Consider the following 57,671-nt stretch of genomic DNA (forward strand, 5'->3'; position numbering starts at 1 on the left):
GCGTCGTATTCGGCTCATAAACCTCTAATTCAACACCCGCACTGATGGCCGCCAACAATAATGCACCTTTAATCTGAGCACTGGCATGACTTGGCGCATAAGTAATCGATTTAAAGCGCTGACCACCCTTAATAGTGATTGGCAGCGAGCCTGTATTACTGTCGATGGAGGCACCCATCTGTGTCAGTGGATCGATAATCTCTTGCAGCGAGATCTTGGATAACTGCTCACTGCCCGTTAACCTCACATCGAAGTCTTGAGCAGAGAGTAGACCTAACAACATTCTTAACGAGGTCATTGAGCTACCAAAATAGAGAGGCGCTGACGGCGCTTGCAGTCCATTTAGACCCACACCAAACACTCTTACTCTACCTTGGTGTGGACCTTCGATAACCACGCCCAAATCACGGAAGATCTGAATCGTTGCTAGAGTATCTTCACTCTCAATTAACCCCTCGATCTCGGAGACACCCTCGGCAATCGCTGCCAACATAATGGCGCGTTGCGAGATTGAACGATCGCCGGGCACTCGTAACTCACCGCTCAACTTAGCCGTGGGAGATGAGACCAGCGTATCAATGGCATCACCTCTGAGCTCAGCATAGCCAGCACGCTCTAATACCAAAGAGAAATGTTCACGGGAGGCTTTAGCACGGGTAAAAATGCCCAATAAGCGTAGACTGTCACCCTGATCAACAGCAGCTCTTAGATCTTGCACACCCGTCATAAAGCGATCTATCTGCTCTAGCAACTGCTCACGGTTGGCGAAACAGACGTCATGCCACATGGTCGGATCACTGGCTGCAATTCGGGTAAAGTCTCTAAAGCCACCGGCCGCATAACGAAAGATATCGGTACTCTCAGCTTCTGCTGCTAAGGTATCTGCGAGTGAAAAAGCTAAGAGATGAGGTAAATGGCTGGTCGCCGCTAAGACCTGATCATGACGCTTAGGCTCCATTTGAACCACTTCAGCACCAATTGCCTGCCAGACTCGAGCTAGAGTTAGCGTCGCTTCGCTAGAGGCCCCCTCAGGAGGCGTCAGAATCACTTTTTTATGATTGAAGAGATCCGTTTGCGATGCCGATACACCACTTTTCTCTGCGCCCGCTATCGGGTGGCCAGGTATAAATCCTGTTGGCAGACCCTCAGGCCAAATAGCTTTAGCCGCTTCAAGAATGTTCAGCTTTGTACTGCCAACGTCGGTTAAGATCGCCTCAGGCTTCAGCCAAGGAGCGATCTGCAGCATCACCTTCTCTATCGCTTTGACCGGAACAGCCAATAGAATGAGATCAGACTGTTTTACCGCTGTTTCAAGATCCGTTGCGATGCTATCAACCACATTGAGAGCCAACGCTAGGTCGCACTCCTCTTGATTGAGATCGAAACCGATCACATGCTGAACGCTAACCAACTCTTTTGCAGCACGCGCAAAAGAGCCGCCGATCAGACCCAGTCCAATGACTAATAGGCGTTCAGCTTTAAACGACATTAAGCAAGCGCCTCAGCTAGGGCTTTCAAGAAGCGAGCGTTTTCATGCTCAAGACCGATACTAACCCGAAGATGATTAGGCAGTCCGTAATTGCCAACTGGGCGCGTAATGACACCCTTCAATAACATGGATTGGTAGATCGGCATGGCAGGCTGCTGCAAATCGATCAAGACAAAGTTGCCCTGACTAGGAACATAGCTGACACCCAATTCATTGAGCCCTTCGGATATCTGTTTAAGGCCCTGCTGATTTACCTCTTGGCTTCTCTTCAGGTATTCAGAATCCGAAAGAACCGCTTGAGCTGCTGCCAATGCCGCAATACTGACATTAAATGGCTGACGAACACGGTTTAACAGATCGGTAACGGCGACTGAAGCATAAGCAAAACCACAACGAAGCCCTGCTAAGCCCCAGGCTTTGGAAAAAGTTCGAGTTACGATTAAATTATCGAACTCATCAGCTAGCAACAGTCCGTTCGGCATACGTTCGGCCGTTAAATATTCGGTGTAAGCCTCATCCAAAACCACTATAACCTGCTCAGGCACACGAGCCATGAACGCGCGAAACTCGTCTTCAGAGAAGACCGTGCCGGTTGGGTTATTGGGATTGGCTAAGAAGATAAGACGCGTCTTGTCAGTAATGGCATTAGCCATAGCGTCTAGATCGTGCCCATACTTTTTGGCTGGGGTAACCACGGAAACGGCACAACAGGCCTGTGTCACCAGCGGATAGACAATAAAAGCGTACTCCGAGTAGATCACTTCATCGTCAGGGCGAACAAATACTCTTGCGATCAACTCGAGTAGATCATTGGATCCATTACCCAGGGTTAAACGATCCTCTGCTAGCCCATAATGAGCCTTCAAGGTGCGTTTTAGCTCTGTTCCCGACGCATCAGGGTAGAGCGTTGCATCTTGTAGACTATCAATAGCTGCTTTAAGTGCGATAGAGCTTGGGCCCAAAGGGTTTTCATTACTGGCCAGTTTGATCGACTCAGTAATCCCCAGCTCACGCTCAAGCTCTTCGATGGGCTTCCCTGGTTGGTAAGGTGTTAACTGTTGAACACCCGATACTGCTAAAGTTTTTTGATCTACAGACACGATTTTAGTTCCTAAAAAACCGCTTTGGGAAAAAGACCCAGGTAGTGAAAGTTAAGTTCTGGCCCCAACAAAGACTGAAGCTGTTCAATCGACCTAGCGCCATCAAGCTCCATGTAGGTTAGGGATCCATCGGTGATATTTCGCTTCGAATCAGTAACCACTGATTCGGCACTCTCAACAATCAATGCTGTTTTATCATCGCCCGATGCCGAAACCTCTTGATGCCCTAACACTAAAAAGGCCTCATCACCATGGAGAGTTACCTCACCAACAACGTTTAACTGATGAGTCACCAATAACGACAAGACCTCAGGCAATCTATTTACTGAAAGAACCGCGTAGTGCAACGCTCCCTGCGCTAAGCTCAGCAAGGTTTCCGATGCACTAGCGAATGCAATAGGCTCAACCGAGTGACCAAATTGTTTCAGAGCAGCTTGCTCAGTATCTAATTCAGAGGTTGAAACAAACCCAACATTCATACGGTGCTCATGCGCCAGACAGACCGACATCACCTCCCTGAACAGACGTGCAATCTCCTGATCAGGAAGTGGTCCCTGATTGCGCTGCATCGCTTTACGAAGCACCTGCGCTTCTCGCTCAGGTCGATAAAAAACCGGCGAATTCGCACCAAAGTTATGCTTAATATCAGCCACTCTTTGGGCACACTCAGCACGCTTGTTCAACAGAGCATGAATCTCTTGATCAATCTGATCGATCTCATCACGCACCTGTGTCAGCGCCTCATCTTGAGTCAGCCCCTGGTAGAGATTCTGCTGATCCATTGTTAGCCTCGGCGCTTTTCGAAATCAGCCATAAAATCGATCAGTGCATCAACCGCTGCTTCGGGCACAGCATTGTAGATGCTTGCACGCATACCACCGACAGAACGATGCCCCTTAAGATTCAACAACCCTGCCTCTTCAGATTCGGCCAGGAAGGCTTTATCCAGAGCAGAATCCGCCAGTGTGAACGGAACGTTCATGATCGAACGGTTTCGCACAGCAACTGGGTTGGCAAAAAAGTCACTTGCATCAATCGCAGCATAGAGTTTAGACGCTTTGCGATGATTCAATTCCGCCATTGCAGACAAACCACCCTGGCGCTTAATCCACTGGAATACTAAACCTGACAGATACCAGGCCAGTGTCGGCGGCGTATTGTGCATCGACCCTTCAGCAGCGTGAACCGCATAGTCGTACATAGTCGGCGCTGTACTTAAGGGATTGCCTAATAGATCTTTACGCGCGATCACAACCGTTAAGCCGGCAGGTCCGATATTCTTCTGAGCACCCGCATAGATCAAACCAAAGCGTGAGACATCAACAGGCGCAGAGAGTATGTCCGAAGACATATCAGCCACAAGCGGCACGTCACCCGCGTCTGGAATGTAATCAAACTGAACGCCGCCAATGGTTTCATTGGTGGTGTAGTGAAGGTAGTTAGCCGTCGAATCAATAGAGAGATCAGACTGCAGCGGCGCTTCACAAAAGTTTGATGACTCAGTTGAGGCAGCGATAGAGACATCTGCAAAACGCTTTGCCTCTTTGATCGCTTTTTTCGACCAAACACCCGTGTTGATGTACGAGACCTTGCCACCTTGTGACAGATTCATCGGCACCATACCAAACTGACTGGTCGCGCCCCCTTGAAGGAACATGACAGCGTAGTCGTCACTGATGTTCATCAGATCACGCAAATCCTGTTCAGCCCCTTCAGCAACGCTAACAAACTCAGCGCTACGGTGGCTCATCTCCATAATAGAGAGGCCTTTGCCATGCCAATCCAACATTTCAGATTGGGCGATTTCTAGTACTTCCGTTGGCAGCGCTGCAGGGCCAGCGCTGAAATTAAATAGACGATTCATTTAATAGGGGTTCCGAGCCTCAATTACTCTTCTTCGCTGCCGTCGGAATCATCAGACTCCTCTTGTGCAACTTGACTCTCTTCTGATGCATTAGTTTCTGTTGAGTTACCCTCTCCAGCTGCATCAGTCGCATCTTCATCCTCTTCCGGCTCTTCGATTCGAGCGATACCGATCAGAGTCTCATCATCCGCTACGCGAATGAGTCGGACACCCTGGGTATTTCGACCGAGTGAGGAGATCTCAGAAGTACGGGTACGAACCATGGTGCCAAGATCACTGATCAGCATGATGTCATCGCCATCAAATACCTGGACAGCACCGGCCAACGCACCGTTACGATCGGTGCACTGCATAGCAATGACACCCATACCGCCACGACCACGAATTGGGAACTCTGTGATCGCTGTCTTCTTACCATAGCCTTTCTCAGAAGCAGTCAGCACCTGACCACCCTCCTTAGGCACCATCAATGAGATCACTTTAGCGACATCATCCAACTTAACGCCACGCACACCGCGAGCGGTACGACCCATCTCACGAACATCTGTTTCATTGAAGCGAATCGCTTTACCCGCAGAGGTCACCAGCATCACATCGTCGCTACCGTTTGTCAGTGATGCACCGATTAGGCGGTCACCTTCAACGATATCCAATGCAATCAGACCTGTACTGCGTGGGCGAGAGAAGGCCGATAGACGGGTCTTCTTCACGGTACCATTGGCTGTCGCCATGAATACGCAACGCTCATCATCAAACTCTTTAACAGGAAGAATCGTGCTGATGCGCTCACCCTCTGCCAACGGCAGAATATTGACCATAGGTCGACCACGAGCGGTACGGCTTGCCTGAGGGATCTCAAACACGCGCAGCCAGTAGACCTTACCGAAGTTGGTGAAACACAGGATCGTATCGTGACTGTTAGTCACCAGCAGATGCTCGACAAAATCTTCATCTTTCATTGCTGTCGCAGACTTACCTTTACCGCCGCGACGTTGTGCTTGGTAGGCCTCAAGCGGCTGTGTCTTCGCATAACCACCGTGCGAGATAGTCACAACCATCTCCTCTTCGGTGATCAGATCAGCAATGGTTAGATCCTGCATAGACGCAGTGATCTCAGTGCGACGCTCATCTGCGTACTCTGCAACCAGCTCGTTCAACTCTTCAGTAATCACTTCCATCAAACGAACGTGTGAGCCAAGAATCTCTAAAAGCTCTGCAATACGCTCGATAAGATCGCGGTACTCTTCAATCAGCTTTTCGTGCTCTAGACCGGTTAGACGGTGTAGTCGCAATTCGAGAATCGCTTGCGCTTGAGCTGGCGATAGGTAGTAGCTGTTGTCACGCAGGCCGAACTGAGCTTCCAAACCTTCTGGACGACAGGCATCTTCACCTGCACGCTCTAGCATATCCAACACCTGACCAGGCGCCCAAGCGGTCGCAATCAGCGCCTCTTTTGCCTCCGCAGGGGTTGGGGATTTCTTAATCAGTTCAATGACAGGATCAATGTTTGCCAGTGCGATCGCCAAACCTTCCAAGATGTGGCCACGCTCTCGCGCTTTACGCAGTAGGTAAACCGTACGACGTGTGACAACTTCGCGACGGTGACGAACGAAACACTCAAGCGCCGTTTTCAGATCCAATAGACGCGGTTGACCATCAACCAACGCCACCATGTTAATACCAAACACGCTCTGCAGCTGTGTCTGCGCAAATAGGTTATTGATGATGACATCAGGCACTTCACCACGACGCAACTCAATAACGATACGCATACCATCTTTGTCTGACTCATCGCGAAGTTCGCTGATACCTTCGATCTTTTTCTCTTTGACCAGCTCAGCGATCTTTTCGATCAAGCGCGCTTTGTTGAGCTGGTAAGGAATCTCGGTGATAACCAGCATAGGACGACCGTTTTTCGGGTGCTCCTCAACGTGGTGTTTTGCACGAACATAGATACGGCCACGACCTGTTCGGTAGGCCTGCAAAATACCTGCACGGCCATTGATAATACCGCCCGTCGGGAAGTCTGGACCTGGGATAAACTCAAGCAGTTCATCGATAGTAATATCCGGGTTCTCGATCAGTGCCAAACAGCCTCGAACCACCTCACCTAAGTTGTGGGGCGGAATGTTCGTCGCCATACCTACCGCAATACCCGCTGAACCATTGACCAACAGGTTAGGCACACGAGTCGGAAGGACCGCTGGAATCTTTTCGGTACCGTCGTAGTTATCGACGTAATCGACCGTCTCTTTATCCAGATCCGAAAGAAGCTCGTGAGAGATCTTCTTCATTCGAATTTCGGTGTAACGCATTGCCGCAGCAGAGTCACCGTCCACCGAACCAAAGTTACCCTGACCGTCTACCAGCATGTAGCGCATAGAGAAGTCTTGCGCCATACGAACGATCGTATCGTAAACCGCACTGTCGCCGTGAGGGTGGTATTTACCGATTACATCACCAACCACACGAGCGGATTTTTTGTAGGGTTTATTCCAATCATTACCCAGCTCATTCATCGCAAACAGCACACGACGGTGAACCGGTTTTAGGCCGTCACGCGCATCAGGTAGTGCACGGCCGACGATCACGCTCATTGCGTAATCTAGGTAGGACTGCTTCAGTTCGTCTTCGATATTTACCGGAAGAACTTCTTTGGTTAGGTCACCCATTATCTGGCGTTCCTTTTAGTCTTCTGTTCGCACCGCCACCCGGTGCAAAAATAAAGTCCACATCATAACACAAACAATTGAATCAAATCAGCTTTTGGGCCTTATTCAAAGGGGTGATAAACTAGCGCCATTAACCGTTAATGAATTGCCACTTTGGTAGCCTAAATGACCGATCAAACAAACCTGAATATCGACCCACAAGAGATCTCTAAATTCGAAGAGCTTGCATCACGCTGGTGGGATAAAGAGAGTGAATTCAAACCCCTTCACGATATCAACCCACTGCGAGTTGGCTTCATTGATCGTCATGCTGATCTGGCCGGCAAAGAGGTATTAGATGTCGGCTGTGGCGGTGGCATTTTATCGGAAGCGATGGCGCACCGCGGCGCCTCAGTTAGCGGCATTGATATGGGTGAAGCGCCACTAAAAATCGCCAAACTGCACGGCCTAGAGTCTGGCGTTAAAGTCGATTACACCCGCACAACAGCGGAAGAGTTCGCTGAACAGAACCCAGAGCGCTTTGATGTCGTCACCTGCATGGAGATGCTAGAACACGTTCCAGACCCAGCTTCGGTCGTAAAAGCCTGTGCAGCCCTAACCAAACCAGGTGGACGCGTTTTTTTCTCGACTTTAAATCGCAACCCGAAAGCCTACCTGTTTGCCATTTTGGGTGCAGAGCGTCTGCTTAAACTGGTTCCCAACGGCACACACGACTTCAACAAGTTCATCCGCCCGGCTGAACTGGCCAACCACATGCGTGCTGCTGGACTGGAGGTGGATGACCTATGCGGTATGACCTACAACCCACTGACCAAAGTCTATGCACTGGATGCTAATGATGTCAGCGTGAACTATCTGGTTGCCGCGACCAAACCACTATGAGATCCGCACTCTTTGATCTAGACGGCACAATGCTGGATACAGCCCCGGACTTTTATCGCGTCATTTGCCAGCAGGCACAGAACCACGGCTACGCGGAGCCCGATTTTCAGCTAATTAGGGATAATGCATCGAACGGCGGAAAGCCAATGCTTAAGGCCGCTTTCCCAGAGCAGTTCATTGCCAATGAGACAGCACTTCACAATGAGTTTCTCTCTCTGTATAGAAGTAACCCCGTCGAGAGTGGCGGTCTGTTTCCCGGCTTTAACGAAGCGTTGAGCTGGCTTGAAGAGCAGCAGATTCCCTGGGGCATTGTGACGAACAAACCTCGCGAATTGACGGATATCGTGCTTGAACAGCTGCAACTCACTGATCGCTGCAGTGTCTGCATCTGCCCAGAGGACGTTAGTCAATCAAAACCCGATCCAGAAGGGATTATCAAAGCGCTTAAAACGGTTGATGCAACAGCAGAGCACTCACTCTACTTTGGCGACCATATTCGCGACATTGTCGCTGGAAAAGCGGCAGGCACACCAACGGTAGCCTGCACCTTCGGTTACTTAGCGCAAGGCGAGGATTATAGGGAGTGGCAAGCAACTCATGCACTTCATCAGTCCGAGAACCTTCTCTCATTTCTTAGTGAACAATTTATTTAAAAGGTCTAAGCATGTTTACCTACGACGCTCCCGAGCAACTTCTTGAAGGACGCACTATTCTGGTCACTGGTGCCGGTGATGGAATTGGTAAAGCTTCAGCTATCGCCTACGCCAAAGCGGGCGCGACTGTCATACTAGCGGGCCGCACCGAGGAGAAGCTTGAAGCTGTCTACGATGAAATTGAAGCGCTAGGCTGTAAACAGCCTGCCATCGTGCCGATCGACTTCGACAAGGCAAGGGAACCCGACTACATTGAGCTGGCCAACTTGCTGGATGAGACCTTTGGCAAGCTAGATGGCATCCTGCACAATGCCGGGATTCTTGGTCTAAGAACTTCGATTGAGAACTACGACCCGATCATCTGGGAACAGGTGATGCGCGTCAACGTCAATGCACCGTTCATCCTGACACAGACCCTAATGCCACTGCTTAGGCAATCTGAAGACGCCTCAGTCATTTTTGTCACTTCAGGTGTTGCGACCAAGGGCCGTGCCTACTGGGGTGCCTACTGCGTCTCTAAATTCGCCACACTGGGACTAATGGAGACCTTGGCTGACGAGCTAGAGAATGACCCAAGCATCCGCATCAACGCCATCAATCCAGGCGGTACCGCCACTGCAATGCGTGCCTACGCATACCCTGCAGAGGACCCAAGCACCATTGCAACACCCGACGATATCCAACCTGCGTATCTATTCCTAATGGGACCTGATAGCAAAGGAGTCAACGGACAGAATATAGATGCACAAGGTGCAATGACCGCTGCGGATTTGAGCTAGAGAGCGAATACCCAGCCTAAAGGCTGGCCATTACCAACGTTGGAGCGGTCTTAAAAAGGCCGCGATCTTAGTAGAGATGACTGGCCTTCAGCCTGTCATCCGCAGTTAGAATTTAATGCCTATCTGGAAAACACCGATAAAGCAGATGACAGGCTGAAGGCCCGTCACTATCAGCTAGAGAGAGGGATCAGACCGAAGGACAGCCCCCTCAATTGTCACCCTCGCTTGCCCACCACACGAACCTTACGCTTGCGGCGGTCCTGTCGGGCTGAATCACGGTTGTGATCGGTGGTTTGACGTATTTTCTGGCGTTTGTATTCGCGCTCTTTACGATCAAGATCTTCGGGATTGATCGAAGGCACTTTGCGACGCTCTAGCAGCAGCTCATCCGTTAGAATGTCGACCTCTTTCTGACCAAGCTCTCGCCAAGTGCCTACCTTAACGTCACTGGGCAGGAATACCGGCCCGAAACGGACACGCTTTAGGCGGTTAACTTGCAGCTCTTGAGACTCCCAAAGACGACGAACTTCACGGTTACGACCCTCCATCACACAACAGTGGAACCATTTATTGGCACCTTCACCGTTGAAGTAACGAACGTCGGTAAACTTAGCCATGCCATCTTCAAGCAGAACACCGTCGGTTAAACGCTTGAGTACAGCATCACTGACATCACCTAGAACTCGAACCGCGTATTCGCGGTCAATGTTGCTCGATGGGTGCATCATCTTGTTAGCAATTTCACCATCGGTAGTAAAAACCAAAAGACCCGATGTATTGATATCGAGACGACCGATCGCAACCCAACGCTCAGATTTAAGCTTCGGCAGATTATCAAAGACAGTTGGCCTGCCTTCAGGATCATGGCGAGTGCAGACTTCACCAATGGGTTTATTGTAGATAAGAACTCGAGCCGTTTGGCTACCCGCACTGTTCAGTTCAATAGATTTGCCATCGACCTTAATCTGGTCTTCAGCAGAAACACGATCACCAAGAGTCGCCAATTTGCCGTTTACTTCGACTCGACCCTCTTCGATCCAACGCTCCATCTCACGACGTGAGCCTACACCGGAGCGCGCCAACACTTTTTGCAGTTTTTCATCAGACATGCGGACGCAACCTCAAAACATAGAAACAAAAAGACCCTTCCGAGGAAGGGCCTTCACTCATAGGGCGATTATATATCAATCTATGGTTGGCAGTTGATCTTTTGTGATACCACGAGAAGCCATGTACTCTGCGAATACAGTTGGAGTGCGACCGCGACCTGTCCAGGCATGGGTTTGACCACTTGCATCGGTAATCTGGTACTTAGCTTTCACCTCTTTACGAGATTTAGGCGCCGATTCAGTGATACCAGTTAGCTCATCGAGCGCAATACCCGCTTCACGCATCTTCTGGCGAATCGCTTCAATCGCCTCCAGCTTTGCACGGTTCTGCTCTAGTAAAGCAGCTTCCTCAGCGCGACGCTCTTCAAGAATATCCGTTAGATCGGCAATCACTTTTTCGATCTCATCTGCACCAACCGATTGGCACTGTTTACGAAGAGAGTTTTTGCGCAAAAGAGTTTTAATAAAATCGCTCATCAAAAATTCCTAATACTATTAATAGTTGGCAAAGGGGATGCACAGTTTTAATTTAACGCCAACATAATATATAAAAATAAATAGTTTTCTCAATATAAAAATTTAAATAAATAAAAATATTTAAAAAACCTAAACCAAACAATTAAATTAAACCACGAATAAATCCATTTAAATAAATTTACAAAGTTCTAATTTTTAATAGCGACAGCGAATAAAAAGATGATTAGAATCACCTAGAAAATAACCATTCAAAGAAGCCATGTTTAAGTTTAGAGAATCGCCAAAACCGCTCATCTGGAGCTACACACTTATACTCGCGTTAGGCCTCGAGGCTGGGGCTTTAGTTTTTCAATACCTACTCGACTACGGTCCCTGTGCTCTCTGCGTACAGATTCGTGCCACACTCTTTGGCGCCCTTCTCTTGGCAGTATCCGGGAAGATCTTCTCAGCGCGTTCTATACAGACGCTGCTCGCCTTTTTACTTGTTCCACTGATGGCTTTTCTGCTTTACCAGAGCTACCAAGTTTTAGGGATCGAGCGCTACTGGTTTGAGAGCAGCTGCACATTGAGCGACCCTTTCCCAAACTGGTTTCCCCTTCACCTTTGGCTTCCGGCAATATTTGAACCTTGGGAGCTATGTGGCTACACGCCAGAGATCATTAAAGGGATCACTATGGCAGAGGTGCTTATTGTCACGGCAGCGGTCTCTTTAGCCTTATCAATTTGGCATTTAATCAATCAGCTAAAGAGTCAATAAGTTTGGAAGAGATTCTATTTCTTGCCGCTGCAGGTATTTTAGGTGGCATCGTAAACTCTCTTGCTGGCGGTGGAAGTTTTATCACATTCCCCGCTCTGATTGCTGTTGGGGTTCCCCCTGTCATCGCCAATGCCAGCAACACCTTTGCTGCAACAGCTGGCTATCTTTCGGGCACCTATGCGCTTCGACAAGAGATAAAAGATTCACCTAAAAAACTTCTGATCTTCTCTTTTATCTCTGCGATCGGCGGAATAATAGGTGCCTACCTGTTAACACAAACCTCTAACAGCGAATTTGAAAAAGCCGTGCCTTGGCTACTACTCTTCGCGACTCTGCTGTTTATTTTTGGCGGACAGTTTAATAAGACATTACAAAAGTGGAGCCAAAAACATCGCCATATCGATAAAGCACAAAACGGGTTATTTACCCTGCTTTTTATTGGCGTATCAATCTACGGTGGATTCTTTAATGCAGGACTGGGGATATTACTGCTGAGTTACTGCAGCTTAGCAGGCTATCGCTCTGTTAATGAGATGAATGCACTTAAACTGCTCTACTCATCGACCATTTCAGGTTGTGCCATTGTGCTATTCCTAATCAATGATCTGATTAGCTGGAACGAAACATTGATACTGCTGGTTGGCACACTGATTGGGGGCTATGCAGCAGGCATCATCTCCAAGAGGATTCCAAACAGCTGGGTTAGACTGGCCATCATTTTTGCCAGCACAGCCATCACCCTCTGGTTCTTTACCAGCATTTACCTACTGGACTAATTGACGGGAGTAACCAGGCTTCCTGATTCGATATAGGCTTTTACATTATCGACAACCAACTGGGCCATTGCCGTTCGGGTTTCAAACGTGGCACTACCAACGTGTGGCAATAGCAACACATTAGGCAGATCCATTAGCGCCTCTGGCACCTCTGGCTCTCTCTCAAAGACATCCAACGCCGCACCACCCAACTCACCGGACAGCAGAAGATCAACCAGTGCCTTTTGATCCACCACCGCACCGCGGGCGATATTGATCAGCGAACTTTGTGGTCCCAAGGCCTGTAACACCTCTCGATCGATCATCTGATAGGTCTCTGGCGTACTTGGACAGAGCAGAAGCAAGTAGTCGGACCATTTTGCCAGCTCAACAATCGACGCTTCATAAGCGTAGTCGACATCCTCCCGTGGATGACGATTGTGATAGCGAATCTGCATTGAAAACGCCTCGGCTCTCTTAGCAGTCTCCAATCCAATGCGTCCTAATCCGACAATACCCAGGCGCTTACCGCTGACTTTTTGCCCCATCGGTGGTGTTGGGTTGCTAAGCCATTCACCGCGACGAACAAAGCGTTCAGCCTCGCCCATACAGCGCGCTTGTGAGATCAGCATCCCAATCGCCATATCCGCCACACACTCGTTAAGCACGTCGGGTGTGTTGGTCACATACACATTGCGCGAAGTCGCAAACTCGACATCCACTTTGTCATAGCCAACGCCCCAGTTAAAGATCACTTTAAGATTGGGCAGCTGCTCCATCAATGCGTTTGCACAGCCTTTGCCGGCACTGGTGACCACCAATTCAAAATCGGCACCCTGATCCGCTAAAAACTGATTCGCATCACCCTGCTTATTTAGCGGAACCAGTTCAACCACCTCCGCCAACATACCTTTTAGCTCAGCACTAATGCCGGCAACAAGAAGCGCCTTGGGTTTATCCATTAGATGACCTTTTGTAGTCAGACAACCAACCCAAACCCTCTAAAGTCGTTGTTTTAGGTCGATATTCGCAACCAATGAATCCTTGATACCCTTTTTGATCGAGCCAGTTAAAGAGGTAGGAGTAGTTGATTTCGCCGCTGGATGGTTCATTGCGATCGGGCACGGATGCGATCTGCATATGATCAATCAGAGGCCAGTATCGCTCTAAACGGGTAATAAGATCCCCGCACATAATCTGAGCATGGTAGAGGTCAAACTGCATTTTTAAATTTGTGCGATTGGCCAACTCAATCACCTCTGCAGCTTGCTCAGGTGTCGTTAAAAAGTAGCCTGGCATATCACGACTGTTAATCGGCTCAATTAACACATTGATACCTGATAAGTTCAGTTGATCGGCCGCCCAGGTTAAATTATTCAGATAGGTTTCAAATGCCTTTGGATCGGAAAAATCGGCTAGCCCGGACATGATGTGCAGACGTCGATTGCCCAACACCTCGGCATAAGAGGCCGCCTGTTCAATCGAGGCTTTAAACTCAGATTCGCGACCGACCAGCGCCGCTAGCCCACGTTCACCCGCACCCCAATCACCGGCAGAGGCATTGAACAGCGCTTGCTCCAAACCAGACTCATTTAAAAGGTCTTTAATCTGTTCCGCAGGATAGTCGTACGGGAAAAGATACTCGACCGAATCAAAACCGGCTTTTTTTGCCGCAACGAAACGCTCTAAAAAGGGAAGGTCTGAAAATAGAAACGATAGGTTAGCAGCAAAATTTAACATCTATACTTCACTCTTAAACAGTTGCTCGACCTTGTTAAGTACCCGACGACAGAGTTCTGTCGCATCCTGTTCACTGTTCATCTCGACATAACAGCGCAGCTCTGGAGCATTACCAGAGGGACGAAGATGGACAATCGTATCAGTATCAAAGTCGACACGATAACCATCGGTCTGATCGACTGATCGAATACCACCCAAAGACCAAGGCATTAGCGATTCAAACTGCAGCTGCCCTTCATTCAGACGCTGTAACATCGATTGGCTCCACTCGGTCGCTATCCCTGGAATGCGATCCGATGCGGTGTATCGCTCTGGCAGCTCGGCCGACAGTTGACTGGCCTTAAGCTGATTCTGTTTGGCGAGGTAGATGACCGCCAGCATTGGCAGAACAGCATCACGCGTCGCCAACGTTGAAAGCGTTGACCCATTCAGTCCAACATCGCTACCTAACAAAAATCCACCGTTCGCTTCAAAACCGGCAACAACACCCTCTGCAACCGACTCCATTCCTGCAATCACATAGGGTGAGCCTATTCGTGTACGCAGCGTTTGATCAAACCAACCGCTTAATTCCAGTGCCGTATTACTGCTGACGGGAGTCACAACCGCTTCTGCACCGACCGCCTTTGCTGTGAGGACACCCAGAATATCACCGCGGAAAAAGGTCCCTGTCTCATCGGCGATGAGAGGACGGTCCGCATCACCATCGGTAGAGACCAAAAGATCAAATCCAACCTCAGACGCCCAACGCTTAGCCTGTTCAATATCCTCTGTACGCACCGCTTCAGTATCGATAGGCACAAACTGTTCTGTCCTGCCAAGGGCAATCACCTCTGCCCCCATCGCCTCGAACAGTTCACTTAACAGATCACGAGCAACACTTGAGTGCTGATAGATAGCGACCTTCAAGCCAGAACAAAGATCTTGACCGAAACAGTCAACATAGCGTGATAGGTAAGCCGACTTAGCACCAGCATCAATCGCAGGCAGTTCTGGACACTCAATAATTTGAGGCAGCACTACCTCGGCCGATGAGATCGACTCTTCATGTGCCTTATTGATCTCACCCTCGACGCTGTAAAACTTGATTCCGTTCCGATCGAACGGGATATGGCTGCCAGTCACCACAATCGCAGGCGCATGCATCTTAGACGCGTAGTAGGCGACGGCTGGTGTTGCCAATGCACCGACATAAATCACCTCGACACCTAAGTCTCTCATGGCCGCCATGCAGGCTCGGGTAATTTGCGGGCTGGAGGGTCGTAAGTCATGACCTATAACAACACGGGTCCCTTGACCTGCCGCTTGCCAAAACGCAGCAGCAAAGGCGTACGCGACCTCATTGGTTAGCTCACTGACCAAGCCTCGAACGCCACTGGTACCAAACTTAACGCCCGCTTCAGAAATTTTCATAATCAAATAGATCCTTTACTCATGGATGATTTGAGTGAAAGAATGCACAATTCATACCAACACTGACCCATATAAATATGAGTCCGATTGTCGCACAGATAAGCTTGCATCCATAGAGAGCAAAGGGAGGCTTTTGTTGTTTAGTCAGCCACTACTCGCTGCCGAGTTTCTAGGGACGGTTGTATTTGCTATCACCGGTGCCTTAGCCGCCACCGGTAAGCGCATCGACATCTTTGGCGTAATGGTATTAGCCGTCGTCACTGCGGTAGGTGGAGGGACTATTCGTGACCTAACCATCAACAACGGCCCCATCTTTTGGCTTGAAGAGACCTGGTATATATCAACGGCACTGATTGCGGGTCTCGTGACCTTTATCTTAGCGCGTTATCTTCGCTACCCGCGCCGACTGTTGCTGATATTCGATGCCGCCGGTATCTCACTTTTTGCAATCATCGGTGCGCAAAAGGCCCAGATGGCTGATCTATCGCCCCTACTGGTCGTCATGATGGCCTGTATCACAGCCGTTGCAGGCGGCCTTATCCGTGATGTGCTAACCAATGAAGACCCGATGATTCTTGGCGGTGGCGACGGCTAACTCTATGCCACCTGCACCATACTCGGTGCGATGGTATTTGTATTAGGTGAGGGTTACATCGATCCGATACTCCTCTCCTACTTGGCAATGTTAGTCATTTTTCTAACCCGACTGGCCGCCATATTTGGCAATTTGCGTCTGCCAAAATTTATTGATGCAGGCCATAGATTAGAGAGTCATGAAGAGGCCAGAAACCCCTCTAAGGATTCAGACCAGTGAGTGACACCCGGCTATTAAAACAGGGATTATTTGTTCGGTTCCTCACCAGCCAACTCACCTCCGGCATGGCGATTCAGATGATGCTGATCGGCTTGGGCTGGCAGGTCTACCTGATGACCGAAAGCGCTATGGCGCTTGGCTGGGTTGGTCTGGCGCGTTATGTACCTCAGATTCTGTTTACGCTGCACGCAGGCGACATGGCCGATCGATACGATCGTCATAAGGTGATGATTTGGAGTCGGGTGCTGCTGTTAATCACCATTGGTGCGCTCTCCTTAACCAGTTTCACTGAGACCATTACAGAAGGGATCATCTACATAGCCTGTTTCATGCTGGGCGTCTCTAGAACCTTCAGCATGCCTGCGGGGCAAGCGATGGTGCCGAATCTGGTGCCGCGCCAGCTTCTGACCCAAGCGATGACACTGACCGCTTCAGCTCGTGAGACCATTACAATTATTGGTCCGGCTTTAGGTGGCGTCATCTATATTTTTGGAGCCGGCACACTCTATGCCACTAGCATGCTGTTCGTCTTAATATCGATTGTGACGCTGTTTGGCATGAAAGATACAGCCATCAAACGGGACCGAAGCGAGCAGCGTCGCAAAGAGTTGTTTGAGGGCTTTGTCCACGTCTGGCGCAACAAACCGGTATGGGGATCGTTAATGCTCGATACGCTGGCGGTTCTAATCGGCAGCGTTACTGCTCTTCTACCGATGATTGCGCACGATATATTACAGACCGATTCAGTCGGTTTAGGCCTGTTAAGAAGCGCACCAGCGGCGGGGGCCGTTGCGATGTCGTTCTTGCTTGCAAAATACCCGATTCAACGACACTCCGGGCGTTGGCTCTATGCGGCCGTCTGGGTCTTTGGCTTGGGCACTCTGGTCTTCGGTTTCTCTGAAGTGATGTGGGTATCGCTGACCGCTCTGTTTGTTCTTGGCGCCGCCGATATGATCAGTGTTGTGATTCGCTCAACACTGGTTCAGGTTGAAACACCCGATGAGATGCGCGGACGGGTCAGCGCGGTTAACTCACTCTTTATTGCAACCTCCAATCAACTGGGTGAATTTGAATCAGGTGCACTTGCCGCCTGGATTGGTGCGGTCCCCTCCATTCTATTTGGTGGCTTTGGCACCCTCGCCCTGGTAGCACTTTGGATTCCGCTCTACCCCACTCTTTGGAACCGAGATCATCTCGTCACACCCGAATCCGAAACTGAAAAATAGAAGCAGTGACAAATAAATAGGGGCCTAACAAGGCCCCTTTAATAGTGACTGCGATCTTATCGATCCAACAGTTCAATCCAGTGATTAACCGGTACCGGCGAAGCTGTCTCAATGTGTAACTGACACCCAATGTTCGCGGTAGCGATCTGTGTCGGTTTATCCCCTGTCAGTGCCTCAACCTTATTGGCTAGCAGCTTTTGACTGATCTTCGGCTGAAGAATCGAGTAGGTGCCCGCGGAACCACAACAGAGATGCTTATCCTTGGTCTTGGCCAGATCAAAGCCCACTTTCTCGAGTACTTTTTCTACGGAGCCGCTCTGTTTCATAGCGTGCTGCAAGGTACAAGGACAGTGGAACGCGATCTTTTCACCATCAGTATTGGGAGCAAGTGGTGACAGATCTTCAGCCAGCAGCACCTCACTGATATCTTTTGTCAGCTCACTCACACGCTTGGCCTTCTCCGCGTAGTCTGGGTCATCTCTTAATAGATGCCCGTACTCCTGAACCATGGCACCGCAACCAGACGCGGTCATCACAATGGCTTCACAACCCCCTTCAATCGCTGGCCACCAGGCGTCAATGTTCTTGCGCATCTCATTAAGACCCGCTTCGTGTGCCGACAGGTGGTAATTCACCGCTCCACAGCATCCAGCTTGTGGTGCTTCAACCAGAGTGATTCCTAGCTTATCCAGTACCCGAGCCGTTGCCGCATTGGTATTGGGTGCAGCACTGGGTTGAGCACAACCGGCAAGAGCCATCATAACTCGAGCATGACGTTTGGCTGGCCAAGGAGAGGCTTTACGTTTAGGCGGGACCTTCTTACCCAGAGCGCCAGGTAGAATCGGTTTAAACACCTGACCTACTTTTAGTAGCGGACCAAAGCGGTTAGCGTGAGGCAGAACCTGTTTCAATCCCCAGCGAACCACTTTTTCCGTAACAGGGCGATCCAATTTCTTCTCAACAATGCCACGACCTATATCAACTAGACGTCCATATTGAACGCCCGATGGACAGGTCGTCTCACATGAACGACAGGTCAGACAGCGATCTAGGTGTGTCCGAGTTTTTTCGGTCACCTCATCGGTCTCCAACAGCTGTTTGATCAGATAGATTCGACCACGCGGGCCGTCTCGTTCATCATTCAACTCTTGGTAGGTTGGGCACGTTGCTGTACAGAAACCACAGTGAACGCAGCTACGCAGAATCTCTTCCGCCTCTTGTCCTTCGGGCGTCCCTAGGAAGGTTTGAACTATATTCGTTTTCATTGCACTGACTCCTACAACCAACCAAACGCACGGCCGGGATTGAATACCCCCTGCGGATCGACAGACGCTTTAATGCGTTGTTGCAGAGCCTGAATTGATGGATTAACCGGATGAAGTACCTCGTCAGTACGATCACCTCCGCGGTAGAGTGAAACCTGTCCACCAGCACTCTCTGCTAGCTCCACCATACGATCGAAACTGTGATCACCGGCATACCAGCGCTCAGCGCCACCCCAGTTGATTAATGAATCCCCTTCGATGGGTAGGACATCCGCACTGCCCTTAACGGAGAAGCGCCAGACTTTTTCCGCATTGAATAGGGCTGGTTTCTGATCTTGCAGATCCGCCCAAAGAGCCAAGGCAACCTCTGGAGCCAGTTCATCACCACCCCAAATTTTTGCAGTCGCATCAACTGCTGAGGCTGCACCTGCCAGACGAACAAACAATTCTCCGTTGTGCCAATAAGCCGCTGTAATCGGCTTTGGCTGACCTGACATGGAGTTCATGCGCTGTATCGCTTCGGCTTGATCCATTGCGAACTTCAAAGTGCGGGTAGTCGCTGGTTTAGGCAGTACTTTTAGAGAGATCTCGGTCATTAGGCCTAATCCACCCATCGCACCCGCTTGCAGACGCGAAAGATCGTAACCGGCGACATTCTTCATCACCTGACCACCAAACCGCAGCTGTTCCGCTTCGCCATTGATCAACCTGACGCCTAATACATGATCACGAATGGATCCGTACCAAGGGCGCCCCGGACCTGAGACGTTAGCGGCCAATGTACCACCTAAGGTTGCTTTGCCACCGAAACGTGGCGGCTCACAGGCCAGCATCTGATTGTGTTCAGATAGTGCAGACTCAATCTCTGCAAGTCTGGTACCGGCACGTGCGGTCATAACGAGCTCAACCGGTTGGTAGCTAACAATGCCTGTGTGACCACTGACATCGATGGTACGATCCGTCTCGATCTGACGTCCCATAAAGGCTTTACTGCCACCCGCTGAAATAGCCAGCGTCTCTTTAGCCTCAACCGCATCACGGACTTGGCTAATCAATTCATTGGTTAAATCAGACACGGAACTCTCCTGCATCAGTATTGCTATTGGCGCTAACCTGAGCATTGGGCGTTAGATCAAGATCCAACGAACGGTACTCCTGACAACTTCTCAAGGTCGGTATACCTTTACCGGGATTAAGAAGCTCTTTGGCATCAAAGGCACGCTTCACTTTGTGGAACTGCTCGATCTCTGAATCACTGAACTGAGCCGGCATTTGACGGAGTTTTTCATAGCCTACGCCGTGCTCGCCCGTGATACAGCCGCCCACCTCAACACAGAGTTCAAGAATTTTGCCACCGAACTCTTCGGTGCGCTCCAGCTCACCCGGTACGTTCGCATCAAAGAGAATCAGTGGGTGCAAGTTGCCATCGCCGGCATGGAAAACGTTGGCCACACGCAGACCGTAGTGCTCTGACATTTTCTGCATCTCGAGCAGCACATGCGTTAGCTGACCACGCGGAATCGTCCCGTCCATGCAGTAGTAGTCTGGTGAAATACGTCCAACGGCTGGGAAGGCTGATTTACGCCCAGCCCATAGACGTGCACGCTCCTCTTCACTTTGAGATGTGCGAACCGAGGTGGCTCCCAGTTCACGAAACAGCGTTTCAACCGCTTCAATATGCTCCGCCACCTCTTCATCGGTGCCATCGACCTCACATAGCAATAGAGCCTGAGCATCGACGGGGTAGCCCGCTTTGGCAAAATCTTCAGCCGCTTTAATGGCAAAGCCATCCATCATCTCAAGACCGCCAGGAATGATACCCTTAGCAATGATCTCACCGACGGCATCACCCGCTTTGGGTACCGAGTCGAATCCTGCAACCACTACCTGAGCACGCTCAGGTTTTGGCAGCAGCTTCACTCGCACTTCGGTGACCACACCCAATAGCCCTTCGGATCCTGTGAACAGCGCCATCAGATCCATACCACAGCTATCAAGACCTTCTGAGCCGATGGTTAGCAGCTCACCTTCCATCGTCAGGAACTGAACACTTAACAGGTTATGCACGGTCAAACCGTATTTAAGGCAGTGGACACCCCCTGAGTTTTCAGCCACGTTACCGCCAATGGTGCAGGCTATTTGCGACGAAGGGTCTGGACCGTAATAGAGATTGTAATCACCTGCCGCTTCACTAATCGCTAGGTTGCGAACACCCGGTTGAACGCGAGCCGCTCTAGCGTCAGTATCGATCTCGAGGATCTTATTGAACTTCGCCATCGATAAGACCACGCCATCACCATGAGGCATAGCACCGGCACACAAACCGGTACCTGCACCACGAGCTACCACAGGGATGTTCTCTTCGTGACAAATTTTAAGAACCTTCTGTGCCTGCTCTACCGTTGATGGCAAAACAACGATCAACGCCTCTTCGCAATAGGCTGAAAGGCCGTCACACTCATAAGGCTTTAACGTTTCGCTGTCACTGATGACGTAGTGCGAATCAATGAACTCATTAAATCGCTGAGCAATGCGTTGACGCTTAGCAACACGATCCGGGCTAGCCACTGCACTCTGCATACTGATCTCCAACCCCACTCTGGGTACTTTTTATTGTTGAGTCTGCTGTTGCCAGTACTCTATACCAGCTTGAGCACACTCCATATCCTGCATTGGTGTACCAGAACTCAATCCGATGCCACCAACTACTTGTCCATTTGACTCCACGGGATAACCGCCGCCCACAACACACAGACGTCCACCCATCGAGGTGTGAATACCAAACACCAACGAGCCGGGTGTACATGCAGCGTTGTACTCGTGCGTCGCTTTGCGAGCAGCCGCTGCGGTGTAGGCTTTGTCTTGAGCGATGGTTACACTGGTGGTTTTACCGCCATCCATACGTTCAAAAGCGATCAAATTCCCTGACTCATCTGTTATCGCGATACACATAGGTACACCAATCTCATTAGCTCGGTTTCGAGCCCCTTCGATTAACAGACGAGCATCTTCAATATCTAAGCGTTTCAGTTCGAGCATAAGTTCAACCTCTTAAATTGGAGTAGTAGACAGACCAATAGAGCGATGCTGTCACAAAAACTTACGCAGCTGTCTACTGGTATGACCACTTGAAATCAAACCACTGATTTGATGGTCACTCACTCGATGAAACGTTTATGCATTCAAACCCAGATGGGGCTTGCGTTTCAATTGATGGCGTGGAAAACTGGTCTGACCAATCCATACCGAGATGCGAAATAGATGAGCCAATCTGCAAGCAGCGCTGTTAATGAAGTCACTCAATATCTGCAAAAATTGATTGCTGATGGTGAGTTAGGACCGGAGAGCAAGATCCCGTCTGAACGATCCCTCTCTGCACGTCTAGGTGTGTCGCGTACCATTGTTCGAGAGGCACTGCATATACTCTCGGGTAAAGGGATCATTGAAACGCACCACGGTAGAGGATCATTTGTCTCCTGCGCGGTCACCAGTTCAGAAAACAAGTCCGCTCTGATCAATCTTTTTGGTCAGGATCCCAAGGCTGTACTGGAAATTCTTGAGGTCCGTGAACAGCTGGAGGGGCAAGCTTGCTTTCTAGCCGCACAACGAGCGACCGCTCGCGATCAGTATCGCATTCGTGAGGCGTTCAAGAAGATGGAATCGGTAGCCCCCGATTGGGATGCTAACTTGGACCATGAATTTCATAGACGCGTGATCGAGGCATCCCACAACTCGGTATTGATACACACCCTTTCAAGTTTGAAAGATCTGACGCTGATTAGCATTCAAGAGGCCGTTAGAAACTTCAACCAGAAAGGGGGCTTTAAGCAGGTGGTCGATAAACACCACAGTGAAATCTACCAGGCGGTGACCACAGGACAATCGGCCTGGGCTCGATCGGCTGCCATGGACCACGTTCGACATGTGCGAGAGGCCTTAAAAGTGCTGTTTGATGTCGAAATGAAGCGGCTAAACGATTTTCAAAGCTCCACCTCTGGCAAGTAACTCCCAATATGCGCTTAATATTCATCTCTCTTCTGGCTCTATTTATGAGCCTGATGCTTGTTGCGTCTGGCAATGCCTATTTGATGTCGCTGATTGGCGTTCGTTTAGGTATGGCGAATACACCGCCAACCGAGATTGGTTGGATCATGACCTTCTACTCTATCGGGTTTGTGATTGGTTCAATCTTTGCTCAACGACTGCTGATCAGAGTGGGGCACATTCGGGCCTTCTCAACGCTGGCCAGTCTCGCGGCGATGGCCGCTCTGCTCTACCCCTTCGCTGAGGATTTTTGGGTTTGGAGTCTACTCAGGATTATCGGCGGGTTCAGCGTTGCTGGTCTATTCATTGCGATAGAGAGTTGGTTTAGCGCCGTGGCTAGCGACAACAACCGCGCTACCCTATTCTCTCTATACACCATTGCAGCCTATTCAGCGGCAGCGTCAGGACAGGTCATTCTTGGCCACTCCTCTGGCCTGCAAATATCCACAGCCTTTATCATTGCGGGACTTCTGCTAATCGCAGCCGTCATTCCTCTTTCTGCTTCTCGCCTCCAATCGCCGCCCTTAGAGACTGCAGAGTTCATGTCACTGCAGCGACTCTGGCGCAAATCGGCGCTGGGGCTTTTTTCAGCATTTTGTGGCGGGCTGTTGATCGGTTCGTTCTATGCACTGGTTCCGCTCTATGCCACATTGAGCGACATTGCAACGGATCAAATTGCCACCTTGATGTCGATATCCGTTATGAGCGCGATGCTGTTCGCTTGGCCCATCGGTTGGCTGTGTGACCGAATCACACGAAGCAAGGTGTTAACAGTAACCGTCCTCGTCGCCGCTCTAGCAGCCCTGGGAGCATCACTGTTTGGTTCTGATCAGTTTGTGCTGCTGATTGTTTCGACCTCACTGTTCATGGCGATGATTGCGGCGATCTACTCAATAGCGGTAGCGATTACCAACGACTTGATTCGCAGTGAGGAGCGTGTTGCCGCCTCATCGACACTGATGCTGAGCTATGGACTTGGCAGTATTGCAGGGCCACTGTTAGGCTCAATGCTACTGGGCTCTTTTGCACCCGGTTCGTTGTTCCTGGGATTTGTGGTGATTCTGCTGATTCTTGTGGTATTTACTCTATTCAGACAGGTACAAAAACCACCCGTACCGATCGAAGAGCAGGAGCAGTTTATCCCTGCGATGCCAGAAACACAGGTCATTGCAGAGTTTGACCCTCGTACCGAGGATCTACCCGATACTGCGATCGAAGAGCTGTTCCCGGAGGAAGTGGTTGAGGCGGTACTAGGGGTTAATGAAACCGATCAACCCCTTACCTCTATTGTTGAGAGTGAGTCGCTGACCGAGGAAACTCTAGAGCCTTTAAAGGGCTTGGTGGAACAAAAATCTGAGCACAGTTTCGATATCCATGAAGAGGCTATTCAAGCACAGGCAGAGGAAGCCTCTTCACAGAAACCCTAGGGAGCCTGAGATGTCATGGACCTATTCGTAGGCTCCCTAAAATTAGCCTAGGTAGCTAAACCCACCTTGACGATAATAATCATGCAGATCGGTCATCGATTCAAAGGCATGATTCGCAATCGACAATTCAGATCTTGGCGGGAAACTCTCTGGCACAACAGCCACCGACATCGAAGCTGCTTTACCGGCAATCGTTCCATTGACAGAGTCTTCGATGATGAGCACTTGCCAAGGATCAGCACCGATCCGTTTCGCGGCTTTTAGGAACACCTCGGGGTGAGGTTTAGATAGTCCAATCTCTGAGCCTGAGGCATAGACAGTGATCGGTAAGTTATGAGTCTTAATCACCGCTTCAATCAATCTAATCGCCGAACTGGAGGCAATCGCCATTGGAACGGCATCGGCTTGAAGCTGGTCGATGAATGCCATTACCCCTTTCATCAACGGCAGTGTCACCAACCGTTTTTCCATCTCCGAAATGACTTGGTCAACCATCTCTTCAACCACTAGGCCTTTCTCTGGGTAGAGACGGTTCATCTTGGTCATGAAATCAAAGGTCGTTGCGCCGGCGTGTTTTTTGAGCTCTTCGATCTCCATATGGATACCAAACTTAGCCAACACCTCCTGTTCCACAAGCTTCCACTGCGGTTCGGAATCGACCAACACGCCATCCATATCGAAAAGAACAAACATAAACACCTCAAATTTTTTCTTGATTATAACTATCAATTAGTCGACTTGGTCATGTATTTGTAGCGATAACCCTATATATTGTCGGAATACCAAAATTAATTGTGCATAAGGAGATATGCAGATGACACGTGAAGTAGTTGTTCTAAGCGCAATGCGTTCACCAATCGGTGCTTTTGGTGGCAGCCTAAGTTCTATGGAGCCAGCAGAGCTAGCGGGCACTGTTATGAAAGAGGCGGTTGCACGTTCTAAAGCGGATCCCGAGAAGATCCACTACGTGACGGTTGGTAACTGTATTCCAACAGAATCACGCTACCCCTACGTTGCACGTGTTGCCTCTATCCAGGCAGGTCTACCTATGAACTCAGTTGCGATGGCTGTTAACCGCCTATGTGCTTCAGGCCTTCAAGCGGTGGTATCCAGTGCTCAACAGATCGAGCTAGGTCAATGCGACTATGCTGTTGGCGGTGGTGTCGAGGTGATGTCACGCGGTACTTACATGGCACCTGCTATGCGTACCGGTGCTCGCATGGGTGATACTGGCATGATTGACGCGATGGTGTCCGTTCTGACCGATCCATTTGGCGCTGGTCACATGGGGATCACGGCTGAAAACTTGGCGGAAAAATGGAACATTTCTCGTGAAGAGCAAGATGCGTTCGCGGCAGAGTCACAACGTCGTGCTGAAGTAGCGATTAATGAAGGTCGATTCAAAGATCAGATCGTTCCAATCACACTGAAGTCTCGCAAAGGCGAAACTGTGTTTGATACGGACGAACACCCTAAACCAGGTACGACCGCAGAAAAACTGAGCGGCATGCGTCCTGCATTTAAGAAAGACGGTACTGTTACAGCAGGTAATGCTTCAGGCATCAATGACGGTGCAGCCTTCCTTGTGCTTGCAGATGCTGAAACCGCTAAAGCAAACGGTGAGACACCTATCGCTAAGATCGTCTCTTACGCGGTTGCCGGTGTACCTAACCACATCATGGGTGAAGGCCCTATCCCATCATCAAAAGCCGCACTAGAGAGTGCCGGCCTAACCATTGATGATATGGATGTGATCGAATCTAACGAAGCCTTTGCCGCTCAAGCGATTGCAGTCTCTAAAGGTCTAGGTCTTCCTGCAGACAAAACCAATCCGAACGGTGGCGCTATTGCATTAGGCCACCCTGTTGGCTGTTCCGGTGCTTTCATCGCGACTAAGGCGATTCACGAGCTGCAACGTACTGGTGGCAAATACGCGCTAGTAACCATGTGTATCGGTGGTGGTCAGGGTATCGCTGTCATCTTCGAACGAATCTAATCGTTGGAACATTAAAAAACCGGCAGTAGCCGGTTTTTTTTCGGGCAATTTTCAATCGAGGCGATCACTGCTTCTGAGTAATTAAATCCAAGTGTCTGCCGCTAGCGTAATGAGTATACCTATAACTAAATCACTCTATATAATGAGGTAATAACATGGTTCAAATTACGCGACGCGGAGATATTTTACATACCTATGGAGATGTTCCTGCTGCTGGGAGCGACTGTCCAGACTTTACACTCACAGCTGCCGACCTGTCTGAGTTCTCTCTGTCTGACCTCGCAGGCAAAACGGTTGTTTTGAACATCTTTCCGAGTATCGATACTCCAACCTGTGCCACCTCAGTCCGCACGTTCAATGAGCAGTTGGCGAGTCATGATGGCGTTGAGGTGATTAATGTCTCAGCAGACCTACCGTTTGCACAAGCACGTTTCTGTGGTGCCGAAGGTCTAGAGAGGGTCAGTAATGCATCCACCTTCCGTAACCCAGAGTTTGGTAAAAGCTTTGGCGTCGAAATCATCGATTCAGGTATGCGTGGGCTTCTGGCTAGAGCCATTGTGGTGATTCGTGATGGCAAAGTGTTACATTCAGAACTGGTTCCAGAGATTGCGCAACAGCCTAACTACGATGCCGCTCTAAACGCTGCAACAGCCTAACCTCAATAACGGTGCCAGAGTCCATTCTGGCACCGAATCGTTTTTCTTTTTTCGAATACCTAATTCCCCTTTTCGAGTTCACTCGTCCGCACTAACTTGTTAATCTTCTGTACAAATTGACTCATTTTTAAGGATTTTTCATGAGCAAACTTGAGATGCTACGCAATAACCCAATCGGTTTGGGTTGTATGAACATGTCACACGCCTACAACACCCCGGTATCAGATGACGAGGCGATCAAAGGGTTTCGTGAAGCCTTTGAGATGGGCTACCGCCATTTTGATACGGCGACCTTATACGGTGGCGGCAAAAATGAGAAAGTTGTTGGCGAAGCGCTCAAGTCGGTCCGCGATGAGATCTTTTTGGCATCAAAATGTGTTCTCTACATCGACCCTGAAAAAGGTAAAGCACTAGACGGCCGCCCTGAAACCATCAAAGCACAGTGTGAAGCCAGCTTAAAACGCCTTCAAACAGATCAAATCGACCTCTACTACCTGCACCGTCGTGACTTTGACGTTCCAATTGAAGAGAGTGCAGGCGCCATGGCTGACCTTATCAAAGAGGGTAAAATTGCGAGCTACGGTCTTTCAGAAATGTCAGCTGACACCTTGCGAGCCGCCCATAAAGAGTGCCCCGTTGCCGCTATCCAAACTGAGTATTCACTTTGGACTCGCAACCCAGAGATCGCGGTTCTCGACGCCTGCCGTGAACTAGACGTTACCTTCGTCGCCTTCAGCCCACTGGCACGTGGCTTTTTAAGTCTCACAATCGACAACTTGGACGAACTGGCTGAAAAAGACATTCGCCGTGCCATGCCACGCTTCTACCCAGAGAACTTTGAACAGAACAGAGCGCTACTGAGTGACTATATTGCCATTGCTGAGCGTGCTGGCTGTACCCCAGCGCAATTAGCGCTGGCCTGGATCCGTGCAAAGGATCCCTCGATTGTTTCGATTCCAGGCACTCGCTTTGTCGAGCACATGCGTGACAACCTAGGCGCAGCCGATGTCACACTGAGTAGCGACATTGTTAATGAGTTAGAACAACTCATTAACCGCAATACCGTGGCCGGTGAGCGCTATAGTGCCGGTCAACAAACTGAGATCGACACCGAAGAGTTTGCTTAATCATGCGTAGCATTACCTCGATAGAGGGGAATACACAGAAGCTGGATGGCGGTTCAATGTTTGGTAATGCGCCTCGCGCGTTATGGCAACGCTGGATAGAGCCTGATGAGCTTAACCGTATTCCCTTAGCCTGCCGCGCCATGCTGGTTCAGGAGAGCAGCCCAAAACGTAACATCTTGGTTGAGACTGGCGTTGGCGCATTCTTCAGCCCCGAGATGAAAGATCGCTATGGTATTCAAGAGCAAGAGCACTGCCTGATCAAAAATCTTCAGGCTGCAGGTGTCTCCCACGAAGAGATCGACATTGTTCTATTGACCCACCTCCATTTTGACCACGCAGGCGGGCTACTGTCTGAGTGGCAAGAGGGTGAGGATCCTTACCTGCTCTTCCCAAATGCGAAATACTTAGTCGGTGAAGTCCAATGGCAGCGCGCAAACGACCCTCATGCTCGTGATCGCGCCTCTTACATACCTATGTTGATCAAACTGCTGGAGGAGTCAGGTCGATTAGAGATCATTCCTGAGGGCCAACAGTCAGCAACACTGGGAGATGGCTGGACACTGCATGAGAGCTCAGGGCATACACCCGGCCAAATACTGCCAGAAGTCGAGATGCCAGAGGGACCGGTCGTTTACCCTGGGGATCTTATTCCCGGCAGCGCCTGGGTTCATCTCCCCATCACCATGGGCTATGACCGTTTTCCAGAGCAGTTGATTGATGAAAAACGACAACTGCTTGAAGGGCTTGAAAGTCGGGGTGGACGTTTACTCTTTGTACACGACCCGTTTGTAGCGATAGGCCGTGTGACCAAGGATGCTAAAGGCAAGTACTCGGTTGAACAGGCCAGTAAACAGGTTAGCGCTCTCAGTAACTGAGGGCCTAACTATTTAGAAGCTCGCCATTGATGCAGTTTCTGATAGCTCTGTATCAGTCGTTGATGGCGCTCTAATCCGGTCAATTCCATACCGACTGGCTCGAGACCATAGAAACGAATCGTTCCGTTCACCGAGCCAACCACAGCCTCAATCCGCTCTTTACCAAACAAGCGGGTAAAGTTGTTGAGATAGTGCTCAAGGGCCATATCTGAATCTAACTCCACCTCAATGACAGCATCCATTGCACGATAGAACAGCGCGCGATCTAGGGTGTTATCGTTGTACTGCAAGAAGGCCTCAACCAACTCTTTAGCCTGAGGTAACTGACCCAGTGCTAGGTGTATCAGCAGTTTTAGCTCAAGAATGGTGAGCTGTCCCCAGACGCTGTTCTCATCAAACTCAATGCCGATCAACGTGCGGATATCAGTGTAGTTATCCAGCTCGCTCTCTTCTAGACGAACCAGCAACTCCTCTAGGTCTTCATCACACAACTCGTGCAGACAGAGAATCGCCTCGCGAAACTCCAGTGATTTATTGGTGTTATCCCAAATCAGATCTTCAACGGGATAGACCTCAGAGTAATCTGGGACCAGAATTCGAACCGCCGGTACACCCAGGTCATCATAGTTCGCTTGATAGGACTCTTTACCCATCGACTCCAGAATACCAAACAGCCTGTCAGCCTCCTCTCTGTTGGTACCTGAGAAATCCCAATCCACAAATTCGTAATCAAAGGCGTCACTGAAGAAGCGCCAGCTCACAACACCACTGGAGTCGATGAAGTGCTCAACAAAGTTATTCGGTTCAGTCAGCTCATGTGAGTTAAAGGTCGGTGGTGGCAGGTCGTTTAACCCTTCAAAGCTGCGGCCCTGCAGCAATTCAGTCAGGCTTCTTTCAATAGCGACATGCAGACTGGGGTGGGCACCGAACGAGGCAAACACACCGCCCGTTTTAGGGTTCATTAGCGTGACACAGGCGACTGGGAACTGGCCGCCCAACGAGGCATCCTTAACCAAAACAGGAAAGCCCTGCTCTTCTAGCGCCTTGATGCCCTCCACAATACCCGGCCAGCGTTCAAGCACCTGCGAGGGCACATCGGGAAGCGCAATCTCCTGCTCAAGAATCTGACGTTTAACCGCACGTTCAAAGATCTCAGAAAGACACTGAACCTGAGCCTCTTCAAGGGTATTGCCGGCACTCATACCGTTACTCAAAAAGAGGTTTTCAATCAGGTTCGATGGGAAGTAGATCGTTTCACCATCCGATCGACGCTGGAATGGTAGAGCGCAGATCCCCCTATCCTCATTACCAGAGTTGGTATCGATTAAGTTAGAGCCACTTAAATCCTGATCAGGGTCGTAGATCTCAAGAGTGTACTCATCCAATAACCCCTCTGGGATATCATCCTCTTCTGTCAGTTCAAACCAGCATTCATCTGGGCGGTGGACAAACTCTGATTCAGCCAACTCTTGGCCAAAATACTGATCGTTGTAGAAAAAGTTACAGGAGAGACGCTCTAAAAACTCACCCAATGCAGAGGCCAGTGCTGCCTCTTTTGTGGCCCCTTTACCGTTGGTAAAACACATGGGAGAGGCCGCATCACGAATGTGCAGTGACCAGACATTGGGGACAATGTTGCGCCAGGAGGCTACCTCTATTTTCATCCCCAGATCAGCAAGAATCTGTGTCATCTTTGCGATGGTCTGTTCAAGTGGCGCGTCTTTACCTTCAATGAAGGTTTCACTGTCGGTAGCAACCGCTAGTAGAGCTTGGGCATCCTCATCAAGACTGTCGACGACCTCTATCTGAAACTCAGGACCCTCTTGCACGACTTTTTTCACGGTACAACGCTCAATGGAGCGAAGGATACCGGTGCGATCTTTATCACTGAGATCTTCTGGCAGCTCAACACTGATTTTGAAGATCTGTTTGTAGCGGTTCTCAGGATCGACAATGTTGTTCTGAGCAAGACGGATATTATCGGTAGAGATGCCTCGCGCTTCGCAGTAGACCTTTACGAAATAGGCGGCACACAGCGCTGATGAAGCCAAAAAGTAGTCAAATGGACCGGGGGCTGAGCCATCGCCTTTGTAGCGAACCGGCTGATCGGCGATCACGGTGAAGTCGTCAAACTTCGCCTCTAGGCGTAAGTTATCGAGGTAGTTAACTTTAATTTCCATGATCGACCAATCCTTGTCGTTGAGTCTGTTTTAGAGGCCTTACTTTGCCGGTATCGAATAGGTTGCTGTAACGTGCGCCACCATCGAATCTTCATCACCCGAGTAGATGTAACACTCACCAACCCCGTTTCTTCGACCGACGCGAAGCACACGTGCACGTGCCAACATATCAACAGGCTTGGGCTTACTTAAGAAGTTGATGTTTAGGTTACCGGTCACCGTCATCGGCGAGGGGCCAATCTTAGTTTGCAACGCGGACCAGATGGCCACATCCGCCATCCCCATCATGGTTGGACCCGAGACCGTACCACCTGGACGCAAATGACTGTCTTCAACCGTTAATCGCATCAAAACCCAGCCATCTCCCGCCTCTTCAACGGCACCAAAGCCTTCACCTTGCGGAAAGTGGTTTGTTAAAAAATCATTCAGCTCTTGAACCGTTTGTAACACGTCTAAACCCTCTTACACTCTGGCTTTATCGTAGTAGTTTTGCAGAATCAGATAGAGTGAGTGTGCATCCTGACTGCCGCATAACTCACGAATTGAGTGCATACCAAATTGCGGGCAGCCGATATCCACAGTACGAATACCGACTTCCGATGCGGTAATCGGACCAATCGTGCTGCCACACCCCATATCAGATCGAACCACAAAGCTCTGTACTGGCACGTTTACATCCTGCGCAATGGCGCGGAAGGTTGCACTGGTTTCACTGTTGGTGGCGTAGCGCTGATTAGAGTTAATTTTGATGACCGGTCCTGCATTAATCAGCGGACCATGATTCTCGTCATGTTTATCGGCATAGTTAGGGTGCACAGCGTGGGCATTATCGGCGGAGATCATCATGGAGTGGCTAATCACACGGTTACGCTCTTCGTTGTTCGGTAAGAGTCGCTCTAGCCACTGGGCCAACATTGGGCCTTGAGCACCGCAGGCACTCGCACTGCCTACCTCTTCGTGGTCGGTACAGACCAAAACAGCGGCCTGCTGACCATCACTGTCGAGTAGAGACTGCAAACCGATGAAACAGCTCAACAGATTATCCAAGCGAGCCGAGGCGATAAACTCTCTGTTCAATCCCACCATTGCAGGCGTTTGAACATCGTAGAAAGAGAGTTCGTAATCTAGAACCTCCTGGACCTCTGTCACCCCCTGTTCAAGCAATTTAGATTTCAACAAGGCTCTGAAATCTTGCTTCTGTTCCGCCTGACCTAGCAGCACAGGGAGGTGAAGTTGTGGGTTAACCGTTCGATCTTTATTGGCCTCACGGTCTAGGTGAATCGCAAGGCTTGGAATCGTCGCGATCGCCTCTTTGAAATCGATTAGCGAGCTGTCTAAAGAGCCATCGGTTTGGCGGTAGGTCACCCGGCCAGCTAACGACAAGTCGCGATCAAACCAGGGGTTCAACAGCGCACCACCATAGACTTCAACGCCAAGCTGCAGATAATTTTGTCGGTATAGCTCTGGCGTTGGCTTGACGCGAAGACAGGGTGAGTCGGTATGAGCGCCCACCATTCTAAAGCCTGAATCAAAGTTGCCAGTATGACGCCAAGCGATGATCGATGAACCGTTACGACGAATAAAGTAACTCTCGCCAGCGACAGGATTCCAGGCTTCGTGTTCCAACAGCTCTTTGAAGCCAGCATGACTTAAGCGATCTGCCATCTGCTGCGTGGCATGAAAAGGGGTTGGACTATCTGCTAAAAAGGTCAGTAGATCTTGGTTAAAACGCTCTTGTTCCATTACTGTTTCTCCGCACCCTTCTCGAGTACTTCTATTAACCTAACATCAAATATCAAAGCTGAATTGGGTGGAATTTCACGACTGGGACTGCGCGCGCCGTAGGCCAAGTCAGCAGGAATGTAGAGCTCATACTGAGCCCCCTCTTTCATTAACCCCAAGCCTTCTCGCCAACCTTTAATCACCTGATTGAGCGGGAATTTGATCGGCTTTCCGGCTTCGGTCTTATCGAAGACACCGCCATCGACACGGCGACCTTCATATTCAACCAGTACAACACTGTCGTACTCTGGCTGCTTGCCCTGTCCTTCGGAAATGACACGGTACTGCAGTCCCGACTTACGAACAATCACACCCGGCTTTTGACGATTTTCAGCTAGGAAAGCCTCCCCTGCTTTGCGAGTATCGTCATTCAGTGCCTTCTCTATTAGCTCTTTTCGAAACGCCTCTTTATCTTCGATCTCGTCACGGTCAGAGGCGCTATCACAACCGGCCAACATCAAAGAAAAAATCGCTAAACCCGCAATTCGCAAAACCACCGCAACCACTCCCGCGTAGTAAAAGAAAGTTATTTTACATCATGAGGAGAGCTGGCCTAAACTGCTCTCTATTAGATTTTTACTTTTATTGCGATTTTGGAGTGTTGGGATGCGAGCTTTACAGCTCTTTTTGGTTTTATCATTATCGATAGCGACAGGAGCACAGGCCTCTCTTAAGCCTGAAGCCGTCCACTCGAATGCCATTCAGTCGCTGGTCGCGGGATTGGAATCTCACCACTACCGTGAACAGGCCGTCGACGATGAACTCTCTGAGAAGCTCTTCAACAACTTCTTTGAAACTATCGACCCAACAAGAAGCTACCTACTGCAGAGCGATATCGACTCTTTAGCTCACTTCAAGCGCACTCTGGACGACGACATGCGCTCCGGCAATCTAACCTTTGCATTTGCCGCCTACGAACGCTTTTTGACCCGTTTTCAGGAGCGCACAGAGCAGATGATCGACGCTCTAAAATCGGACCAAACATTTGATTTCACTCTAGACGACAGACTTCCGATCAGTCGTGAAGAGAAACATTGGTTTCAATCGAAAGGCGAACAGGATCAATACTGGTCACTGCGTCTTAAAAGCGCCGTGTTAAATCTAAAACTTTCTGACAAGAGTGTTTCTGAAGCTAAAGAGACACTGATCAAACGTTACGAATCGCAACTTAATCGTGCACTGCAGACCAATAGCGAAGATATTTTTCAATCATATGCTAATGCCTTGGCACGTCTTTACGACCCGCATACCGCCTATTTTTCACCCGCGACCTCAGAGAACTTTGAGATCAACATGAGTCTATCACTTGAAGGGATCGGCGCTGTCCTGCAGAGCGAAGATGAATTCACCAAGATCGTTAGTCTTGTACCGGCGGGCCCGGCCGATAAGAGCGGCCAGCTGAAACCTGCCGACCTGATCGTGGGTGTCGGACAAGACATGGATGGTGAGATCGAAGATGTGGTGGGTATGCGCTTGGATGATGTCGTTGACAGGATCCGTGGACCTAAAGGATCCATCGTACGCTTAGAGATCATCCCATCCACTTCGGCTGACAAGAGCACACGCAAGATCGTCAAATTAGAGCGACAGCGTGTAAAGCTTGAAGAGCAAGCGGCCAAGTCTCGGATCATGGAGGTTGAGCGTGACGGCAACATCTATAAAGTTGGCATCATCGACATCCCAACCTTCTACATCGATTTTGCTGCCCTTAGAAAAGGGGACAAGGATTACCGCAGCACGACTCGTGATGTAGCGGTACTGATTGAAGACCTCAAGCAACAGGGCGTTGATGCTCTGGTTGTTGATCTACGCGAAAACGGAGGTGGCTCACTGCGAGAGGCCAATGAACTGGTGGGTCTATTTATTAGCCGTGGTCCAACCGTGCAGATTCGTGATCTTGAAGGTCGGGTCGATGTGCTGGGCGACTACAACCCAGAGACCACTTGGACTGGACCCTTGACCGTTGTGATTGATCGACTCAGTGCATCGGCTTCGGAGATCTTCGCCGGTGCCATACAAGATTACCGCCGAGGGCTGGTCGTTGGCAGTCGCACATTCGGTAAAGGGACTGTGCAGACTCTTCAACCACTGCGTCATGGGCAGCTAAAATTCACAACCGCGAAGTTCTATCGTATCTCTGGTGAGAGTACTCAGCACCAAGGGGTAGCTCCGGATATCGAGTTTCCATCGATGTTTGATCAGAGCGAAATCGGTGAAAGCGCTCTCGACTTTGCCCTACCTTGGGACAAAGTAAGGCCTGTTCGTTACGGCAGCTACTCATCACTCGATCGTTGGGTTCCTGAGCTGCAAAACCGCCATACTCAAAGAACGCAAACTGATCATGATTTTCAGCACATGCGTGACACCATCGCCTTGATCAATGAGCAGAAATCGATGCAGTGGCTGCCGCTCAATGAAGAGCAGTTAAAAGCCCAACGCGATCAGATGGAGCAGGCTCAAATCGATCTAGAGAATCAGCGTCGCATGGCAAAGGGTGAACAACCTATTAAGACGCTTGATGAGCTACTGACAGAGACAGCACCCGGTGAAGAGATCACTGATCCCGACAGTGAAGCCGTGCTTCGCGAAGCCAGTGAGCTGAGCATCGATATGATCGAGATGTTCTTTCAAGAGGATCAGTCTCGTTTGGCGGGTTGATAGCGGAATGTGAGATACGATTCGCTAAGCGAATCTTTCGCGGCTTGTCCTTCGGGCAATTCGCTCCTACAGTAGGACTTCGGAAAAAATTATCTACGTAGCTCGACTGTAGGAGCGAATTGGAGCGCAGCGACAAACCGCGATCAAACCGCACTAGCGATTTGTAATTCTTTCCCCTTCTTCTCGAGACTATTCCCAACCGCTGTCCACTGCTCAAAAAAACACCAATTCCGCTTTGCACACCGCTAACACTCCTGTATAATTTCGCCCTCTTTATAACTCCGTCAGCTTGCATCCATCAGCTTAGCAAGTCATCGGAGATGACGATGAACCGACCCTATGAAGCTGATGTCATAGGCTAGTGTGCCATCCCCTGGCACCCAAAATAGGACACTTTCATGAGCGAAAGCTTTGCTGAACTGTTTGAAGAATCCCTCCAAGAACTTGCGATGACTCCAGGTACCCTAGTAACTGGTACTGTTGTTGATATCGATGCTGATTGGGTAACTGTTAACGCTGGTCTTAAGTCTGAAGCGGTTATTCCACGCTCTCAGTTCCTTAACGATGCGAACGAACTTGAAATCAACATTGGTGATGACGTTAAAGTTGCACTAGAAGCTGTAGAAGATGGTTTCGGTGAAACTAAACTTTCTCGCGAGAAAGCGAAACGTGCAGAAGCATGGGAAGTTCTTCAGACTAAGTTTGAAGCGGAAGAGATCGTAAAAGGTTACATCTCTGGCAAAGTTAAAGGTGGTTTCACTGTAAACGTCAACAACATCCAAGGCTTCCTACCAGGTTCATTGGTAGACGTTCGCCCAGTACGTGACGTTGATCACCTAGAAGGCAAAGAACTTGAATTCAAACTGATCAAACTTGATCAGAAGCGTAACAACGTTGTTGTTTCTCGCCGCGCAGTTCTTCAAGAAGCTAACAGCGCACAGCGTGATGAGATCCTTGCTGATCTTGAAGAAGGCCAAGCAGTTAAAGGTTACGTTAAGAACCTTACTAACTACGGTGCGTTCATCGACCTTGGCGGCGTTGACGGTCTTCTACACATCACTGACATGGCGTGGAAACGTATCTCTCACCCAAGCGAAATGCTAACTCCAGGTGATGAGATCGACGTTAAGATCATCAAATTCGACAAAGAGAGCGGTCGTATCTCTCTAGGTCTTAAGCAGCTATCTGAAGATCCATGGGAAGCGATCAAGAACCGTTACCCAGCAGGTACTCGTGTATCAGGTAAGGTTACTAACCTAACTGATTACGGCTGTTTCGCATCTCTAGAAGATGGCGTAGAAGGTCTAGTACACGTTTCTGAAATGTCTTGGACTAACAAAAACATCCACCCATCTAAAATCGTTCAGGTTGGTGATGCTGTAGAAGTTATGGTTCTAGACGTTGATGAAGAGCGTCGTCGTATCTCATTGGGTATCAAACAGTGTACAACTAACCCATGGGCTGCATTCTCTGAGCAGTACGCTGCTGGCGATAAAGTATCTGGCACAATCAAGACGATCACTGACTTCGGTATCTTCGTTGGTCTAGACAACGATCTAGACGGCCTAGTACACATGTCAGACATCACTTGGGAAGCTGATGCTGAAGCTGCACTTCGCGACTACAAGAAAGGCGACGAAGTTGAAGCAGTTATCCTGTCTATTGACGCAGAGAAAGAGCGTATCTCTCTTGGCGTTAAACAGCTAGAAAGCGATCCATTCTCTGAGTTCCTAGCGGGCCACGAGAAAGGCGCAATCGTTACTGGTACTGTTACAGCAGTTGAGCCACGTGCTGCTACTGTTGAACTTGCTGAAGGTATCGAAGCTGTTCTTAAAGCATCTGACATCGCTGCAGAGCGCATCGAAGACGCTACAACTGCTCTAAACGTTGGCGACAGCGTTGAAGGTAAGATTGTAGGTGTTGATCGTCGCAACCGCGTTATCACCTTCTCTATCCGTGCGAAAGATCAAGCTGAAGAGAAAGCTGCTCTTAAAGCCGTACAGAACGCTGAAGTTGAAACTGCTGGTCCAACGACTATCGGTGACCTTATCAAGCAGCAGATGGGTCAGTAATCCTAAGATTACCGACACACTGAGAAAGAGCGCTTCGGCGCTCTTTTTTTTGGCTATTTGATTGCTATATTGAACCTCAAATTGACAATCTTTAGACTGGTAAAAAATCTAAAAATCGGGGCTCTAGATTGAAACGAATCAAAACTCTTCATTCCGATCTAACATTTAGCGAACTGGCTTATGGTGTCTGGAGACTCGCAGAGTCCAAGCCAACCACTTCAAGTACCGAAGCCAAAATCCAAGCCTGTTTGGATCAGGGAATAACGACCTTTGACCATGCAGATATCTACGGTGACTATCAGTGTGAGCAACTCTTTGGCGACGCGCTGAAAGCCAATCCATCCCTAAGAGGCCAGATGGAGCTGATTAGCAAATGTGATATCGCTCTGATCTCTGATCACTACCCAGATCGACGAGTTAAGTATTACGACACCTCCCGTGAATATCTATTTCAGCAGGTCAAACAGAGTCTGAAAAACTTACAGACTGACTACCTAGACACCCTCTTAATTCATAGACCCGATCCTTTGATGGATGCCGAAGAGACCGGAGAGGCACTGGACGATCTCATTAAAGAAGGCTTGGTCAGAACCGTAGGGGTCTCTAACTTTTCAGTGTGGCAGTGGAAACTACTGCAGTCGAAAATGACGAATCGACTGATCACCAATCAAATTGAGATCAATCTCTTTGAACAGAGTTCACTCTGGGATGGAACGCTGGAAGCGATGCAACTCGATCAGCTACTGCCGATGGCCTGGTCACCACTGGCTGGCGGCCAACTGTTTAACCAACCACTAAATTCAGAGCTTGAGGGCTTACTAAACAGAATCGAGCAGAGCCAACAGTGCCAGCGTGAACATATCGCACTGGCCTGGTTAAGAGTGCACCCTGCCAATATTCTTCCTGTTGTTGGCACAAACAATCTAGATCGAATAAAGGCGCTGCATCAGGTCAATCATGTTGAGCTTGATCGAGAGACCTGGTTTGAGCTTCTGACCGCAGCAAAAGGATCTGAAGTGCCATAAAAAAAACCGGCGTTAGATACACCGGCAAGACTAATTGGCTAAAAAGAGCTTGTGTCTTTAAAGGAACATCAGAAGTTATCAGGTTTGATGAGAAGTCTTGCAACCGAGTCACGCCAACCAGCATAACGCTCATTGGCATCATCAACGGTCATAAGCGGCTCAAAATGGTGATTCAGTGCCCAGGTTTTTGCAAAACCCTCTTGGTCAGGATAAAAACCAACATGCATACCTGCCAGCCAAGCGGCACCTAACGCCGTTGTCTCAATAATTTCGGGTCGATCGACAGGAGCTTGCAAAATATCCGAAAGGGATTGAGCCATCCAGTCGTTAGCAACCATCCCCCCGTCGATTCGCAAAACTGACTCAACATTTGTTCCACCAGAACTTAGCCAGTCTGATCGCATGGCGTCGGATAGGTCGCGAGTTTGGTAGGCAACCGATCGAAGCGCGGCTCTAGCCAGATCAGCAAAGCCAGTATCACGAGTAAGACCAAAAATGGCGCCACGACACTCCGTATCCCAATACGGTGCTCCAAGCCCCGTAAAAGCAGGAACAAGATAGACACGATTCTCTGGCTTAGCCTCGCTTGCAAGTGCTTCAGTATCTTTAGCATCGCGAATGATCTTCAAACCATCGCGCAACCACTGGACGACTGCACCAGCAATGAATATAGAGCCCTCTAGAGCATAGGTTGGCTTTCCATCAAGCTGATAAGCAATAGTACTGAGAAGACGGTGTTCGGACTTAACACAATGCTCCCCTGTATTAAGGAGAGCAAAACATCCGGTGCCATAGGTAGATTTAAGCATACCTGGTTTAAAACACGCTTGGCCTATCGCTGCAGCTTGTTGATCACCCGCAACGCCACAAATCGGAATGGCGTTTCCACCAAACAGATCTTCGCGCGTTTTACCAAAATCATCTGCACAGTTTTTAACCTCTGGCAGCATGCATGAAGGTATATTTAGAAGAGACAATAGCTCTTCATCCCAAATGCCTTGATGGATATTGTAGATCAATGTTCTGGACGCATTAGTAGCGTCAGTGGCATGAACTACACCACCCGTTAGCCGCCAAATGAGATAACAATCCACTGTACCAAACAACAATTCACCGGATTCCGCCGAGGCGCGAGCACCCTCAACATTATCCAATATCCAAGCGAGTTTTGTGCCAGAAAAATAGGGATCAAGTAATAGCCCTGTTTTCTCTATAAAAGTCTGCTCATAGCCTTTTGACTTCAACTCGTTGCAAAAATCACCCGTTCTTCTATCTTGCCAAACAATCGCGTTATAGATTGCTTTGCCTGTCTGTTTATTCCAAACAACGACTGTTTCACGCTGATTTGTTATGCCAATCGCTCTTATACTGGAGCTATCTATACCACCCATCTCAATGGCTTGACGACACACTCCGGCAGTCGTGGACCATATCTCTTCAGGATCATGCTCTACCCACCCTGATTTAGGGAAATACTGAGTAAATTCCTGCTGACCAGTAGAAACAATTTTAAGATCTTTATTAAATAAAATTGCTCTTGAGGATGTGGTTCCTTGGTCTATTGAGAGAACGTAATTTTCCACTAGACTTTCCTAAAAACGAATACAGCCCATATTATTGATAGAGTTAAACCACCCCACAAAGGTGTACCCATCAATCCCAACCAACCAAGCATAATAAACACTGTACCCAAGATCGAGATAAACAGACGGTCACCTCGGGTGGTTGTAATGCCAAATACACCTGTGCGCTCAGCTCCCCCAGGATATTTCACTTCTAGGAATGCCAGAACACCAATGCAAGAGAAGATAAAAACAAATACCAGAGCCGTTGGTAACGTCCAAGCCATCCAACTAAACATTACACCCTCCCCATAGCGAAACCTTTCGCTATATGATTTCTAACGAAGTAGACCACAATCGCCCCTGGGATAATGGTCAAACACCCAGCTGCCGCCAACAGACCTAGCTCATATCCAGCACTCGATGCAGTTTTGGTCATTGTTGCTGCGATCGGCTTAGCATCGATAGAGGTTAACGTTTTTGCTAACAACAGTTCGACCCAAGAAAACATGAAACAGAAGAAGGCTGCTACTCCAATACCTGCTTTGATATTTGGCATGAAAATTGTCACAAAGAATCGCGGGAAAGAGTATCCATCAACATAAGCAGTTTCATCTAGCTCTTTAGGGATACTTTTCATGAAACCCTCCAAGATCCACACAGCAAGCGGGATATTGAAAAGACAGTGGGCTAAAGCCACAGCAATATGAGTATCAAATAAACCAACGGCTGAGTACAACTGAAAGAATGGCAAGGCAAATACTGCCGGCGGTGCCATTCGGTTAGTCAGCAACCAAAAGAATAGATGCTTATCACCCATAAAACGGTAGCGACTGAATGCGTATGCCGCCGGAAGGGCTACACACAAAGAGATAACCGTATTGATCAGCACGTAGGTAGTAGAGTTTATGTAACCCCAATACCATGTCGGATCATTAAAGATGACAGCGTAGTTTTCAAGCGTCCACTCTTGTGGAAAAAAAGAGAAACCACTCAAAATCTCATTAGTTGTTTTAAAACTCATTGAAAGCAACCAATAGATAGGAAGCATCAAAAAGATTATGTACAAAATCGGCGCTAAGCTTTTTAGTTTCATATCGCCCCCTTATTCCTTCACATCTTTATTCATTATTGTGTAGAACACCCAACTCACCAGTAGAGTGATCGCGAAGTATATGAGTGACATAGCCGCTGCTGGTCCTAAGTCAAACTGACCAAGCGCTACTTTAACTAGGTCGATAGACAACAGAGTTGTGGAATTACCAGGGCCTCCACCGGTCAATACAAAGGGTTCTGTATAGATCATGAAGCTATCCATAAACCGTAACAGTATCGCAATCATCAAAACCTGCTTCATCTTGGGCAATTGAATGTATCTAAACACAGACCATTTGGAGGCCCCATCAATCTCAGCTGCTTGATAGTAAGCATCAGGAATGGAGACAAGACCTGCATAAGAGAGCAGAACAACCAACGAAGTCCAATGCCAAACATCCATAACTATCAGCGTGACCCAAGCAGCCAATGGGCTCTGTGTCATGTTGTAATCAATACCAAGCCAGTTTAATCCGTAGCCCATTAGACCAATATCTGGAAGAGTAAATATGTTCCACATTGCGCCAACAACATTCCATGGAATAAGGAGTGGCAGAGACATTAAGATCAAGCAAATAGGAACCCATATTCCCTTTCTAGGCATCGCCAAGGCTATTGCAACACCGAGAGGAATTTCGACCGCGAGGATAATACCTGTGAAGAGGAACTGTCTCCCCAAGGCATCATGGAAGCGTTCTGAATGCAGAACCTGTTCAAACCAATCTACGCCCTGCCAAAAAAAGACATTATTACCAAACGTCTCTTGAACGGAGTAATTCACTACTGTCATCAGTGGTATTAGTGCGTTAAAAGCCACCAATAAAATAACAGGTAAAACGAGGAGCCAAGCTCTAGGGTTTTCGGTTTTCATTGTTATAAAACCTCGTACTCATAGGTTAGATCTACCAACCACCCATCTTTGTAAAGACGAGTTTGCGGCTTATCGAAAGTAAGGTAAGTGCTCCCTTCAGGAACAGGCTGATCCTCATTTAAAACTGCGAAGACCTTTTGTGAGCCTACTAACGTTTGTAAGACCTTATGACGCCCAACATCCATAACATTGACTACCGTTGCCGGTATGCCTTGCTCGGCGATTCGCACAAACTCGGGACGCACACCTATCTCTAAAGATTTACCTTCAGCTTCAACAATAGGACTGCTTACTTCGAGGAAGTGGCCACCAAGGGATACTTGACCGTCAACTATTTCAACAGGCAATACATTCATACCGGGTGAACCAATAAAATGACCAACAAAGGTATGTTCAGGTCTTTCAAAAAGCGCATCTGGAGTGCCAACCTGCAGTACCTGACCGAAGTTCATCACTACAACCTGATCCGCAAATGTGAGCGCCTCTGTCTGATCATGCGTCACATAGATCATTGTTGTTTTGACCTTCTGGTGCAGCTCTTTCAGCTTCGAGCGAAGCTTCCACTTCAAATGTGGATCAATGACGGTCAACGGTTCATCGAACATGATCACGTTAACATCCTCTCGCACCAGACCTCGACCTAGGGAGATTTTTTGCTTGTTATCTGGGGAAAGCCCTGCAGCTTTAGTTAGTAACAGATCATCGATCTCCAACATGGATGAGATCTCTCTGACTTTTACATCAATCCTAGCTTCATCGACCCCACGATTTCTCAATGGAAAAGCCAGGTTATCGTAAACCGTCATCGTGTCGTAGATCACGGGAAACTGAAACACTTGAGCAATATTACGCTCCGATGGAGAGAGGCTTGTAACTTCATTATCATCAAAAAGCAACTTGCCGTGGCTTGGTTCTAAAAGACCCGAAATGATATTTAGCAAGGTCGTTTTACCACAACCAGAGGGGCCCAGTAGCGCGTAGGCACCGCCATCATCCCAATCAAAGTGAACCCGTTTCAAGGCAAAATCATCATCAGACGATGGATTGGGGTAGTAGGAGTGTCTTATATTATCGAGTTTTATTTTAGCCATTGTTACTACCTAACCGCTTGTCCGTGGGAATCAAAGTAGAAGCATTTACTGCTATCAAGATAAAAATGGTGGTGCTCTCCCACCTTAAATGGGTGCAGTCCATTCGCTTGCGAGACCCAAGTGCCCCCCCCCATGGAAAAATGAGCGACGCTTTCTGAACCGGATAGCTCAGTTACCTGAATACGACCGTTTAACTCAATTGCACTATCTCCATGTCCAGTCGCTCTAACAAAATGAGGACGAACACCCAGTGTATAGTTTCCATCAGGCATATGTTGAGCGGTGCCCTCTGCCGGCCAACTCAAAGTTTCACTCAAATGAATGCAACCATCATACTTTTTAACGCTGATTGTATTTAAAGGAGGATCGGAAAATACTTCTGCAGCAGTCAGATTGACTGGCGTACGATAAACATCAGAGGTGGCACCAAACTGCGCAATATGACCTTCATTAAGAGCGGCGGTATGACCACCTAACATCAAAGCTTCAGCAGGTTCAGAAGTTGCGTAAACAACAATTGAACCACGATCAGCAAAAATACTGGGCAACTCTGCACGCAACTCTTCGCGCAACTTATAATCTAAGTTCGCAAGTGGTTCATCAAGAAATACAGCTGTAGAGTCTTTAATAAGGGCTCTAGCCAACGCACAACGTTGCTGTTGGCCACCTGAAAGCTCATGTGGCTTTCGATCTAACATAGGTCCTAAACGAAGCAGATCAACGGTAGCTTCCAGTCGTTTATTAATCTCCGCATCAGACATTTTTGATAATTTAAGTGGCGAAATAATGTTATCTCTTACACTTAAATGGGGATAATTAATGAAGAACTGATGCACAAAACTGATGCTTCTCTTCTGAGGTGGTGTTTTCGTAACATCTACACCGCCGTACAAAACCGAACCAGCTGTTGGCGAATCCAGTCCTGCCATCAGTTTCATCAGGGTTGTTTTACCGGCATTTGTCGCACCAAGTAAAACATTAAACTCACCAGGTTCAAGAACGAGATTTGTCTCGTGTATATGCATTTCGGCGCCGACGCGCTTTGCAACATCTTTTAATTCTAAATTCATGGAAATATCTCTGGGAAAGAAATCGAGAGGGCCTACGGCCCCCCCGTTTTAACCGTTAGTTAGTCCAGCTTTTCACTAGCTCATCATAATTAACGGTTTGACCCTGAGGCTTCTCATTAGCAAGTTTAGCCTTAGGCCCACCTTCACGACCCAACCAGTAAGATGGATCCTTCTCTTCGTTCAGACGAGGACCACAACCGCCGTAAACGTTTGCACCTTTGTCTGCACGCTCCATGCGAGCCATGGTGATGTCCATCTCTTGAGCTAGACGATCCATTGCTTCTTGAGGTGTGAATGCGCCTGAGTTCACGTCACCAATCTGTTGCCACCAAATTTGAGCAAGCTTAGGATAGTCAGGAACGTTGACACCGGTTGGAGACCACATATTACGATCTGGCGAACGGTAGAACTCAACTAGACCACCCAGTTTTGGAGCTCGCTCAGTGAATGATTCGTGATTAATAGAAGAGTCACGAATGAAGGTAAGACCTACGTGAGACTTTTTCACATCAACTGTTTTTGAAGTCACAAACTGAGCGTACAACCAAGCCGCTTTAGCACGATCTTCAGGTGTCGATTTTAGGATGGTCCAAGAACCAACATCTTGGTAACCGACCTTCTGACCTTCTTGCCAGTATGGGCCATGGGGGCTTGGAGCCATACGCCACAATGGTGTTCCTTCAGCATCAACCGTATTATTGCCCTCGGCTTGAGATTTAACCATGTCAGCTGTAAACGCGCTGTACCAGAAAATCTGTTGAGCAACATTACCTTGGCTCAGTGCAGGAAGTGATTGGTAGAAGTCATAAGATGCGGCACCTGGTGGAGCATATTTACGTAGCCATTCATCCCACTTACGAATAGCGTAAACTGCAGCAGGACCGTTTGCGGCACCACCACGAGAAACACTAGCACCAGCTGGATTACAACTACCCTCTTCCATACGGATACCCCATTCATCAATAGGACGCCCATTTGGTTGACCAGCAGAACCGGCACCCGCCATAGATAACCAGGCATCCGTCATACGCCAACCAAGGTCAGGGGCACGTTTACCGTAATCCATATGGCCGTAGATTGGAGTTCCATCGATCTCTTTGACGTGAACGGAGAAGAACTCCGCAATGTCCTCATAAGCGGACCAGTTAACAGGCACACCTAGATCATAGCCATAGATATCTTTGAACTGTTTTTGGAGATCTTCGCGATCAAACCAGTCTTTACGGAACCAGTAAAGGTTAACAAACTGCTGACTTGGCAGTTGGTATACTTCGCCATCAGCACCAGTCGTAAACTCAAGACCCATGAAATCGTCTAGATCAAGATTAGGGTTAGTGATGTCTTTGGCGGGACCGTTCATGAAATCAGTCAAGCTATGAGCCAACTGAAGACGAGAGTGAGTACCAATTAGATCTGAGTCGTTCACATAGGCATCGTAAAGATTCCGCTTAGTCTGCATTTGAGTCTGAACGGCCTGAACAACCTCCCCTTCACCCAGTAATTGGTGATTTACCTTAATACCCGTAATCTCTTCAAAGGCTTTTGCGAGAACCGTAGACTCGTAGGTATGTGTAGGGATAGTTTCTGAGAGCACATTGATTTCCATTCCAGCGAATGGTTTCGCAGCATTAATGAACCACTGCATCTCTTCGATTTGTTGCTCTTTAGTGAGTGCGGAGGGTTGAAACTCACTATCAACCCACTTCTTAGCAGCGTTGATGTCTGCATAAGCAGCGCTTGTGATTGTTGCCGAAGCAAACGCGACAGCCAAGGCTAGCTTTTTCTTCATGGTCTTTCTCCATCTTCATTATTTTTATCAACGAAGTGATCCAGAAATCATTCGTTAGAGTGGATACTCGCAAACGAAAGCAAACGAAGTCAAGAGAAAGTTTTTATTGACTTAAATTTTCTTTTTGTTAGCTTTCACCTAATACGAATATAAACGAATGAAGAAAAACAACACAAATGAACGAAATGCAACATAATGATGTAAAAGACCTGGTTATTATAGGTGGTGGCATAAACGGTTGTGGCATAGCACGTGATGCAGCTGGTAGAGGATTAACTGTATCTCTTTTCGAGATGGGCGATCTTGCTCAAGCAACCTCCTCAGGCTCAACTAAGTTGTTTCATGGCGGATTACGCTACCTTGAATATTATGAGTTCAGACTGGTTCGCGAGGCACTTATCGAAAGAGAGCGTTTACTAAAAGCCATGCCGCACATAAGCTGGCCACTTCGCTTCGTTTTACCGCACCACAAAGGGCTTCGTCCAAGTTGGCTATTAAGAGTAGGACTGTTTATCTATGATCATCTAGGGGGCAGAAAAATTTTACCTGCCACTAAAACTCTTAATTTTGCAGAAGACAAAACAGGTATCCCTCTTAAAAAGTCACTAAAGAAAGGGTTTGAGTATTCCGATTGCTGGGTTGATGACGCTCGTCTAGTAGTCCTAAATGCAAGAGACGCAGAAAATCGTGGCGCCAAAATTCACACTAGGACACGTGTTGAGTCCGCAGAAAGAGTGGAGGGTTTATGGCGGGTAACCGTCAGAGATTTAATCACTAATGAAGAAATGAAAGTTCAGGCGAAAACGGTTATCAACTGCGCTGGTCCTTGGGTAGCAGATGTCCTTAATAACAGTCTTCACCTGAACTCAAAGCATGGCGTCAGGCTAGTTCGAGGAAGCCATATCGTTGTAAAGAAACTTTATGATCACGATCGCGCCTATATCTTCCAACAGAGTGATAACCGGATCATTTTTGCTATCCCCTATGAAGATGACTTCACTTTAATTGGCACAACTGATGTGGATCACGAAGGTCCAGCCGAAAAAGCTTACTGTACTCCAGAAGAACAAGAATATCTTTTGAAAGCTGCCTCTGAGTACTTTGAGAAACCACTAAAAGATTCTGATGTTGTCTGGACCTACTCTGGCGTTCGTCCCCTTTACGATGACAATGCCTCCTCAGCCACTGAGGCAACTAGGGACTATGTTCTAAAGGTAGATTCTGTCAACGGACGAGCAGCAGCACTCAATGTGTTTGGTGGAAAGATTACCACTTATCGAAAACTTGCCGAGTCCGCTTTGAGAGAGATTGAAAAATTTCATCCCCAAATGGGTAGAGCATGGACAGCGGGTATCCCTCTTCCTGGTGGAGACTATGAACTAACAGATAGTGACAATCTGCTTAGTAAGATTCAGATGAAATACCCATTCCTAGACAACCGTTGGGCAAAACGAATGCTAAGAACCTATGGAACAGACACTTTCAATATACTTGGTAAGACAACAAATATTGAAGAGCTGGGGCAGCATTTTGGCTATAACCTTTATGAATTAGAGGTTAACTGGTTACAGGATAATGAATGGGCAAAAACTGTTGAAGATATCCTTTGGCGAAGAACGAAGCTTGGCTTAAGAATCGATACAGAGAACAAAGCCAAACTTAATGCTTACCTTGCAGCAGATGGAGTGTAAAAAAGCCCAATAGCTATAAGTCTGATATATGACTATGATAATAAAAAAGTTAATTACGGAATGTTAGATGCGCCAACATCGCAGGTTTGAATTCATACTCGATAAGATCGCTGAAAGTGGTTTTGTGACTATAGATGAACTCACTTCATCACTTGAAGTGACGCCCCAAACTATAAGACGTGATGTCACTCAATTGGAAACGGAGGGGCGCGTAAAACGTTATCATGGTGGTGTTGGTGCGGTTGAAAACAGCACAACAAACAGCTCTTATAAAACTCGTAAAAGTGTTAATTCGGACGCTAAACAAACTATTGCAAAACTCGTTGCTGATTATATCCCCGATGGCGCATCCCTATTTATCAATATCGGCACCACAACAGAGGCAGTCGCCGAAGCCCTGTTGAGCAAACAAAATCTGACCGTAGTGACCAACAACTTGAATGTCGCTGTTACCTTATCCTCTAAGAGTGACTTCACAGTCATTGTTGCAGGTGGCGAAGTTCGAAACAGTGATGGTGGCATTGTCGGCTCTCCAGCGACAGACCTCATAAACACCTTTCAGATGGAGTACGCAATCATAGGCATCAGCGGTATTCAACCAGATGGCACCCTGCTTGATTACGACCTCAGGGAGGTCAGAGTGTCACAAGCCATTATAGCAAATGCCTCAGAGGTACTCCTTTGTAGCGATAACTCCAAATTTGGCAGAACACCCATGGTGAAACTAGGGCACATTAAGGACATATCAAGACTGTTTACGAATGACTGCCCCGATGATCAGTTCGCCAATCTTTTAATTCAAAATGATGTAGTCATTCACTGTCCAGGAAACAATCCAGTCTCTAATCGCCAACTATCAGAGTAAAAGCCACAAAAGCCAAGCTGTAAGCCAAAACACCATACCCCACAAACAGACCGGCCGGCAGCGACCAGCTACCGCTCTCCCTGCGCAACGTTGCTAGAGTTGAGACACACTGCGAAGCAATGGCGAAGAAGACAAACAGAGCGACTCCAGAAGCCAAAGAGATGCCAGAATCCTGAATCTGTTGAGCCAAGGATGTAAACTCCTCCTCGGCACCTTCAATACCATAGAGTGTACCCAGTGTGCCGACAAAGACCTCACGCGCTAGGAACGACGCGATAATGGCAACACCGTACTTCCAATCCAGGCCGATGGGTTCAAAGATAGGCGCTATGAATTTACCAATAGCCCCCAACCAGGATTCACCCAAATTTGCCCCCTGATTAGGGAAGTAGCCTAACACCCAGACCACCACACTGACCCAGAAGATCACGGGGCCTGCACGTTTCACAAAATCACCACTGCGTGACCAGGCCAACTGGCCTAAAGTTTTTGCACCCGGTAGACGATAGGGAGGCATCTCGAGAACAAATGGGAGATCACTCCCCTTACCTGCCTTTACTCTAGAGAGTAACGACACGATCAACAAGGCCATAACGATTCCGAATAGATAGATCGCCAACATGGCCAGACCTTGCAACCCTACTGCACCACCTAGAAGTGACTCATTGGGAATAAACGCGACAATAAGAAGCCCATAGACAGGTAGTCGAGCCGAACAAGGCATAAGCGGAATGGCAAAGTAGGTTAACCAGCGACGTCTTGGTGACTCTATGGTTCGTGCTGCATAGATGCCTGGGATAGCACAGGCGACACCCGATAACATTGGGACAAAACTTTTACCAGTTAGACCAAAAGCGCGAAGCGGTCTGTGACAGATGACAGCGGCCCTAGCAAGGTACCCTGAATCTTCCATAAAACCGACGATCAACGTCAGAATAAAAATCTGAGGTACAAACACCAAAAAAGCACCCAGCCCGCCAAATAGAGCATCTTTAACAAAGTCATGCAGCATACCGCTTGGTATCAGAGGCAACACAGAGTCTGCCGTGAGTCCAATCAGTGACTCTACGCCATCCATCAAAGGAGCGGCCCAACTGAATATCGCTTGGAAGAGTAAAAACATGATCAACAGAAAACTCAGACCACCCGTCAGGGTACTGAGGAAGAATTGATCCGCTCGGTTATGAACCAGAAGCAGGTAGTCCCCTTTGGGACCAAACTCATTCGCCAACGATTCCGCTAGATTTCGGAACACAGATGCGTCAAACGCAATCAGATCCTCTTTTAGCTCGCTCTTTGGAACCTCTATCCCCTGCCCTGAGCGTGTAATGATTTGATCGACGCCTACACCGCTCTTTGCAGAGATCGGAATGACCGGCATATCCAAGCGTTGCGACAGCCCTTCAGCATCAACGCTCTGATTATGACGCTCAAGAACATCATGCATATTGGTCACAATCATCACTGGATGACCAGCACGTCGACAGGCCTCCCTAACCTGCAACGCAAATACCAGACCTTTTTCCATGCGGGTCGCATCGACAACACAGACAACGGCTTCTATGTGACCGACAGGAACGTCCAACAATTTATAGAAGGCATCTACAGCAACTTGCTCTTCGCCCGAAAGAGGGGTTAAAGAGTAAGCGCCAGGAAAATCGACTACTAATAAGTCTGATCGACCGACCGCTGGCCCTGTTGAGGTATCGACTGTAATTCCAGGAAAGTTTGCCACACGCTGATTCATACCGGTAAGACGATTGAACAGCATCGATTTTCCCGAGTTGGGGCTTCCGACCAGTAGTAGTTGTTTCATTATTCAGACGTGACCGGATGTGCAATCACACACTCTGCGATTGTCTTTTCAAGTGAGTAGACTGCGTTACCCACTTTATACAATTTAGGAGCGCCCAAACGAGGTGCTTGAGTACATAAAACGCGAGCGCCTTGATGGAACCCCAGCTCCTCCAAACGCGCTTTCACAGCAGCATCCAAAGCGGGGGTAAACCCTTCAATAACACTTTGAATACCCCGTTTCATCTGCCAGAGATTGGCACATTGAATTTGAGACACAATGAATATCCTTAAACCTATATAACAATTCTAAATGAGAATCATAATCATTTAAACCAAAATTTAAGGATTTATTGATCATGCAAAAGAAGATTATTCAGGCTCAATCACGTAATCGATGAACTCATCTTCTGTGATTTCGTTATCTTTGACTTCGTAGTAGCTCAAGACAGAAGCGTTAGCTTCGATGACACTGCGCTGATCACCGCTGACCAACGGATGCCATTGTGGAAGCTCATGCCCCTCATAGATCAGGCGGTAGGCACAACTTTGCGGAAGCCAGTGGAACTCTTCGACATCTTTTGGATGCAATTTGACACAACTGGGCTGGCGAGTGGATCGGTTAGGATAATCCGTGCACTGGCAGTTATCGGTATTCAGAAGGTGACAGACGACGGTGGTGTAGTAGACCTCTTCTGTATCCTCATCCTCTAGTTTGTGCAGACAACAGAGGGCACAGCCGTCACAGAGAGACTCCCACTCGTCGTGGGTCATCTGTTCCAGTGATTTACTGCGCCAAAACACCTCTGACATTAGCGGACGCCTGTCTCTGGACGATCCATGTGGATATCGAGCATATAGTCCTCTTTAGGAGGCGGCATCTGCAGGTAAAAACCTTGGTCACGGATGCTTTCAAGCACTTTTGCGGTATCGGCGCGCGCCAATTTACGTTCGGCAGTTAATGGCATATCCATAGAGTGAACAGGAGTACCAAAGATCTCGATAAGGGCATCCGGAACACGCTCTAAGCCTTCACGCTTATCAACGTAGAGATACATCTCATCTTTTTTTGAGCTTTTATAAATAGAACAAATTAACATCAGTTTGACTCGTTTAATTCTGCTAGCTGATCAAGCAGAGCCTGACCAATCAAAGGTTTACGCCATCCACATAGGCTATCTGGCAATTCATAATGACCCGTCTCAACACCTGTGCGAATCAACGCTTCAATATCTCGTTTTCTCAGCATCAGCTCCGGCGCCACATTGTGTTGCTCCGCCGCTTTGGCACCAACTGCACGCAAGGCTTTAAGGTGAGCATGAAACTTGAACTTCAGCGGCTGCTCAATCGGCTCTGGCGGGTTATCTTGGGCTGACTTATCGGCATTTTTCAGGCAGCGAATAATATCGTTACCAAAATCCCAGACGTTGCCTGAACGCAACCCTTCAATTTTTCTCAAATCGTCGCGCTTATTGGGCCACTGCTGAATCACATCGATAATCTGATGGTTAGACAAGATGCGATTGCGGGCTTTATCCCTCAAACGGCTGGTGCGTTCACGCCAAATGGTCAGGTCTCGCAGAGCCGCTAACTTACGCGTCGGAATATTCCAGAGCTGTGAGAAACGTCGATAGTAGTCATCAATATTCGCTTCGTTAGCAATGACACTGGCAACTAGCTCTTCGCACTCCTCTTTGACCCACTCGGTGCGCCCCAACTTCTCAAGCTCTTTAAACTGCATCTGAACGATTTCGGCTAGGTAGCAGACATCCAGTGCCGCATAGAGTGTCTGATTATCAGTTAGCGGGCGTTGTAGCCAGTCGGACTTGGTTTCACCCTTATCCAGATCGATATCCAGCGCATGTTTAACAAGACGCTGAAGTCCCATACTGAAACCCCAACCACAAAAAGCGGCCGCGACTTGGGTATCAAACATCGGTGAGGGTGCCGCTTTATAGCGATGTTTAAACAACTCAACATCTTCTCCACAAGCGTGCAGAACCTTTAAGACCTGAGGCGCTTCTAGCAGCTCTCTGAATGGGCGCCAGCGTTTTATAGGCAGTGGATCAATCAGATAAACACTGTGCTGATCAGCGACTTGAATCAGGCCTGGCTTTGCGTAGAAGGTGGAGGTACGAATGAACTCAGTATCCAAGGTAATCAACGGCACCTCTAACCACTGCTGACAGTAGTGAGCCAACTGCTCTTCGGTATCGATCCAGATTGGGTTTTTGGCCGCTTGTCTCAGCTTGGCAAAGTCGTAACCGCTAAAATCTATCAACTTATCGCTCCATCTGGCGGCGACCGGCCAGCGCATGCGCCAGAGTACCGCCATCTACGTACTCAAGCTCGCCACCTACAGGCACCCCGTGAGCAATACGACTGATACTGACATCAACATCGCGAAGCTGTTCGGCAATGTAGTGAGCGGTCGCTTCACCCTCTACCGTTGGATTGGTGGCCAACACCAGTTCGTTAATCTCGCCCTGGTAGACTCGATCCAAAAGCTGATCGATTTTCAAATCTTCCGGCCCTACTCCATCGATCGGCGACAGGTGCCCGCCCAATACAAAATAGAGGCCTGCGTAGCCCCCCGTCTGCTCGATCGCCATCAGATCAATCGGTGATTCCAAAACACACAAGGTTTTACGATCACGCGCTGCATTACTGCAGATATCGCAGACGGCCTGCTCAGAGAGCGAGTGGCATTGTTCACACTCACCAATATTCTGAGCAGCATCAGCCAGCGCACCACTGATCTGGATGGCAGCATCGCGATCACGCTCTAACAGGTGCAACGCCATACGCTGAGCCGTCTTAGGGCCCACTCCCGGTAGGCGACGCAGTGCGCTGATTAGCGATTCTAGTTTAGGGGTTAACGACATAATTAAAACGGCATCTTAAAGCCAGGTGGCATACCCATACCTTGGGTGATTTTCGACATCTGCTCTTGGCTGGTGGTTTCAACCTTACGCACCGCATCATTAACCGCTGCAGCGATAAGATCTTCTAGAATCTCTTTATCCTCTTCCATCAAAGAGTCATCGATGCTGACACGTTTTACGTCGTGACGACCGTTCATAACGATGCTGACAAGACCTGCACCCGCTTCACCCGTCACTTCAGCGCGAGCGATCTCCTCTTGCGCTTTCTGCATGTCCTCTTGCATCTTTTGGGCCTGCTTCATTAGGTTGCCCATTCCACCTTTCATCATAACTATGACCTCACTCTATCTCTAAAGGCTCAACGGAGAGTTCATCTAACTGTCCATCGAACATCTCAATTAATCGTTCCACATTGGGATCTTGTTTCAAATGCCTTACCGCCGCTATGCGTCGCTCTTCAGCACGGCGAATACGGTAGTTCACCGGCGTTTCACGAGTCTGTTCAGCCAGCTGAAAATCAACCGACATCGGCTCTTGGAAAAAGGCGGTAATCGCATCAGCAATACGTTGTTTGTGCTGATCACTGAAGAGCGCTTCCTGCTCAGCCGTATAGTGCAACACCATACGGTTCCCCTGAAGTGTCTCAAGGGACATCGCCTTAGCCAAGCTCTCGGTCATACCGGTTAGATCCAGTTGGGCAATCAAATGCACCCAATCTTCAAGCGCAAAATTGGAGAGCGTAATTGATTTTTCTAGCGTTTTTTTAGCCTGTTCTTTCTGCTCAACCGGCTCAACTGCCTCTACTGGCTTAACCTCTTCAACTACTGGTTGCTCATCCGGCTTATCGTAAGTGGCTAGTGGCGTCTCTTCGCCAAACAGATCAATCGCACTGTCGTTAGATTCAACAGGGTCAATAGCCGGCTCATCCATGAGTTTATCCATGGGCTCAGCTGGCTTAAATGGTTCAGATGGCTCAACCCTAGCGGACTCCAACGGAGCCGATACGGCCTCCATCGAGTCCGCTTCAAACTTTTTTGCCGTTGGCTCCTGATCTGCATAGGCCTCAGCGGGAATATCCTCCCATGGCGGGGGATCATTCACTGGAGCAGACTCTGGCTGCGCTAGCGTCGCTTGAGTCTCTAGCGGCTTTTCAACAACTGGCGTTTCGATCGCTGGCTGTGGTTCCGGCTCACTGACAGCAGGCTCATTTTCAACAGGCCTAGAGATCTCAGACGGCTTAACGGGTGGCGCATCGATAGGACGCTGATCGACAGGACGGAAGGCCAACATACGTAACAAGCACATCTCTAATGCTTCACGAGGGTTCGGTGACATCGGCAGATCACGACGGCCTGTTAATGCGATTTGGTAGTAGAGCTGTATCTCTTCTGCACGCACCTTGCCAGCAAGCGCTTGAATCTGAGCCTGATCCCCTAAGCTATTATCGATCGCAGCAGGCACCACTTGAGCCAAGGCTACTCGATGCAGAATCGAGATCATCTCAGCTAATACACCAGCAAAATCGGGCGAAAACTCAGCCATGGCTGCTACTCGATCGATCGTTGCTTTACCGTCACCGGCCACAATCGCATCCAGTAGATCAAACACCAAGCGATGATCAATGGTACCCAACATAGCACGCACATCACCTTCACGCAGCGCACCAGAGCCAAACGCAATGGCCTGATCGGTCAACGACAGCGCATCACGCATAGACCCATCCGCAGAACGCGCAATCAGCCAGAGTGAAGCGTCATCAAAGGGGATGGACTCTTCGCCCAGTACAAACTGAAGGTGAGAGACGATCTTCTCTGGCGCCATGTTCTTCAGGTTGAACTGAAGACAACGACTCAAAATGGTCACTGGCAGTTTCTGTGGATCGGTTGTCGCCAGTAGGAATTTAACGTGCGGTGGTGGCTCTTCCAACGTCTTCAACAAGGCATTGAATGACGAGGTCGACAACATGTGTACCTCGTCTATTAGGTAGACTTTGTAGCGACCTTGAGTTGGTGCGTATTGCACGTTCTCTAACAGCTCACGGGTATCTTCCACTTTGGTACGTGAAGCCGCATCGACCTCGATAAGATCAACAAATCGACCTTCAGCAATTTCGATACAGGAGCTACAACGACCACATGGCTCCGAGCTGACGCCCTCTTGGCAGTTCAGCGCTTTAGCAAACAGACGTGCAATGGAGGTTTTACCCACACCTCGCGTGCCGGTAAACAGATAGGCGTGGTGCAACCGGTTCTCGTCGAGCGCATTCACAAGCGCTTTTAGAACGTGCTCCTGCCCTACCGTTTCAACGAAACGACGGGGACGCCATTTACGGGCTAAAACCTGATAACTCATCCTATCCTCAGTGGTCGGAAAATTTTAACCCGATACTAACATTTATCGTTGGTGAGGGAGAGTCAAACAGCGGGAATTTTTACCAGAAATGGAGATGGCCCCACCAGCCACATCCCGGCACATGAGTCGACCGCTGTGGCTGCTCCCTTCCGGGCCTGACCAGGTTCACGGTTTATCATTGCGGGAGGACCAATGGAGCCACCACAAAAACACCTCGAATGAGGAGCGCGAAGTATAAGCACCCCGCTAGGCTATTGCAAATGAAGTTAAAGCAGACCTGACAGCATCACACCCGCCAGAAGCGTCAATGCCACCGCCATGCCTCGATTGATTCGCTGCTCGTGCTTTTCCAGTAGCGCCAAGCTTTTGCGTGTACTTAGCAGTAGCGAAACGATGATGTACCAGAGGGTATCAGTAACCCAGGGCGTTACGACCAGCAGCGTCTGCGTTTCAAAGGTTGATTCAGAGCCGACAAAAGGGGCAAAAATCGCAATAAAAAAGAGCATCAACTTAGGATTGAAGGTCGCAATAACGGCCCCATCACGAATCGCCTGCCAATAACTGGTTCGCGAGCGCTCTTCAGGCGCAATCTTCATCGATCCACCCTGCCAAGCGCCGCGTGCCATGTTCAGTAGATAAAGGGCGGCGATGACGGTTAAACCCACCTCTATCCAAGGCAAACGAGCCAGCAGCTGACTTAACCCTACGACCGTCAATAGAGCCCAACCACCGACCATTAAACCGTGCGAGATTGCAGTTAATAGACCATGAACACGGGATCCATTTAACGCCTGGTTTACAACAACCAAAAGGCTGGGACCGGGTGAAACTGCCCCCAAAGTACAGACCGCTAATAGGGTTAACCACTCAACTAAATTCACAAATACCTCAATGAAAAAGCTATGTTAAACTCCGCGCATTCTAGAACTTATGGAAACAGGTGTCATGGCGGGATCACTTCAAGACCAATTGTTAAAAGCGGGCCTTGCTAACAAACAACAGGCAAAAAAGGCGACGATTGAGAAGCGCAAAAAGAAAAAGCAGTCTCCTGATGAGGTCGCTGCAGAAAAAGCCAAACAGCAAGCGGATATCCAAGCCAAACGCGAGCAGAAAGCGGCACAAGATCGCGCCTTGAATGAGGCACGTGATGCGGAACAGGCAGAGAGAGCAATCGACGCTCAAGTGAAGCAGCTGATTGAACATCATCAAATTACGATATCTGAGCGCGCAGAGACTCGTTACCAGTTCGCTGATGGCAAGACCATCAAGCACATCTACATCGATGAGTCGATGTTTCAGCCGCTTACTCGCGCCCAGATACGGGTCGCTAAACTCGGTGAAGGTTATGCTTTAGTACCGGCCGTTGTGGCAGAACGAATAGAACAGCGTCGTCCTGAACGAATCATTCCTCTGTCTAGCGATCAACAGGTGAGTGATGAGGATGATCCTTATGCGGATTACGCGATTCCTGATGATTTGATGTGGTAGGTTGGAGCGTAAATAGAAGGCGGATGACAGGCTAAAGCCAGTCACCGGTGCACGTAACGTATTACGGAGTCATGGTGACTGGCCTTCAGCCTGTCACCCGCTCTGACAGCGTTTTCCAGAGACTCACTCAGAATACCGCCTAGGAACACGCGCTGTTAGCCCCGCAAACAGCGTGTAGTCGATGGTATCGCAGCATTTAGCGACCCTATCCGCAAGTAACTGTTCATTGAACATGATCACCTCATCACCTACCGACACTGACGGCAAATCGGTCACATCAA

At 48.8% G+C, this 57,671-nt stretch carries 55 protein-coding genes and 1 other RNA gene (2 of these 56 running past the window's edge); 19 read left to right on the plus strand and 37 right to left on the minus strand.

Annotated elements, in window-relative coordinates; all coding sequences use genetic code 11:
* The 5 genes in view from XMA127_RS08675 to gyrA are tightly spaced (at most 23 nt apart) and all read right to left on the minus strand, a layout consistent with a single transcriptional unit that may run on beyond the window.
* Positions 1-1,489: the 5' portion of a prephenate dehydrogenase/arogenate dehydrogenase family protein gene (locus XMA127_RS08675; protein WP_173494844.1), read on the minus strand. The gene continues 722 nt to the left of window position 1, outside the view; 1,489 of the gene's 2,211 nt are visible here — the first part of the coding sequence; the start codon lies at positions 1,487-1,489; its stop codon lies beyond the left edge, outside the window.
* Entirely contained in the window at positions 1,489-2,589 is a 1,101-nt protein-coding gene (gene hisC, locus XMA127_RS08680) for a histidinol-phosphate transaminase (protein ID WP_173494843.1), read from the minus strand. Before hisC ends, XMA127_RS08675 begins: the two co-directional genes overlap by 1 nt.
* Positions 2,590-2,600: 11 nt before the next feature.
* Positions 2,601-3,371: a chorismate mutase gene (gene pheA, locus XMA127_RS08685; RefSeq protein WP_173481316.1), complete on the minus strand. Its 771-nt coding sequence runs from the start codon at positions 3,369-3,371 to the stop codon at positions 2,601-2,603.
* A gap of 2 nt (positions 3,372-3,373) precedes the next feature.
* Complete coding sequence (gene serC, locus XMA127_RS08690; RefSeq protein WP_173481317.1) at positions 3,374-4,453, minus strand: 3-phosphoserine/phosphohydroxythreonine transaminase; 1,080 nt, start codon at positions 4,451-4,453, stop codon at positions 3,374-3,376.
* A 23-nt stretch (positions 4,454-4,476) separates the two neighbouring features.
* Entirely contained in the window at positions 4,477-7,125 is a 2,649-nt protein-coding gene (gyrA, locus tag XMA127_RS08695) for a DNA gyrase subunit A (RefSeq protein WP_173481318.1), read from the minus strand.
* Positions 7,126-7,290: 165 nt separating this feature from the next.
* Between gyrA and ubiG the strand changes: the two genes are divergently transcribed.
* The 3 genes from ubiG to XMA127_RS08710 are packed head-to-tail and all read left to right on the plus strand — an operon-like array spanning position 7,291 to position 9,439.
* The gene (gene ubiG, locus XMA127_RS08700; RefSeq protein ID WP_173499147.1) at positions 7,291-8,007 is read left to right on the plus strand and encodes a bifunctional 2-polyprenyl-6-hydroxyphenol methylase/3-demethylubiquinol 3-O-methyltransferase UbiG; all 717 of its coding nucleotides are present in this window, start codon (positions 7,291-7,293) and stop codon (positions 8,005-8,007) included.
* A complete protein-coding gene (locus tag XMA127_RS08705) occupies positions 8,004-8,660 on the plus strand; it encodes an HAD family hydrolase (RefSeq protein WP_173499148.1) in 657 nt (218 codons plus the stop codon). The genes ubiG and XMA127_RS08705 overlap by 4 nt, the downstream gene beginning before the upstream one ends.
* A gap of 11 nt (positions 8,661-8,671) precedes the next feature.
* Complete coding sequence (locus tag XMA127_RS08710; RefSeq protein ID WP_173484319.1) at positions 8,672-9,439, plus strand: YciK family oxidoreductase; 768 nt, start codon at positions 8,672-8,674, stop codon at positions 9,437-9,439.
* A 215-nt stretch (positions 9,440-9,654) separates the two neighbouring features.
* Here XMA127_RS08710 and rluB read toward each other — a convergent pair whose 3' ends face one another.
* Positions 9,655-10,548, minus strand: coding sequence for a 23S rRNA pseudouridine(2605) synthase RluB (rluB, locus tag XMA127_RS08715; RefSeq protein ID WP_173481322.1), 894 nt, complete (start codon positions 10,546-10,548; stop codon positions 9,655-9,657).
* A gap of 75 nt (positions 10,549-10,623) precedes the next feature.
* Complete coding sequence (locus tag XMA127_RS08720; protein ID WP_173483084.1) at positions 10,624-11,025, minus strand: H-NS family nucleoid-associated regulatory protein; 402 nt, start codon at positions 11,023-11,025, stop codon at positions 10,624-10,626.
* 259 nt (positions 11,026-11,284) lie between these two features.
* On the opposite strand from XMA127_RS08720, the gene XMA127_RS08725 reads away from it, so the two are divergent.
* A complete protein-coding gene (locus tag XMA127_RS08725; protein WP_173481324.1) occupies positions 11,285-11,782 on the plus strand; it encodes a disulfide bond formation protein B in 498 nt (165 codons plus the stop codon).
* Positions 11,783-11,784: 2 nt separating this feature from the next.
* On the plus strand, positions 11,785-12,558 hold the full coding sequence (locus tag XMA127_RS08730) for a sulfite exporter TauE/SafE family protein (protein ID WP_217362073.1): 774 nt from the start codon (positions 11,785-11,787) through the stop codon (positions 12,556-12,558).
* Here the strand turns inward: XMA127_RS08730 and XMA127_RS08735 are convergent.
* From XMA127_RS08735 to XMA127_RS08745, 3 genes are read right to left on the minus strand one after another with little or no spacing between them, the layout of a single operon-like run.
* Positions 12,555-13,499, minus strand: coding sequence for a 2-hydroxyacid dehydrogenase (locus XMA127_RS08735; RefSeq protein ID WP_173483085.1), 945 nt, complete (start codon positions 13,497-13,499; stop codon positions 12,555-12,557). The genes XMA127_RS08730 and XMA127_RS08735 overlap by 4 nt on opposite strands.
* Positions 13,492-14,277 carry a 2-oxo-tetronate isomerase gene (gene otnI / locus XMA127_RS08740; protein ID WP_173481326.1) on the minus strand — a complete coding sequence of 262 codons (786 nt, stop codon included), beginning with the start codon at positions 14,275-14,277 and terminating at the stop codon, positions 13,492-13,494. The genes XMA127_RS08735 and otnI overlap by 8 nt, the downstream gene beginning before the upstream one ends.
* Complete coding sequence (locus XMA127_RS08745) at positions 14,278-15,690, minus strand: phosphomannomutase (protein WP_173481327.1); 1,413 nt, start codon at positions 15,688-15,690, stop codon at positions 14,278-14,280. It lies immediately after the preceding gene.
* A gap of 34 nt (positions 15,691-15,724) precedes the next feature.
* Between XMA127_RS08745 and XMA127_RS08750 the strand changes: the two genes are divergently transcribed.
* Together XMA127_RS08750 and XMA127_RS08755 are read left to right on the plus strand one after the other, a co-directional pair.
* Positions 15,725-16,285, plus strand: a complete 561-nt coding sequence (locus XMA127_RS08750; protein WP_173499149.1) for a trimeric intracellular cation channel family protein — start codon at positions 15,725-15,727, stop codon at positions 16,283-16,285.
* Between the two features lie 215 nt (positions 16,286-16,500).
* Complete coding sequence (locus XMA127_RS08755) at positions 16,501-17,730, plus strand: MFS transporter (RefSeq protein WP_173483086.1); 1,230 nt, start codon at positions 16,501-16,503, stop codon at positions 17,728-17,730.
* 56 nt (positions 17,731-17,786) lie between these two features.
* On the opposite strand, the gene glcF is transcribed toward XMA127_RS08755, so the two are convergent.
* Genes glcF through XMA127_RS08775 form a run of 4 tightly spaced genes read right to left on the minus strand, consistent with a single transcriptional unit; the run spans position 17,787 to position 22,034 of the window.
* A complete protein-coding gene (gene glcF, locus XMA127_RS08760) occupies positions 17,787-18,995 on the minus strand; it encodes a glycolate oxidase subunit GlcF (protein ID WP_173499150.1) in 1,209 nt (402 codons plus the stop codon).
* An 11-nt stretch (positions 18,996-19,006) separates the two neighbouring features.
* A complete protein-coding gene (glcE, locus tag XMA127_RS08765) occupies positions 19,007-20,071 on the minus strand; it encodes a glycolate oxidase subunit GlcE (RefSeq protein ID WP_173481330.1) in 1,065 nt (354 codons plus the stop codon).
* Positions 20,064-21,575, minus strand: coding sequence for an FAD-linked oxidase C-terminal domain-containing protein (locus tag XMA127_RS08770; RefSeq protein WP_173481331.1), 1,512 nt, complete (start codon positions 21,573-21,575; stop codon positions 20,064-20,066). The genes glcE and XMA127_RS08770 overlap by 8 nt, the downstream gene beginning before the upstream one ends.
* A gap of 30 nt (positions 21,576-21,605) precedes the next feature.
* The gene (locus XMA127_RS08775; RefSeq protein ID WP_173481332.1) at positions 21,606-22,034 is read right to left on the minus strand and encodes a heme-binding protein; all 429 of its coding nucleotides are present in this window, start codon (positions 22,032-22,034) and stop codon (positions 21,606-21,608) included.
* Positions 22,035-22,256: 222 nt separating this feature from the next.
* On the opposite strand from XMA127_RS08775, the gene XMA127_RS08780 reads away from it, so the two are divergent.
* Both XMA127_RS08780 and XMA127_RS08785 read left to right on the plus strand, forming a co-directional pair.
* The gene (locus tag XMA127_RS08780; RefSeq protein ID WP_173499151.1) at positions 22,257-23,000 is read left to right on the plus strand and encodes a FadR/GntR family transcriptional regulator; all 744 of its coding nucleotides are present in this window, start codon (positions 22,257-22,259) and stop codon (positions 22,998-23,000) included.
* 8 nt (positions 23,001-23,008) lie between these two features.
* Entirely contained in the window at positions 23,009-24,466 is a 1,458-nt protein-coding gene (locus tag XMA127_RS08785; protein WP_173499152.1) for an MFS transporter, read from the plus strand.
* 42 nt (positions 24,467-24,508) lie between these two features.
* On the opposite strand, the gene XMA127_RS08790 is transcribed toward XMA127_RS08785, so the two are convergent.
* Positions 24,509-25,159, minus strand: a complete 651-nt coding sequence (locus tag XMA127_RS08790) for an HAD family phosphatase (protein WP_173499153.1) — start codon at positions 25,157-25,159, stop codon at positions 24,509-24,511.
* A gap of 121 nt (positions 25,160-25,280) precedes the next feature.
* Here XMA127_RS08790 and XMA127_RS08795 point away from each other — a divergent pair, with 121 nt between their 5' ends.
* The 4 genes from XMA127_RS08795 to XMA127_RS08810 all read left to right on the plus strand — a co-directional run bounded on the left by XMA127_RS08795 (position 25,281) and on the right by XMA127_RS08810 (position 29,120).
* Positions 25,281-26,462: an acetyl-CoA C-acyltransferase family protein gene (locus tag XMA127_RS08795; protein ID WP_173481336.1), complete on the plus strand. Its 1,182-nt coding sequence runs from the start codon at positions 25,281-25,283 to the stop codon at positions 26,460-26,462.
* 155 nt (positions 26,463-26,617) lie between these two features.
* Positions 26,618-27,118, plus strand: a complete 501-nt coding sequence (gene tpx, locus XMA127_RS08800) for a thiol peroxidase (RefSeq protein WP_173481338.1) — start codon at positions 26,618-26,620, stop codon at positions 27,116-27,118.
* 140 nt (positions 27,119-27,258) lie between these two features.
* A complete protein-coding gene (locus XMA127_RS08805; protein ID WP_173499154.1) occupies positions 27,259-28,245 on the plus strand; it encodes an aldo/keto reductase in 987 nt (328 codons plus the stop codon).
* A gap of 2 nt (positions 28,246-28,247) precedes the next feature.
* Complete coding sequence (locus tag XMA127_RS08810; protein ID WP_173484629.1) at positions 28,248-29,120, plus strand: MBL fold metallo-hydrolase; 873 nt, start codon at positions 28,248-28,250, stop codon at positions 29,118-29,120.
* Between the two features lie 8 nt (positions 29,121-29,128).
* On the opposite strand, the gene XMA127_RS08815 is transcribed toward XMA127_RS08810, so the two are convergent.
* The 4 genes from XMA127_RS08815 to XMA127_RS08830 are packed head-to-tail and all read right to left on the minus strand — an operon-like array spanning position 29,129 to position 33,579.
* Positions 29,129-31,300, minus strand: coding sequence for an OsmC domain/YcaO domain-containing protein (locus XMA127_RS08815; protein WP_173484628.1), 2,172 nt, complete (start codon positions 31,298-31,300; stop codon positions 29,129-29,131).
* Positions 31,301-31,339: 39 nt separating this feature from the next.
* Positions 31,340-31,750: a PaaI family thioesterase gene (locus XMA127_RS08820; RefSeq protein ID WP_173481342.1), complete on the minus strand. Its 411-nt coding sequence runs from the start codon at positions 31,748-31,750 to the stop codon at positions 31,340-31,342.
* 12 nt (positions 31,751-31,762) lie between these two features.
* Complete coding sequence (locus tag XMA127_RS08825) at positions 31,763-33,043, minus strand: M18 family aminopeptidase (RefSeq protein ID WP_173484627.1); 1,281 nt, start codon at positions 33,041-33,043, stop codon at positions 31,763-31,765.
* A complete protein-coding gene (locus XMA127_RS08830; RefSeq protein ID WP_371731459.1) occupies positions 33,043-33,579 on the minus strand; it encodes an FKBP-type peptidyl-prolyl cis-trans isomerase in 537 nt (178 codons plus the stop codon). The genes XMA127_RS08825 and XMA127_RS08830 overlap by 1 nt, the downstream gene beginning before the upstream one ends.
* 109 nt (positions 33,580-33,688) lie before the next feature.
* On the opposite strand from XMA127_RS08830, the gene XMA127_RS08835 reads away from it, so the two are divergent.
* The 3 genes from XMA127_RS08835 to XMA127_RS08845 all read left to right on the plus strand — a co-directional run bounded on the left by XMA127_RS08835 (position 33,689) and on the right by XMA127_RS08845 (position 38,837).
* Complete coding sequence (locus XMA127_RS08835; protein ID WP_173484626.1) at positions 33,689-35,740, plus strand: carboxy terminal-processing peptidase; 2,052 nt, start codon at positions 33,689-33,691, stop codon at positions 35,738-35,740.
* Positions 35,741-36,138: 398 nt separating this feature from the next.
* Positions 36,139-37,812 (plus strand): 30S ribosomal protein S1, encoded by a 1,674-nt coding sequence (gene rpsA / locus XMA127_RS08840; protein WP_173481345.1) that lies wholly within the window; start codon positions 36,139-36,141, stop codon positions 37,810-37,812.
* A 128-nt stretch (positions 37,813-37,940) separates the two neighbouring features.
* The gene (locus XMA127_RS08845; protein WP_173481346.1) at positions 37,941-38,837 is read left to right on the plus strand and encodes an aldo/keto reductase family oxidoreductase; all 897 of its coding nucleotides are present in this window, start codon (positions 37,941-37,943) and stop codon (positions 38,835-38,837) included.
* 68 nt (positions 38,838-38,905) lie between these two features.
* Here XMA127_RS08845 and glpK read toward each other — a convergent pair whose 3' ends face one another.
* Genes glpK through XMA127_RS08880 form a run of 7 tightly spaced genes read right to left on the minus strand, consistent with a single transcriptional unit; the run spans position 38,906 to position 46,315 of the window.
* Positions 38,906-40,420: a glycerol kinase GlpK gene (gene glpK, locus XMA127_RS08850; RefSeq protein WP_173481347.1), complete on the minus strand. Its 1,515-nt coding sequence runs from the start codon at positions 40,418-40,420 to the stop codon at positions 38,906-38,908.
* Positions 40,420-40,698, minus strand: a complete 279-nt coding sequence (locus XMA127_RS08855) for a DUF2160 domain-containing protein (RefSeq protein WP_173481348.1) — start codon at positions 40,696-40,698, stop codon at positions 40,420-40,422. The genes glpK and XMA127_RS08855 overlap by 1 nt, the downstream gene beginning before the upstream one ends.
* Positions 40,698-41,495: a carbohydrate ABC transporter permease gene (locus XMA127_RS08860; protein ID WP_173484624.1), complete on the minus strand. Its 798-nt coding sequence runs from the start codon at positions 41,493-41,495 to the stop codon at positions 40,698-40,700. The genes XMA127_RS08855 and XMA127_RS08860 overlap by 1 nt, the downstream gene beginning before the upstream one ends.
* A 9-nt stretch (positions 41,496-41,504) precedes the next feature.
* Entirely contained in the window at positions 41,505-42,365 is an 861-nt protein-coding gene (locus XMA127_RS08865) for a carbohydrate ABC transporter permease (protein WP_173484623.1), read from the minus strand.
* 2 nt (positions 42,366-42,367) lie between these two features.
* Positions 42,368-43,456 (minus strand): ABC transporter ATP-binding protein, encoded by a 1,089-nt coding sequence (locus tag XMA127_RS08870; RefSeq protein WP_173484622.1) that lies wholly within the window; start codon positions 43,454-43,456, stop codon positions 42,368-42,370.
* Between the two features lie 5 nt (positions 43,457-43,461).
* Positions 43,462-44,526, minus strand: a complete 1,065-nt coding sequence (locus tag XMA127_RS08875; RefSeq protein ID WP_173484621.1) for an ABC transporter ATP-binding protein — start codon at positions 44,524-44,526, stop codon at positions 43,462-43,464.
* A 55-nt stretch (positions 44,527-44,581) separates the two neighbouring features.
* Positions 44,582-46,315 carry an ABC transporter substrate-binding protein gene (locus XMA127_RS08880; RefSeq protein ID WP_173481353.1) on the minus strand — a complete coding sequence of 578 codons (1,734 nt, stop codon included), beginning with the start codon at positions 46,313-46,315 and terminating at the stop codon, positions 44,582-44,584.
* A gap of 176 nt (positions 46,316-46,491) precedes the next feature.
* Between XMA127_RS08880 and glpD the strand changes: the two genes are divergently transcribed.
* Positions 46,492-48,006, plus strand: a complete 1,515-nt coding sequence (glpD, locus tag XMA127_RS08885; RefSeq protein WP_173484620.1) for a glycerol-3-phosphate dehydrogenase — start codon at positions 46,492-46,494, stop codon at positions 48,004-48,006.
* Positions 48,007-48,073: 67 nt separating this feature from the next.
* Entirely contained in the window at positions 48,074-48,871 is a 798-nt protein-coding gene (locus XMA127_RS08890; protein WP_173484619.1) for a DeoR/GlpR family DNA-binding transcription regulator, read from the plus strand.
* Here the strand turns inward: XMA127_RS08890 and XMA127_RS08895 are convergent.
* From XMA127_RS08895 to XMA127_RS08940, 10 genes are all read right to left on the minus strand, one after another.
* Positions 48,849-50,687 (minus strand): ferrous iron transporter B, encoded by a 1,839-nt coding sequence (locus tag XMA127_RS08895; protein WP_173484618.1) that lies wholly within the window; start codon positions 50,685-50,687, stop codon positions 48,849-48,851. The two genes, XMA127_RS08890 and XMA127_RS08895, sit on opposite strands and share 23 nt — an antisense overlap.
* Complete coding sequence (locus tag XMA127_RS08900) at positions 50,687-50,944, minus strand: FeoA family protein (protein WP_217362075.1); 258 nt, start codon at positions 50,942-50,944, stop codon at positions 50,687-50,689. Before XMA127_RS08900 ends, XMA127_RS08895 begins: the two co-directional genes overlap by 1 nt.
* A gap of 93 nt (positions 50,945-51,037) precedes the next feature.
* On the minus strand, positions 51,038-51,478 hold the full coding sequence (locus XMA127_RS08905; RefSeq protein ID WP_173483100.1) for a YcgN family cysteine cluster protein: 441 nt from the start codon (positions 51,476-51,478) through the stop codon (positions 51,038-51,040).
* Entirely contained in the window at positions 51,478-51,765 is a 288-nt protein-coding gene (locus tag XMA127_RS08910) for a YcgL domain-containing protein (protein ID WP_173484617.1), read from the minus strand. Before XMA127_RS08910 ends, XMA127_RS08905 begins: the two co-directional genes overlap by 1 nt.
* The gene (gene rnd, locus XMA127_RS08915) at positions 51,765-53,000 is read right to left on the minus strand and encodes a ribonuclease D (protein WP_254442830.1); all 1,236 of its coding nucleotides are present in this window, start codon (positions 52,998-53,000) and stop codon (positions 51,765-51,767) included. Before rnd ends, XMA127_RS08910 begins: the two co-directional genes overlap by 1 nt.
* Positions 52,948-53,550 carry a recombination mediator RecR gene (recR, locus tag XMA127_RS08920; RefSeq protein WP_173481359.1) on the minus strand — a complete coding sequence of 201 codons (603 nt, stop codon included), beginning with the start codon at positions 53,548-53,550 and terminating at the stop codon, positions 52,948-52,950. Before recR ends, rnd begins: the two co-directional genes overlap by 53 nt.
* A gap of 2 nt (positions 53,551-53,552) precedes the next feature.
* A complete protein-coding gene (locus XMA127_RS08925; protein ID WP_173481360.1) occupies positions 53,553-53,879 on the minus strand; it encodes a YbaB/EbfC family nucleoid-associated protein in 327 nt (108 codons plus the stop codon).
* A gap of 10 nt (positions 53,880-53,889) precedes the next feature.
* Complete coding sequence (dnaX, locus tag XMA127_RS08930) at positions 53,890-55,902, minus strand: DNA polymerase III subunit gamma/tau (RefSeq protein ID WP_173484616.1); 2,013 nt, start codon at positions 55,900-55,902, stop codon at positions 53,890-53,892.
* 98 nt (positions 55,903-56,000) lie between these two features.
* An RNA gene (gene ffs / locus XMA127_RS08935) (signal recognition particle sRNA small type) lies at positions 56,001-56,097 on the minus strand.
* Positions 56,098-56,168: 71 nt separating this feature from the next.
* Entirely contained in the window at positions 56,169-56,783 is a 615-nt protein-coding gene (locus tag XMA127_RS08940; protein ID WP_173484615.1) for a LysE family translocator, read from the minus strand.
* 64 nt (positions 56,784-56,847) lie between these two features.
* Here XMA127_RS08940 and XMA127_RS08945 point away from each other — a divergent pair, with 64 nt between their 5' ends.
* Positions 56,848-57,390: a DUF2058 domain-containing protein gene (locus tag XMA127_RS08945; protein ID WP_173481363.1), complete on the plus strand. Its 543-nt coding sequence runs from the start codon at positions 56,848-56,850 to the stop codon at positions 57,388-57,390.
* Positions 57,391-57,513: 123 nt separating this feature from the next.
* Here XMA127_RS08945 and alr read toward each other — a convergent pair whose 3' ends face one another.
* Positions 57,514-57,671, minus strand: the final stretch of a protein-coding gene (alr, locus tag XMA127_RS08950; protein ID WP_173484614.1) for an alanine racemase. It continues 910 nt past the right edge of the window; only the last 158 of its 1,068 coding nucleotides appear in the window; its start codon lies beyond the right edge, outside the window; the stop codon is at positions 57,514-57,516.

The organism is Marinobacterium sp. xm-a-127, from assembly GCF_013283425.1.
GTDB lineage: Bacteria > Pseudomonadota > Gammaproteobacteria > Pseudomonadales > Balneatricaceae > Marinobacterium_E.

Excerpts from the sequence above, each read along its gene's own strand:
- pheA (WP_173481316.1), bottom strand. The coding sequence starts at position 3,371 with ATGGATCAGCAGAATCTCTACCAGGGGCTGACTCAAGATGAGGCGCTG.
- serC (WP_173481317.1), bottom strand. The coding sequence starts at position 4,453 with ATGAATCGTCTATTTAATTTCAGCGCTGGCCCTGCAGCGCTGCCAACG.
- gyrA (WP_173481318.1), bottom strand. The coding sequence starts at position 7,125 with ATGGGTGACCTAACCAAAGAAGTTCTTCCGGTAAATATCGAAGACGAA.
- ubiG (WP_173499147.1), top strand. The coding sequence starts at position 7,291 with ATGACCGATCAAACAAACCTGAATATCGACCCACAAGAGATCTCTAAA.
- XMA127_RS08705 (WP_173499148.1), top strand. The coding sequence starts at position 8,004 with ATGAGATCCGCACTCTTTGATCTAGACGGCACAATGCTGGATACAGCC.
- XMA127_RS08710 (WP_173484319.1), top strand. The coding sequence starts at position 8,672 with ATGTTTACCTACGACGCTCCCGAGCAACTTCTTGAAGGACGCACTATT.
- rluB (WP_173481322.1), bottom strand. The coding sequence starts at position 10,548 with ATGTCTGATGAAAAACTGCAAAAAGTGTTGGCGCGCTCCGGTGTAGGC.
- XMA127_RS08720 (WP_173483084.1), bottom strand. The coding sequence starts at position 11,025 with ATGAGCGATTTTATTAAAACTCTTTTGCGCAAAAACTCTCTTCGTAAA.
- XMA127_RS08725 (WP_173481324.1), top strand. The coding sequence starts at position 11,285 with ATGTTTAAGTTTAGAGAATCGCCAAAACCGCTCATCTGGAGCTACACA.
- XMA127_RS08735 (WP_173483085.1), bottom strand. The coding sequence starts at position 13,499 with ATGGATAAACCCAAGGCGCTTCTTGTTGCCGGCATTAGTGCTGAGCTA.
- otnI (WP_173481326.1), bottom strand. The coding sequence starts at position 14,277 with ATGTTAAATTTTGCTGCTAACCTATCGTTTCTATTTTCAGACCTTCCC.
- XMA127_RS08745 (WP_173481327.1), bottom strand. The coding sequence starts at position 15,690 with ATGAAAATTTCTGAAGCGGGCGTTAAGTTTGGTACCAGTGGCGTTCGA.
- glcF (WP_173499150.1), bottom strand. The coding sequence starts at position 18,995 with ATGAAAACGAATATAGTTCAAACCTTCCTAGGGACGCCCGAAGGACAA.
- XMA127_RS08770 (WP_173481331.1), bottom strand. The coding sequence starts at position 21,575 with ATGCAGAGTGCAGTGGCTAGCCCGGATCGTGTTGCTAAGCGTCAACGC.
- XMA127_RS08775 (WP_173481332.1), bottom strand. The coding sequence starts at position 22,034 with ATGCTCGAACTGAAACGCTTAGATATTGAAGATGCTCGTCTGTTAATC.
- XMA127_RS08780 (WP_173499151.1), top strand. The coding sequence starts at position 22,257 with ATGAGCCAATCTGCAAGCAGCGCTGTTAATGAAGTCACTCAATATCTG.
- XMA127_RS08785 (WP_173499152.1), top strand. The coding sequence starts at position 23,009 with ATGCGCTTAATATTCATCTCTCTTCTGGCTCTATTTATGAGCCTGATG.
- XMA127_RS08790 (WP_173499153.1), bottom strand. The coding sequence starts at position 25,159 with ATGTTTGTTCTTTTCGATATGGATGGCGTGTTGGTCGATTCCGAACCG.
- XMA127_RS08795 (WP_173481336.1), top strand. The coding sequence starts at position 25,281 with ATGACACGTGAAGTAGTTGTTCTAAGCGCAATGCGTTCACCAATCGGT.
- tpx (WP_173481338.1), top strand. The coding sequence starts at position 26,618 with ATGGTTCAAATTACGCGACGCGGAGATATTTTACATACCTATGGAGAT.
- XMA127_RS08805 (WP_173499154.1), top strand. The coding sequence starts at position 27,259 with ATGAGCAAACTTGAGATGCTACGCAATAACCCAATCGGTTTGGGTTGT.
- XMA127_RS08810 (WP_173484629.1), top strand. The coding sequence starts at position 28,248 with ATGCGTAGCATTACCTCGATAGAGGGGAATACACAGAAGCTGGATGGC.
- XMA127_RS08815 (WP_173484628.1), bottom strand. The coding sequence starts at position 31,300 with ATGGAAATTAAAGTTAACTACCTCGATAACTTACGCCTAGAGGCGAAG.
- XMA127_RS08825 (WP_173484627.1), bottom strand. The coding sequence starts at position 33,043 with ATGGAACAAGAGCGTTTTAACCAAGATCTACTGACCTTTTTAGCAGAT.
- XMA127_RS08835 (WP_173484626.1), top strand. The coding sequence starts at position 33,689 with ATGCGAGCTTTACAGCTCTTTTTGGTTTTATCATTATCGATAGCGACA.
- rpsA (WP_173481345.1), top strand. The coding sequence starts at position 36,139 with ATGAGCGAAAGCTTTGCTGAACTGTTTGAAGAATCCCTCCAAGAACTT.
- XMA127_RS08855 (WP_173481348.1), bottom strand. The coding sequence starts at position 40,698 with ATGTTTAGTTGGATGGCTTGGACGTTACCAACGGCTCTGGTATTTGTT.
- XMA127_RS08860 (WP_173484624.1), bottom strand. The coding sequence starts at position 41,495 with ATGAAACTAAAAAGCTTAGCGCCGATTTTGTACATAATCTTTTTGATG.
- XMA127_RS08865 (WP_173484623.1), bottom strand. The coding sequence starts at position 42,365 with ATGAAAACCGAAAACCCTAGAGCTTGGCTCCTCGTTTTACCTGTTATT.
- XMA127_RS08870 (WP_173484622.1), bottom strand. The coding sequence starts at position 43,456 with ATGGCTAAAATAAAACTCGATAATATAAGACACTCCTACTACCCCAAT.
- XMA127_RS08875 (WP_173484621.1), bottom strand. The coding sequence starts at position 44,526 with ATGAATTTAGAATTAAAAGATGTTGCAAAGCGCGTCGGCGCCGAAATG.
- XMA127_RS08880 (WP_173481353.1), bottom strand. The coding sequence starts at position 46,315 with ATGAAGAAAAAGCTAGCCTTGGCTGTCGCGTTTGCTTCGGCAACAATC.
- glpD (WP_173484620.1), top strand. The coding sequence starts at position 46,492 with ATGAACGAAATGCAACATAATGATGTAAAAGACCTGGTTATTATAGGT.
- XMA127_RS08890 (WP_173484619.1), top strand. The coding sequence starts at position 48,074 with ATGCGCCAACATCGCAGGTTTGAATTCATACTCGATAAGATCGCTGAA.
- XMA127_RS08895 (WP_173484618.1), bottom strand. The coding sequence starts at position 50,687 with ATGAAACAACTACTACTGGTCGGAAGCCCCAACTCGGGAAAATCGATG.
- XMA127_RS08905 (WP_173483100.1), bottom strand. The coding sequence starts at position 51,478 with ATGTCAGAGGTGTTTTGGCGCAGTAAATCACTGGAACAGATGACCCAC.
- XMA127_RS08910 (WP_173484617.1), bottom strand. The coding sequence starts at position 51,765 with ATGTTAATTTGTTCTATTTATAAAAGCTCAAAAAAAGATGAGATGTAT.
- rnd (WP_254442830.1), bottom strand. The coding sequence starts at position 53,000 with ATGGCGGTACTCTGGCGCATGCGCTGGCCGGTCGCCGCCAGATGGAGC.
- recR (WP_173481359.1), bottom strand. The coding sequence starts at position 53,550 with ATGTCGTTAACCCCTAAACTAGAATCGCTAATCAGCGCACTGCGTCGC.
- XMA127_RS08925 (WP_173481360.1), bottom strand. The coding sequence starts at position 53,879 with ATGATGAAAGGTGGAATGGGCAACCTAATGAAGCAGGCCCAAAAGATG.
- dnaX (WP_173484616.1), bottom strand. The coding sequence starts at position 55,902 with ATGAGTTATCAGGTTTTAGCCCGTAAATGGCGTCCCCGTCGTTTCGTT.
- XMA127_RS08945 (WP_173481363.1), top strand. The coding sequence starts at position 56,848 with ATGGCGGGATCACTTCAAGACCAATTGTTAAAAGCGGGCCTTGCTAAC.